We start from the raw sequence: 57541 nt of genomic DNA on the forward strand, positions 1-57541 counted from the left end.
ATAATCTCTTCAACCAGCTCGGCATTTTGATCGCTGCCTTGAACCGCGTTGAAATCCGTCAAATGCATCCATTCTGCGCCGGATGCGGCAAACCCTTTGGCCGTTTCCACCGGGTCCACATGCCAAATCTGCGGGCTGTCCAGATCGCCTTTGTCCAAGGTCACGCAGCGACCGTCCAGAAGTTCCATTGTGGGGTAAATCATCATTGCGGAAATCTCCTCCAGCAAACTTTATGAGGTCAGTTTACCACCCAAAGAACACCGCAAGGCAAAAAAAACGTCGCGCAAACTCGCAGACACGACAGCAAAACGGCGCCTCCCTGAGGGAAGCGCCGTTTCACAAAAGTTATCTCGAAGAGCTTAGGAAGCTTCGGAGATGAATTTGACCGCGTCGCCGAAGGTCTGGATGGTTTCGGCTGCGTCGTCCGGGATCTCGATGCCGAACTCTTCTTCAAAAGCCATCACCAGTTCCACGGTGTCGAGGCTGTCTGCGCCCAGATCGTCGATGAAGGACGCTGCTTCAACAACTTTGTCCTCTTCCACACCCAGGTGCTCTACAACGATCTTTTTCACGCGGTCTGCGACGTCGCTCATGTCAATTCCTCATTCGTCTTGGGCGTGTTGGCCCGTTTGAATTCCCATCATTTTAGATGGGTCTGATTTGTGCCCCAACCGGGACGGTTCTGGTCCGGTCGTCCCGGAAGGTCTCCGTCCGCCCTCTGCATAATTAGGGGGCACCCGGAAAATACTCGCCGCCTATAACACATCCACCTCACAAGGCAAACGCTTTCCCCAGCGACAGCTGCAGCCCGTTTTCGCGGGCCGCGCACGGTCACAACATGGCCATGCCACCGTTCACATGCAAGGTGGTGCCTGTCACATAACCTGCTTCAGCACTTGCCAAATACAGCACAGCCGCAGCGATTTCCTCGGAGGTGCCCATGCGCGCCGCCGGAATCTGCCCGTTGATCTTGTCTTTCTGATCGTCGGTCAGCTTGTCGGTCATCGCTGTCGCAATAAAGCCCGGCGCCACAGCATTGGCTGTGATTCCGCGACTCGCCACCTCATAGGCGATGGATTTTGTCAGACCAACGAGCCCGGCTTTGGAGGCGGCATAGTTCGCCTGCCCCGGGTTGCCAGTCGCGCCGACAATAGAGCTGATGTTGATGATCCGGCCCCACCGGGATTTCATCATCGGACGCATCACACCACGACATAGGCGCATCGCGCTGGTCAGGTTCACGTCGATCACGCTCTGCCATTCCTCGTCAGACATACGCATGAAAATCTGGTCACGGGTGATGCCCGCGTTGTTCACCAGAATATCCACGCTGCCCATCGCCTCGATGGCCTGCTTTGGCAGCGCATCCACCGCCTCTGAGTCGCTCAGGTTGCACGGCAGCACATGCGCGCGCTCTCCCAGCTCAGCTGCCAGCGCCTCAAGCGGCTCCACACGTGTGCCAGACAGGCCCACGGTTGCACCCGCGTCATGCAGCGCCTTGGCAATCGCGCCGCCGATGCCACCCGATGCGCCGGTCACCAGCGCGGTTTTTCCAGTCAGATCAAACATAGTTCTGTCTCTCTCAGTTTTTCACCACAGGCTTGGTCAAAAGCCCGTATTTGGCAATGTCTGCCGGTGTCATAATGTAAGTGTCTTCTACAGGTGCCGCGTCAAGCGTGAACCAATAGAAATCTGCACTGCCCAACATGCGTGCGGTATAGCTCACATAGCTTTCGTGGACAGGGTCATCCTTCGGAAAATCCGCCCCCGCGCGATTGCCTTCGGCCCAACTGTGCACCCCGATGATCGCGCCCTCTTCCATCGAGCGCTCCACACCTGCGAGGAACAGATCCGTCCCGCCGGAATGCACTTCACTGTCCGCCGTCAGATGCGTGTCCAGACCCAGATCACGCACCCGGTTGCCAAGCTTCAGGTTGGTCTCATCGTCCACCGATCCGGGCACATACATCAGCACAAGACGCGTGGTCTCCGGATTTTCGGCAATCGCCTGCTCAAACGACGCAAGGCTGAACTGATTGAGCGTGCCTGACACCAAAAGGTCCTCACCTGAAGGCTCAAACGCAATGCTGTCATAGGAATTGAGGTAGGCCACCTGCAAATGCGTGCAGCCCGCCACAACGGCGACGCCAAGCGCCGCCGCCCCAGCCAGAAAGCGCCGTCTCAGCCTGGGTTGGATCATTTGAGGCTGGCCACAGCCGCCAGCACATCATCAGGCGTCCCCACCGCGCGCACCGCATTGTTGCGGTCGATCTTGCGGATCATGCCCGAAAGCGCCTTACCTGCGCCGATTTCCCAGAATTCGGTCACACCATCCGCGGCCATATTGATCACCGATTCGCGCCAGCGCACAGAGCCGGTCACCTGCTCCACCAGCAGTTTGCGGATTTCGTCGGGATCACGCACCGCTGCCGCGCGCACATTTGCAAACAGCGGCACCGCCGGCGCTTTGATCTCTACATTTGCCAGCGCCTCAGCCATCACATCGGCCGCTGGCTGCATCAGCGCGCAATGGAACGGTGCGCTGACCGGCAGCATCACCGCGCGGCGTGCGCCTTTTTCCTTGGCAATCTCCGCAGCCCGCTCAACAGCAGCTTTGGCACCGGACACCACAACCTGTGTTGGGTCGTTGTCATTGGCCGCCTGACAGACCTCTCCTTCAGCCGCCGCCTCAGCCACCTCTTGCACCGCTGCAAAATCAAGGCCGAGGATCGCGGCCATCGCGCCTTCGCCCACAGGCACAGCCGCCTGCATCGCCTGACCACGGGTCCGCAGAAGGCGCGCGGTGTCGCCCACGCTGATGGCACCTGCCGCCGCCAGTGCGGAATATTCACCAAGGCTGTGACCGGCAACACAGGACACATCGGTCACTGCAATGCCTTCGACATAGAGTGCCGTCATCGCCGCCAGCGAGGTCGCCATCAAGGCAGGTTGCGCATTCTGTGTCAGGGTCAGGGTCTCCTGATCGCCTTCCCAGATGAGCTTGCTCAGGTTGTCCCCAAGCGCGTCATCCACCTCGTTGAAAATCGCTTGTGCCTCTGGATAGGCTTCGGCCAGCGCCTTGCCCATTCCAATGGTCTGGGCCCCTTGGCCCGGAAATACAAATGCACGGCTCATTCTGGCTCTCCTCAAAGGTATTTGAACCGACATACCCCGCAGAAAAGCCCCACGCAACGTCAATAGAGCGTTAACCCTCGCCACACTGCGCAGACACGCACCTCACTTGTGCATGAGCGCCGGTTGCGCCACAGCCCCACAAGCGCCACTCTAGAGCCAACGTATATAAGAGGTTTTTACATGTCGCGCTCCAACACCGCTGCCTGCTATGGCAGTGTCGCTAAGACATTTCACTGGCTCACCGCCCTCCTGATCGTCAGTGCACTGGCGGTTGGCTACTTCGCCCATCAGGCCCCCTATGAGGACAGCGCGCAGCTCGCCTTTAAGGCCACGCTCTTCTCTTTGCATAAAACCATCGGCCTCACCGCGTTTTTGGTGGCGGTCCTGCGCATTCTCTGGGCCTTCACCCAGCCGCGCCCCAAATTGCTCAACGGCGACCACAAGCTTGAGGCGCTGGCCGCAGAGACCGCGCATTGGGTGCTCTATGGTGCAATGGTGCTTGTGCCTCTGACCGGCTGGATGCACCACGCGGCGACCACCGGCTTTGCCCCGATCTGGTGGCCCTTTGGGCAATCCCTGTTCTTTATTCCGAAAGATCCTGTGCTGGCCGAAACTTTGGGGGCCTTGCACTATGTCTTCATGCTCCTCTTGGTGCTCACCCTGCTGGCCCATATTGGCGGCGCATTGAAACACGCCATCATCGACAAAGACAAAACGCTTCAGCGCATGCTGCCCGGAACGCCGAACCTGCCAGACACGCCGGCACAACAGCCCGGCCACACCCTGCCGTTCCTTGGCGCTGCAACCGTCTGGGCTGCAGCACTCTATGTTGGCGCGTTCTCAGGGATCTTTGCGCCAGCCGAAGGGGCCGAACCCGCTGCGGAGCTGGCCGAAGTCGCCTCCGAATGGAAGGTACAATCCGGCACGCTCGGCATCGCTGTGCAGCAATTTGGAAGCGAGGTGACTGGCAGCTTCGCTGACTGGACCGCCGAGATCGCCTTTGACGAAACCGCAACCGACGGCAAGCATGGCAGTGTCACGGTGACCATTGCCATCGGCTCGCTCACTCTTGGGTCGGTCACCGATCAGGCCCTTGGCGCGGATTATCTGAATGCCTCAGAGCATCCCACCGCGACCTTCACCGCCGACTTGCTGGCTGCTGAAACAGGCTACATCGCCGAAGGAACATTGGCGCTCAGCGGACATGAGGTACCGACCACCCTGCCCTTCACGCTCACATTGGATGGCGACTCCGCAGAAATGACCGGCGCGTTGGAGCTTGATCGCCGCAGCTTCCACGTAGGGGATACGATGACCGACGAAAGCTCGCTGGGCTTTGGCGTCGCCGTGACCGTCAACCTGACCGCAACACGCGGCGAATAATCTTAGAAATCACTTGGGGCCGTTGACCTGAGACGGCCCTAAAACCTCATTGCTCAGTATATGCTGCGAGCACAAGAAGTGGCGCCATCGTGGCTGCCAACGATAAAATGAAGAGCGCCAAGTTTTTCAACATGCGTTTGGTGGCATGCGCGTTATTTCTATCGTCAACAACACGCCACATTTGCCATAAACCACCTGTAGCAATGTACTTAACAGGAGCTTCATCGAACTGCGCATTGGTAGCATTTATCAGGCTCATGATCGAAGCAAATAACCTGAAAAAACAAACTGAAGTCGCACAAAGCCCGACACAGCTATAAGCAAAGACCAAATAGAAAATAACTTCCAATGCTCGCTCCAAACTCGTGAAGTTAAGGCTTCCGACTCCGATTTTGGAGTAACCGCATCTATCCAACCAAAACCGCCCCGCAGATACAAACTTAAACTCTCAATCTGCAAACGAACGCGCGAACCTTGGCCCTGCCTCTAAAACGCTATCACGCCACCTTGGCCATCTGAATCACGCAACCTCCATCCTCTAACAGGCGGCGCAGCCGACCAGCCTCAGTTCATCTCTACGGGCCCTCCCCACGGGAGGGGGCTTCACCCCCACCCAGGGTCAGGGGCTGGCCTATGTGATCAGCTTCAGGCACTACAGAACCTTCCGACAATGCCCTAAAAGACACAAAAAAGGGCCGCCCTCTCAGGCAGCCCTCTCAAACTCTGGCGAAAGAAGCGTTTATTCCGCTTTCATCGCCTCAACGGAAATCTGCACTTCCACTTCGTCGCTCACAAACGGTGCGAAGTTGCCCACGTCATAGTCTGTGCGCTTCAGCGTGGTGGTCGCATTGAAACCCGCCCAAGGCTTTTTCGCCATTGGGTGCTCGCTGGCTGCGTTCAGCTGCGCGTCCAGTACCACGGATTTGGTCACACCGTTCAGGGTCAGATCACCGGTGATCAGGGCGGTGTTATCGCCGGTCACTTCGATGCCGGTCGAGGAGAAGCTCACCAGCTCATCATCCGCCGCATCAAAGAAATCACCGCTCATGAAGTGCGCATCGCGCTTTTCCCAACCGGTGAACATGGATTTCACGGGCATGGACACAGACACGGAGCTTGCAGACGGATCTTCCTTGTCAAACATGATCTCGCCTTCAAAGCCGGAGAACATGCCCCAGGTCGTGGAGTACCCCAGGTGGTTGTAAGAGAACAGGATCTGGCTGTGCGATGCGTCGAGCACATATTTCTCAGGCGCTGCAACAGCGGAAGTTGCGGTGACGGCGGCCAATGCGAGGCCAGCGGCAAAAAGGGTGCGTTTCATGGGGTCTCTCCAAAATGGATCAATAACGATGTGATACTAGCAATGTGCCGAGACTTCTCCCAATCGCAATTCTACGTAAACCCACAACCACTGTGCTTTTGTGAACATTTCCGTGAAGACACCCCCGCATGACCGCACAAAACGCGCCATTCCCCAATAAAATAAGAGACTTCCAGTGTGAGCGAATTTCAGCCCAGCCATATCGCTTCAGGTTGTTTGAATTTGATGTATTTCATCGACTTACCTCGCGCGGCCGTTGAAGCCCGCACAGGAAACGCCCACACGAAGTCAATGCTTCCCCTTATATAGCGCTTGCAAACGCCCTGCCCGCGACCGGTTGAGGTGGCAGCCCATCCTCCCTATATCAGGCAGCGCACAGGCCGACTGTGGGGCCTGCGTCAATGTGGCGGATGTTGAGCGCTGCCGCTATGCGTTAGCGCCTCTCCGGCAAAGAGCGTCCTGAAACAGATTGGAAATATGCAATGGAACTGGGTTGGGTAGATCTTTTCCCTTTGGTCTTCTTCCCCTTTAAGATCATCGTGTTAGGCATTGGTATGTTCTACGCCATCAAGTGGCACCATGATCAGGAAAAGAAGAAGAAAAACGAAACCACAAACCAAAAGCCCCCTTCCGCCTGATCAGGATCGGGGCCACACCTGCAAGCCTTCAAAGCCAGCACAAAATAAAATGGCCGCCAGCCCATCCGGCTGCCGACCTCAAGTCACTCTCTTAACATTCTGGATTGGCGCGCGACTCGCTGCCTTTAAAGCGGCAACATGGTCTGGCTGCGCAGCTGCGCAATGGCGTCCAAACGGGCGTGCGGCCCATCCAACGGAAGCCCCACAATCTCGCCCCCATCAGCGCCCAGCACCGTCAAGCGTGTGTCACTCACATCCACGCGCCCGATGTCTTCATAGTTGATGGCCTGCGCCACATGTTTGCGACGGCGCGGCAATCCCTCAAAAACCAGAAGCTGGCGGTTGCGCTGATCAAAATGCAGCTCCTGACGCGGTTTCTGCGTGGCAATCTGCGTGAGCCCTACGCCAGCGGTCACCAACAGAATGGAAATGCCCATCTTTGACAGCAGGATCATGGGTGTCAGATCCAGCCCCGGCATCAGCCAAAGCCCGATCCCGGCCCAAATGAAAGCAAAGCCGAACACGACAGCGCTTGTGCGTACGGAAAGCGAAGGCCGCTTGCCTTCCACCATAGCCACGCGAGAGCGTGCTTCATTTGCGATTTGTGTCATCGCCATCATTGTCCCGGTCTCCTATGCGCCTTTGCGGCGACAGTTTCTGCGGTTTGTCCCGCCTTTGCGCTAAACTTCCGGGTGAATTCAGGCGAGAATGGGGCGGATTAACGAAATCCCTGTGCTTTTGGTTAAATCATCGCTAAGCCTTCTCTGAGCCCCAAGAAAACTTGGTCCAAAGAGCCATTTCTCCCCTTGCGCCTTCGCCGAATTCGGCTATACAGCGCCATCCTTTCGCAAAAGCTTGAACCGCGCAGTCTCTCGTGGGTGGGGTGCGAAAGGCCAAGATGCCCCGCTCTTTGAAATGCGCCTGTAAAATGAATGGAGAGCACATGCCGCTTTATGAGCATGTTTTCATCTCGCGCCAGGACCTGTCCAACGCGCAAGCAGAAAGCCTCGTTGAACACTTCGGTACAGTTCTTTCTGACAACGGCGGGTCCGTTGTAGAGAGCGAGTACTGGGGCGTGAAAACCATGGCCTACAAAATCAACAAGAACCGCAAAGGCCACTATGCCTTCCTGAAATCCGACGCGCCTGCCGCAGCGATTCAGGAAATGGAACGCCTGATGCGCCTGCATGACGACGTGATGCGCGTTCTGACCATCAAGGTTGACGAACACGCTGAAGGTCCTTCGGTTCAGATGCAGAAACGTGACGAGCGTGGCGACCGCCGCGACCGCCGCTCCTAATCACCTTAAGAGAGGACATTAAGTTATGGCTGCAAAACCATTTTTCCGCCGTCGCAAAGTCTGCCCTTTCTCGGGTGAGAACGCGCCGAAGATCGACTACAAAGACACCAAGCTGCTGCAGCGCTACATCTCTGAGCGCGGCAAAATTGTGCCTTCGCGCATCACAGCCGTGTCTGCCAAGAAACAGCGTGAGCTGGCCCGTGCAATCAAACGCGCGCGCTTCCTTGCACTGCTTCCATACGCCGTGAAGTAAGGAGACACTGACATGCAAGTTATCCTTCTGGAACGTGTGGCCAAGCTGGGCCAAATGGGCGAAGTTGTGGACGTGAAGCCGGGCTATGCTCGCAACTTCCTGCTGCCACAGGGCAAGGCGCTGACCGCGTCCAAAGCCAACATCGCATCCTTCGAAGCACAGAAAGCTCAGCTCGAAGCGCGCAACCTGGAAACCAAGAAAGAAGCAGAAGCACTGGGCGAGAAGCTCGATGGCGAACAGTTCATCGTGATTCGTTCCGCGTCCGACGCTGGTGCGCTCTACGGCTCCGTCACCCCACGTGACGCAGCAGAAGCAGCCACCGAAGCAGGCTTCTCTCTGGACAAGAAACAGGTTGCTCTGGCCGCTCCGATCAAAGAGCTCGGTCTGCACGCGGTTCACGTGAACCTGCACCCTGAAGTTCAGATCACCATCAATCTGAACGTTGCCCGTTCTGAGGAAGAAGCGGAGCTGCAAGCTTCCGGTAAATCCATTCAGGAACTGGCTGCAGAAGCAGAAGCAGAAGCAGAATTCGAAATCGCCGAACTGTTCGACGATATCGGCGCAGCTGCCTCTGACGACGACGACATGGGTGCACCTGCCCCATCCGAAGAAGCGCCTGCCGAAGAGCAGTAGACGCTTTACCAGCGAAGAATTCGCGAAGCCGCGTCCGGGTGCACCTGGGCGCGGTTTTTCTTTTCCGGCCAGTGCTTACGCAAACTCCTGCGCAAGAGTGCCTCTGTGTCGACCAACCGCTTCCCTTTTCTGTGCGACCGGCCATACTGGGCAAAATGACTTTCAGGAAGCCGCATGCCCGCCCACTATTCACGCCGTATGGCGCTCGCCCTTCTGATCTCCCTGCCAGCGGCCTGCGCCAGCACAGAGCCAACCGCCGCCCCAGAATTTGACCCGCCGCTCTACCCCAATGAAACACCAGAGCTGCGCACACTGATCAATCAATATGCCGATTTTTACGAGGTGCCGCGTGATCTCGTTCAGCGCGTGGTCATTCGCGAAAGCACCCACCGCCCCTGGGTCACCAACGGCAACAACATCGGCCTCATGCAGATCCAGCTGCCCACCGCCCGTGGCATGGGCTACACCGGCAACCGCGAGGGCTTGCTCGACGCCGAAACCAATCTGACCTACGCCGTCAAATACCTGCGCGGCGCTTACCTTGTGGCCGAGGGCAACTACGACCGCTCTGTGTTCCTTTATGCCAAGGGCTACTACCCGGAGGCCAAGCGCGCAGGATTGTTAAAAGAAACCGGCCTCGCCCCCTGAACCCCAAAACACATATGCCTGCCTGAGGCCGTCCTCTTTTCGCGCTTTGGCAGATAAGAAACACCCCCGCACCAGATTGACGGGATTAGTGTATTCTTAACGAAGTCGCCTTGGCAGCGGTCTCAGCGAAGACTATTCTCCCCGCAATTGTTTTCAGTTTTTGAGGCCCCTTGTGAGCACCGAATCCGCAGGCACCCTGCACCCCCTCGCCCCCCACCATCTCCCCAGCTTCATATCCGATGCGACAGGGGCAGACCCGATGATGACCAATGTTGCCATCTTTGCCGTGGTCATGGTGTTCCTCCTCACCACCTTCTTTTTGCACCTGCATTCCCTGCCGGAACAGCTCGCGCATAAAGTGGGGGCCAATCAACTCCAAATCGTGGGTGTGCTTGCCCTGATCGCGCTGTTCACCCACAACAACATTTATTGGGTGGCCGCCCTTCTGTTGGCCCTGATCCAGATCCCGGATTATGAAACCCCGCTTGGGCGCATCGCCGATGCACTGGACCGCCTCAAATCACCGGAGCCTCCGAAAACCGTCGCCCAATCCGCATCCGCAGAGGCCACCCCAGCCCCCACCCAAACGGCGTCCGAGAACGCCACCAAAAACGGTGAGGTGTAAGCCATGCTGGAATTTATCTGTTGCTCCATGCTGACCATTTTCCCGGACTTCCTGTTCCGCCGCTATTGGCAAGGCAAACGTCTGGGGCAGGAAATCACTCTGTTCTCCATGTGGTATGAGCTGCGCTACGGCCTCAGCTCCTGCTTCATTCTGACGGTCAGCCTGATCACCCTGATCTTCTATTACCACCCGTCCACCTCCAATGTGACCTCATTTTTCCGCACCGTCACCATCCTGCCGGAAATCAGCGGCCGCGTGACCGAGGTGATGGTAGAAAACAACCAGACCGTGGAAGAAGGCGATGTGATCTTCAAACTGGATGACAGCCGCCAGCGCGCCGCCGTCGCCACCGCCCGCGCTGCTGTGATCGAAGTGGATGCCGCCGCCCTTCTGGCCCATGATGACACCCGCGTGGCACAGGCCAATTTTGACGCCGCCGAAGCCGCATTTGAGCAAACCAAAGACGAGTTTGAGCGCAAAAACACCCTATTTCAGGAAAACTCCCCCGCGGTGACCGTGCGTGAGGTCGAGCGTCTGGAAAACCTCATTCAGGAACGCCTTGCCGCCGTGGACGCGGCCCACTCCGCCCTTGAATCCGCCAAACACCGGCTGGAAATCCAGATCCCGGCCCAGAAAGACAGCGCCGAGGCCTCTCTCAATCAGGCCCAGGTGGAACTGTCGAAAATGACGATCTATGCCGGACAAGCCGGACGCATCGAACAGTTTGATCTCCGGCCCGGGGATTACATCAACCCGATCCTGCGTCCTGCGGGCATTCTTGTGCCCTCAGACACAGGACGCGGGCGGTTTCAGGCTGGCTTCAGCCAGCTGACCGCACAGGTGCTGCACCCGGGCATGTTGGCAGAAATCTCCTGCGCCACCGCGCCGATGCGGGTGACCCCCATGGTCATCATCGGTGTGCAAGATGTGATCCCCTCCGGTCAGGTGCGCCCCTCTGACACCCTGCGCGATCCGCAGAACCTGCAGCGCCCCGGCACAGTGATCGCCTATATGGAACCGCTCTGGGAAGGCGGCATCGACCATCTGCCCCCGGGCAGCCAATGTGAGGTCAACGCCTACACCAGCAACCACGAGCGCCTGCAGGATCCCGACATCGGCACGGCAAAATTCGTGGCCCTGCATGTGATCGACACCGTCGGCTACGCCCACGCCCTGATCCTGCGCTTCCGCGCCATTCTCATGCCGTTCAGAACGCTGGTCTTCTCCGGCCACCACTGATCACAGCGACAGCACATAGAAAAAGCCCCGGTCTCCCGCCGGGGCTTTTTTGTTGCAAGCTCTCGTGATCCAACTCTGGGAGCGCTTATTCTCCAAAATTCCCGCCAAGCGCCATCGGGGCCATACGGATCAACCGGCTGTCCTCCACCGCCGCCTGCCGATGCGCCACCGCCGCGCGGTACTCTGGAAACTTATGCATGGAGGTGAAGGCCTCCACACTTGGATACTCCGCAATAAAACACAGATCCCACATTTTTTCCGGCCCGATCAGCATCTGCTCCATGCTGCCCCGCCAGATGATCTTGCCGCCAAGCTGTTTGAACACCGGCGCACTCTCGCGCCCATAAGCCGCATAAGCCTCCGCACCGGTGGCTTCCCGCCCATCCTCATAGACCGCCTGATCACGCAGCTTGATCAGGTTCAGCATATGCACCGGCCCCTCCCGATCGTTGGCCTTGAAAGCCTCATATCCGGCTTTGTCAAATGTGGTGTAGTCCAATGTCTGCTCTCCTCAAAACACCCTCGCAGAGAACAACCTCGGCAACAAAAGATCAAGCACCTCCCCCGCGCCCCGTTTTCTCATTCCTGAAGTATCCCGGGGCATGGGGGCTGGCCCCCATTAAAACCTGTGCATCACGGCAGCCCCCAGATGACCGCAGCGACCAATAAAAAAGGCCGCCCCCATTCGGAGCGGCCCCTTCACTGTCCCGAAATCGGGGTGTCCAGACTTATTCGTCGTCCAGTGCCTCTACGGCTTTCTGCAGGTCGTCTTTGGAGACCTCTTTTTCGCTCACTTCCGCCAGCTCAAACGCATAGTCGACAACTTTGTCTTCAAAGATCGGTGCGCGCAGCTGCTGCTGCATCTGCTGGTTCTGCTGGATGAACTCAAAGAACTGACGCTCTTGACCAGGGTACTGACGCGCCTGGTTCATGATCGCTTGAGTCATCTCTGCGTCGGTCACTTCAACTTCGGCTTTCTGACCCAGTTCTGCGAGCAGCAGGCCAAGACGCACGCGGCGCTCTGCCAGGGTGTTGTGCTCTTCAGTTGGCTCGATCTTGTCGTGATCGTGGCCTTCCACTTCAGGGTTTTCTTCGTGCCACAGCTGGTGTGCGATCTGGCTTGCTTCTGCTTCCACCAGGGATGGCGGCAGCTCGAAGGACACCAGCTTGTCCAGCTCGTCAAGCAGCGCGCGCTTGGTCACCGCACGTGCGGCACCGGCGTATTCTGCTTCCAGACGCTCGGTGATCTGAGCTTTCAGACCTGCAAGGTCTTCAGCGCCGAATTTGGTCGCCAGCTCGTCGTTGATCTCTGCAGCAACCGGCTCTTTCACCTCTTTGATGGTGCAAGAGAACACGGCTTCTTTGCCCGCGAGGTTTTCTGCGCCGTACTCTTCAGGGAAGGTCACGGTCACGTCTTTTTCTTCGCCCGCTTTCACGCCAACCAGCTGTTCTTCAAAGCCGGGGATGAACTGGCCGGAGCCGAGGGTCAGTGGGAATTCTTCGCCTGCGCCGCCGTCAAAGGCTTCGCCGTCGATGCGTCCCACAAAATCCATGACAACCTGATCGCCGTCCTGTGCCGCGTCGCCTTCGCCGCGTGCTTTGAAGTCCTGCGCGGTTTCTGCGAGGTTGCCCAGAGCTTCGTCCACGGCTGCGTCATCTGCTTTGACAACCAGCTTCTCCAGCTTGATGCCTTTCAGGTCCACTTCAGGGATCTCTGGCAGCGCTTCATAGGACATCTCGACTTCTACGTCAGAGCCAGGCTTCCAGTTTTCGCCGTCTTTCATTTCGACTTTCGGCTGCAGCGCCGGACGGTCGCCGGACTCTTCGAAATGCGCGTTCATCGCACCGTCGATGGTCTCCTGCATGGCTTCACCCATCAGGCGCTCACCAAACTGCTTTTTCAGAAGCGGCATCGGCACTTTGCCTTTGCGGAAACCTTTCATTTCGATTTCCGGCTGTGCTTCTTTCAGCTTTTCATTGACCTTCGCGTCCAGCTCATCAGCTGTCACGGTGATCGAATAGCCGCGTTTCAGACCTTCGTTCAGAGTCTCGGTAACCTGCATCAGGAGTCCCCATAAGTAGCGGCGCGCGGCACATGAGAGTCCGCGCGCAGTCGAGAAAATTTGTGCTCTTCTAGTGGCCCCCGCGCCGCTGTGCAAGGCCAATTCCACGCAGAGAGCGGCTTTCAGGCAGCGACAGGGACCAAGCAGGGGCCAAGGGGCGGCCCTCTGCCGATCAGCGGGTGTCAGAAGTTCCAGCGTGCCGCCACCATGAAGATGTCGATATCCTGATAATCCAGCCCTGGCTCTTCATATTGATACTGACGATACGCCAGATAGAGCACGGCATTGTAGTTATCGAGCTCCTGTGTCGCCTGAAGCCCCCAGGCAAATCCGTCATCGCCCGCAAGACGGGAGTCATTGGCCCAGAAGAAATCCGCCGACAGATGGGTCTTACCCCAGGCAAACCATTCAAAATCACGTTTGCCGAGCTTGGTGTAAAAATAGTCACTGTCCACCGCGCTGTTGTCGCTATCGCGACGTCCGGCTGCGATCTTGCCGTTCAATCCGGTGGACGTGTGTAAAATGGCAAAGGACCCAAACACCGCATTGGCGTCGCCTCCGGCGTCGAAATCCGTCCACTCGCTGCCGATGCGCGCACTATATTGCAAATCTCCGGCATCCCCGTTGTAGACCAGACCAAGGTCATAAACCGTGTCATCCACACCTTCGCTCAGGATGTTCTCCCCCACAGCCGCGCTGAGGATCAAACCACCTCCGGCCAGCGGCGGCGTGTCATATCTCACACGTCCCAAACGGCCACCGTCAAAGTCATTGAACACCGATTTCACAGTGGGTTCCGTGCCATCAACCATCCCGTCGCTGAAGTGAAACCCGCCGCCCACATCGGCAACCGCGCTCGTCGCAATCCCGTCGGTGCCCGAGAAACTCGCCCCGGTGATCCCGTCAGACGCCATGCTGCCCTGCCCCAGATAGACCTTACCAAAGCTGCCCTCATAGCTGAAATCCACTTTCCGGATATTGGTGCGCTCCCATTCCAGAAACTCCGGATCATTGATCTGACTCCAATCAGAGCTGCCCGCGAGGCCCAATCCGGTTTCGAAATTGAATTTGAACGTGCCCTGCCCAATTGGCTGGGAATAACGCACGCCAAACCGGCTGACCGCATTTGAGTTATCTGCAAATTCGCTGGTGGTGGTGTCCCCGTCGTCCACCACAATAAATCCGTAATTCAAATGCCCATAAAGCTCGGCGTTGTTCTGTGCCAATACCGCTGTTGCTGTCCCTGAAAAGACAATCACCCCGCCGACCATGGTTTTGGTAATTTTGGATATACTGCCCAAGACCCTTTTACCCATCACGCTTCTCCAATCGATTGAGAGTTCAAAATGTGTCTTAAAGTCGTATTTGAGAGCCCCCACCCGAATTGCCGTTTCGCAAATTCGGGCCCACCAATTCAATTCAGGCTCAAGGCGCCAACCAATCCCAAAGGATGAGTTGAGCACTCCAATTGGACTATATCGTAAATTTTATTCAAATTCACGACATCAAGTTTCGATGTTACAAATTATAAAAGCATCGTCCCGCAATTGGACAATCAATATAAGAAAAAGGCGGCCGGAAATTCCGACCACCTTTCAAGGCTCATTTCTGAAAGACTTCAGAAATTAGAAGCTCCAGCGCGCGCCAACCAGGAATGCGTCAACGTCTTGGAAAGACGCGCCAGTCGCTTCGTACTGGTGCTGGTGGTAGCTCGCGAACACTTTCATGTTGGAGTTGTCGATGTCCTGAACCGCTTCGATACCGTATGCGGTGCTCTCGTCACCTGCGGATGCGAAGTCGTTGCCGCGGTATGCGTCAACGGACAGGTAGGTGCGGCCGATGGAGAACCAGTCGCGCTGCAGACCAAGCTTCACATAGACATAGTCTGCGTCAGGCTGGCCGCCTGCACCGTTGTTGTCAAAGTCAGCGGTGCCGTAAGCAACGCTTGCGCTCAGACCGGTTGGGGTGTGCAGTGCGCCAACGGAGCCAACGACCGCGTCTGCGTCGTTGTCAGTGTTGCCGGTTTGAGAGTAGGACAGGCCACCCGCAACGTCATAGTCGCCAAGGGTGTTGTTGTAGTAAACAGCGAGGTCGTAGTACTCACGGTCAACGTTTGGCTCCAGGATTTCGGTACCTGCGGATGCAGACACAGTGAAACCGTTGAAGGTTGGTGCGTCGTAACGGATACGACCCAGACGGCCACCGTCCAGACCGTCAAACACGTCACCGATGCTCACGCCGGACAGAGCGCCTGCGCTGGTGCGGAACTGATAGCCACCTGCGGTATCGGCCACAAACACGCCACCCGCGATGTCGGTGCCTGCAACGTCACCCGCGCTTGCGGTGCCGTCGGAGGAGGAAGAACCTTCACCGATGTAGAAAGTGCCGAAACGATCGGTTTCGTAGATCGCTTCGAACTTACGGATGTCGTTGCGGTCCCAGTACAGGAAGTCTGGGGTGCCTGCTTGGCTCACTTCGTCGGTGCCGCGCAGACCCAGGGAGGCCTCAACGTTGAACTTCAGAGTGCCGCCAGCAACGCCACGCTCGTACCATGCGCCAACGCGGCTGGACGAGTTGGAGTTGTCGCTGAATTCGCTTTGGGAATCCACACCGTCATCGACGCTGGTGATCGCGCCACCCAGACGGCCGTAGAAGCTGAAGCCATCTTCTGCTTGTGCTGCGGAGGTCATCGCCACGCTGCCTGCAATCATCGCCGCCGGGGCGATCCATACGGATTGTTTCAATCCAACCATTGTTCTTCTCCATAGATCCCTTTGGGCATTCCCAAGGGCTTTTTGTGCGAGAGCTTGGCCAACGATCTCCCCATTGGGATCGCCAGCCGTCATGCTGTGCTTCAAAACCACGTGAAAACGCATCTGAACGCCATCCCGCGCCACAGTGCTTTCGGGCACGCAGCCCTGATGCGGTGGGGCGTCTACGCCCGGTCATCTGGCTTTGCAAATCCAGTATTCGATAAAATTTTAGCAATCGGGGATGCTTAGGTCGTTAACGAGTGAAATTCTGTCGCTTTCCCACATCGAAATTCGCATTTAGACCTTCCATTAACAGTTTAAATGCCAGACATTCTGACTTTATAGATTTGTTTTCTGATACTTACCAAAATTTCACCCAGGCTTACGCGTGCATCAAAAACGACATAGGCGGTTTTCCGCTTACCTAAAGTCAACTTAAGCCACAATTCGCCACCCAACGCGCAAGCACCCCGCCCCGAGATCACGTTTTCGCGATCAACACGGCACTTCCGCTCCTCAAGGACTCACCTTTTCGCTGAACACAAATCCGCAATACTGGCAGTGATTTCACCCTAAGGAAGATTTAGAAAACCTCAAAGCAACCATGAGACACACCCATTCACCCCCAGAGATGTGCAATCGACCCTTTCGGCACCCAAACGAGCGCCCCTCTAGAACAAACCCCTAAATAAGCGTTAAAGCTCAACAGGTTTCCCGCAAATAAATCCGCAACACCCTGTGGAAAAACTGCACCGAATTCGCCTTAAATTGTGGAAAAACCCTAGATTATTGAAGGTCATGAGCTATACTCACCGCAATCCAACAAGGGCCAAAGCCCGATCAACTTAGAGCGGTAATACAAATATGAGTACACTGAGTTACGCCATCCGCGGGACGGATGGGGTTGTCGTTCGCGGGCAAACTGCGGAAGAGGCCAATAGCGTCATCTTTTTAGGTCAAGCCAAGGACGTTTCTCTCAATCTCACCTCTGATGACATCGCAGGCTACATGCAGCAGGGTGAGGATCTGGTGATCCACCTGGCGTCTGGCGAGACCATCACACTTCAGAATTATTTCCAATCCGTCGCAGGCGAAGAGCGTGATCTCTTCATCTCCAAGAATGGCGCCTTCCAGCAGGTCGACCTCGGAGAGCCTGTGGTCGATCAGTATTTTGCGCAATACACCGAAATCTCCACGTCCGAAAAGTGGAGCGCCTATGATCAGCTGACCTTCCTCGATCTGGAACGCATCGAGCCGGTTGTTGCGCCGCTTGTAGCCCCTGTCGCAGGCTTTATCCCCGGCCTTCTCGGCGTTGGCGGTGCGGCCGTTGTAGCCTCCACCATCGACGGTGGCGGCAATGGCGGTGGCAACGGCGGCCCGATCATCCCAACCGTGGACGACCCGGATGTCTCACGCATTGTCGGTGGCACCGAAGATGACAGCGTCACCATCACCGGCACCGGTGAGGCAGGCTCGACCGTGACCGTCACCATTGGCTCTGAAACCGTGACCACCACGGTCGGGGATGATGGCACCTATTCCGCAAGCTTTGACGCTGCTGCCCTACCCGATGATGGCGTCTACGCCAGCACCGTTGCGGTGGTTGCGCCTGATGCCACCACCTATGATCTGGATGGCCCCTCGGTCGACATCGACACCACACCACCTGACGTGGATGTTCAGGACGGCACCGTGTCCACCGGCGACATCGTCAATGAGGCCGAGCACCGCTCCGGCCATGTGATCTCCGGCACTGGCGAAGCGGGCGCAGCCCTCACCGTCGAAATCGACGGCACCACCCACAGCACCACTGTGCTGGCTGATGGCACATGGTCAGTGACCTTCGCCTCAGGCGAGATCAACACCGGCGAATACAGCACCGCTGTCACCATCACCTCCACCGACGCGCGCGGCAATGTCACCACCGTGACCGACCAGCTGGAAGTGGACACCATCGCCCCGTCTGTGGCCCTCAACACTGTGGAAGGCGACAACATCATCAACGCCGCAGAAGCCTCTGATGGTGTTGTACTTTCTGGCACCGGTGAAGCTGGCAGCGCACTTGCCATCACCTTTGGTGGCGTCACCCAGAATGTGACCGTCGGCGCGAACGGCACATGGTCGTCAAACTTCGCGGCCAGCACGATCACGGCGGGCACCGGCAACGCCACGGTGACCCTCACCGCAACCGATGCCGCGGGCAACAGCACAACCACCACTTCAACCATCGCAGTGGACACGGAAATCTCCGCAGACCTGAACGACAATCAGGTCGGAGGGGATGACATTGCCAACGCCGCCGAAGTGGCTTCTGGCTTCGCCCTCACCGGCACCGCCGACGCAAGCGCATCCGTAACCGTCACACTGGAAGGCGTCACCCGCACTGTCACCGCAGACAACAGCGGCAACTGGACCGCCAACTTTGCTGCTGGCGAAATCCGCTCCGGCACCTACGACAGCACAGTGACTGTCTCCGCAACAGACGCGGCGGGCAACACCATCACCACCACCGAAAGCCTGCGCGTTGATACTGAGATTGGTCTCGCCTTTGACAGCAGCCAGCTGGGTGGCGACAACACCGCCAATGCCGCCGAGGTCCAGAGCGGCATCTCGCTCACCGGCACCGCAGATCCGGGCGCATCCGTCGCGGTCACAATGGAAGGTGTCACCCGTACCGTCACGGCCGCGGCAAACGGCACGTGGACGGCCAGCTTCACCTCTGCGGAAATCCCGCAGGGCACCTACAACAGCCTGGTCACCGCCACCGCCACCGATGCCGCTGGCAACAGCACCACCTCTTCCACAACCGTGGCTGTCGATACCCAGATCTCTGCGGGTCTGGACAGCAATCAGGTCGGCGGCGACGACATCGCCAATGCCGCAGAGGTCGCCTCCGGCTTTGCTCTGACTGGCACGGCTGAGGCCGGCAGCACCGTGGTTGTCAAACTGGAGAACGCCACCCGCACCGTCACCGCAGACGGCAGCGGCAACTGGACAGCCAACTTCACTTCTTCCGATGTGCGCCAAGGGGAATATGACGCAGCGGTCACCGTCACCGCCACCGACGCCGCTGGCAACAGCGCTTCGTCCACCGGCACCCTGCGCATCGACACGTCCACCGCAATCAACGTGGACATCTCCTCCGGCGTCTTCGCAAACCCCGTGAACGCTGCGCAGATGCTTGGCGGCGTTGTGCTGGAAGGCACCACCGAACCTAACGCAACCGTCACTGTTTCCGTGGACCGCCCCGGAGACAACCTCCCCCCTGTCACCCGGACCGTCACCTCTGATGCCTCCGGCAACTGGTCGGTGACCTACGCGTCCGGCACTTTGCCCGAAGGCACCTACACGGCAGACGTCAACCTCTCGGTAACCGATGTCGCTGGCAACACCGCCACGGCAAACGCAACATTCGCGATCGATACAGAAATCACCAACCCAATCGTGGATTCTGTGACCTTTTCAGGCTCGGATGTGACCTCTCTGGTCCTGGATACCGAGGCCCAAACCTACGACATCCACGCGCTGAACACCGATGGCAGCAGCACCGATATAGCGACCACCGAGATTGATCTGAGCCGCACTGAAACCCTGTTCCGCTTGAACTCGGCCGCGCCTGATGGCACCCATCTTGTGGCCGCTTCCACTGACAGTGCTGGCAACGAATCCGACACACTCATCGTGCTTGCTGGCAACGCCACAAACACGGGCACATTGGATCATGCCGCCTTGGGAGGCTTCAACATCGAAGCGATCGAGCTGGACTACGCCGATCAGGCGCGGCTGACCCTGACGGAGCAGCAGATCAAGGACTTGTCAGACACATCAGATACGTTGACCATCCATGGTGGCATCGACCGGGGTGGCAACACCACCGACCAGATCACGGTCAATGGCGCGGTCAAAACCAACCAGACAGAGACAATCGACGGTCAGCTCTATGACGTCTACACCGTTGGCAATGACGGCGTGACGCTTGTGGTGGACCAGGACATCAACGTCATCGTCTAACAGATCACGAGGGCGGCCTCCTGCCGCCCTTTCTCTCCCTCCAGCTCAAGGTTATACGCACGCGACATGCCCTGCCGCACGCATCATAAGTCCCTGCCCCTGCTCCTTGGGGCCACGCTTCTGAGCGGCTGCATGTTCTCGGTCCCACACCTTGACTCAGCTGAGTCTTTCCTGAAACCAAAGCCAGCATCTGACGCCGCTTCGGCCGCCACGCCGGAGGTCAGCAAACGCAGCAGCTTTGCTCAGGATGAAGCCAAGGCCGAAAGCGAAATTCTCAACACATTGCTGGCGCGCCGCTCTGTACTGCCTGCCGACAGCGCCTTGAGCGAAGTTTCTGATGTGGCCCTCGCCTCCTCGCGTCGCGCTGCCGAGGTCGAATTGCAAACCGCCCGCCTGCGCGCCGAGGCGGAAGACAAAAACTGGCTTCCGACGATTGGCCCGGAAATCTCCCTGACCTCTCTGGGCGATGTGATTGCCGGTCTGGTGCTGGAACAGGTGCTCTATGACCATGGCCGCAAAAAGGCCGAGCGCGCCTATGCCGCCGCCGATGTCGAAGTCGCCGCCGTCACCCTGTCTCAGGATCTCAATGAGCGCAGCTTCACCGCACTGGCGCTCTACATCAGAGGGCTGCGCGGTCAGGAACGGGCCGAAGTCGGCGCAGGTGGCCTTAAACAGCTCAAGCATTTTGAACGGATTGTGCAGGGCCGCATCGACGGTGGTGTCTCTAACAAAGGCGACCTGCGCATGGTGCGCACCAAGATCCAGACCTTGGACACCCGCAACGACACCGCCCGCGAAGACGCCGCCACCGCAATCAGCGAATTGCAGGCGATGACCGGCACGCGCTTTGCGCTCACGCCCGCGGCCCCCTTGCCCAATCAGGCCTACCCGGCGGTGGAACCGCTTGAAGTGGTCAAAGCCCGCGCCGAAGCAGACCGCGCCGTCGCGCTGGCCACGGTTGAGCGCGCCCGCCAACTTCCGGGCCTGACCGCCGGGGCCAGCCTCACCACCGATGGCAGCAGCGGCAGCCTGAATGTCGGCAATGACGTGGGCTTGGGTCTGGGCACCGGTGCGCGCCTCAAAGCCATCGAAGCCTCCAAAGACATCGCCGCCCGTCAGGTGGATGAAGCCCGTGAAGACGGCGACCGTCTCCGCAAACGGCTGGAAAGCAATATTCAGAGCCTCTCCCGTCAAGAGGCCGAGGCGCAAAACCTCGCTCAGGAAGGGCGCAAAACTTACAAGCTTTTTGAGGCGCAGTTCCGCGCCGGTCAGCGCTCGGTGCTGGAGGTCGTGGACGTCTACGAACAATCCGTGCTGCGCGATCTGGACCGCGTTGACGCCAAATATGACCGCCTTCTTGCGCAGCTGGAGCTGGCCCGTGATCTTGGGCTGCTGGCGGATGGAGACGCGATTTGACCGCGGATACCCCCAAAGGCAAGGCGCCAACGGTGCTCTCCATCGCCTCCATCGCCTCCATCAAACCAACGCAGCCCGCCAATCAGGCCGGTCAGGCCAACCAGACCCACCCGCCCAAGGTCAGCACGATTTCCGCGGCCCAATCCGCCCCTGCCGCTGAGGCCGCAAAACCCGGCGACGCGATCCATGATCTGGTGGAGGCCACCGCCAACCGCATCCAACACCGCGCCACGCTGATCTCCACGCTGGCCGCGCTCAACGGCTCTGAGGTGCCCGTCACCGATGTCGCCGAACACATGTGGACCTCCGCCCCCGGCGATGTCTCTGTGAAAGCGCTCGCCAATGCGCTGGCACAAGCCGGTGTCGAGCCCAAAGTCCACAGCAAGCTTGCGCCCGGCCCCGCCGCCTGGCCCGCCATCGCCATGATGACCAACGGTCAGGCCGTGCTGGTGCTCTCCCAAGAAGAAGACACGCTGACCGTCTATGACGACAGCCAGCCTGACAACCGCGCCGAGGTGCCGGTTGCGGAGTTTACGCCGTTCTTCTCGGGCATCGCTCTGCGCGCCAAAGTCTCCCTGCGCCAACTAGCGGAGCGGCACATCCCGCAGATCGCGGACGGCATGTCGGGTCACTGGTTCTGGGGCGAGTTCACCAAGTACCGCCGCCATATGGGCGAGATCATGCTGGGCTCTCTGGTGGCCAACCTGCTCGCCGTCGCGGTCGCCCTGTTCTCCCTGCAGGTCTATGACCGTGTGATCCCGCATCAAAGTCAGGCCACGCTCTGGGTGCTCGCCATTGGCGCGATCTTCGCCATCTGCCTTGAGGGTCTCCTCAAGCTTGCGCGCGCCAAGATGAGCGACGCCGCTGGCCGCCGCATGGAGCTCTCGATCCAGCACCGCCTGATGAAACGCCTGCTTGGCATGCGCTCAGACCGCCGCCCCCTGCCACCCTCCGGCCTCTTTGCCGCCATGCGCGACTTTGGTGCGGTGCGCGATTTCTTCACCTCCACCACGATCTCCGTGCTGGCAGACATGCCCTTCATCGTGATCTTTCTCGCGCTGGTCGCCTCCATCGCGGGCAATCTGGTTTGGGTGCTGATGCTCGGCGGTGCGCTGATGGTGCTTCCGGCCTATGTCCTGCAAAAGCGCATGATCGCACTGTCCCGCGAAACCCAAGGCGCCTCCGCCAAAGTTGGCCGCCTGCTGCAGGAGGTCATCACCGAGCTTGACACCGTGAAAACCCAGCGCGGCGAGGACCGTGTGCTGCGTCTTTGGGACGAACTCAACGCGGTGTCCTCTTACTCTTCCGCCGAACAGCGCCGCCTCAGCTCCGCCCTGACCTACTGGTCTCAGGGCGTGCAGCAAACCACCTATATCGCCACCGTCGTGATCGGCACCTATCTGGTGTTTGCCGGTGAATTTACTGTCGGCACCATCATCGCAACCGGCATCCTGACCTCGCGCACCCTTGCGCCGCTCACCCAATTTGCAGGCACGCTTGCGCGCTGGTCCAACGTGAAAGGCGCGCTGGAAAGCCTTGATGCCATTGCACTTTCTGAGCAGGAGAAAGACGGCGAACGCAAATATCTCCGCCGCGAAAAACTCTCCGGCCAGTTCGAACTGCGCGAGCTGTCCTTTGCCTATGACGAAGACGGCGCGCCCACACTTGATGTCCCCGGCGTTGTCATCAAACCCGGCCAGCGCGTCACCATTCTCGGCGCCAACGGCTCCGGCAAATCCACGCTCCTGAAGCTCATGGCAGGCCTCTATGGCCCCACCAAAGGCCGCCTGCTGCTGGATGGCACCGATATGAGCCAGATCGACCAGCGCGACCTGCGCCGCAACATCGGCTACCTGTCTCAGGACGTGCGCCTCTTTGCAGGCAGCCTGCGGGACAACCTCAACCTGACCCAGCTTGAGCGTGACGATGACCGCCTGATGGAAGCTTTGGATTTCGCTGGCCTCGGCCCCTTCCTGCGCAACCACCCGCAAGGCCTCGACCTGCAAATCCGCGACGGCGGCGAAGGCCTCTCCATCGGTCAACGCCAGTCCATCGGCTGGGCGCGCCTCTGGCTGCAGAACCCGCAGATCGTGCTGCTGGATGAGCCCACCGCCGCGCTCGATCAAACGCTGGAGCGCACGCTAGTCAGCCGCCTGTCCACTTGGCTCAATGGCCGCACCGCCCTGATCGCCACGCACCGCACACCAATCCTGTCGCTCTCCACCCGCACGCTAATCCTGCAAAACGGCCGCCTTGTGGTGGATGGCCCCCGCGAACAGGTCCTCGCCCATCTCGCCGCCGGAGACCGCACATGAGCGCCACCGGATATGACAATGACGCAGGCTATGACAGCGGGCTCGATGACCAGCTCCGCGCCTCCCGCCTCACCATTCGTCTGATCGCCATAGCCATGGGCCTGTTTGTGCTCTGGGCCGCCTTCGCCTGGGTCGATGAGATCGTGCGCGCGGACGGCGAAGTTGTCTCCTCCTCCCGCTCCCAATCGGTGCAAAACCTCGAAGGCGGCATTCTCGCGGACCTCGCCGTCAAACAGGGCGACCTTGTGGAGGCCGGTCAGGTGCTGGCCACGCTCTCAGATACCCGCTTCCGCTCCGCCTTTGACGATCTGCAGGACCAGATCGACGCATTGGAGCTGCGCCGCCTGCGTCTTGAGGCCGAAATCGAAGGCAAATTCGAATTTAACGTGCCCGAAGAGCTGGCCACCCGCGCCCCGCGCATCCTGTCATCCGAGCAGGCGCTTCTGGCCGCCCGCCAGACCGACATCGACAGCCGCCGCGAAGGGGCCTTCACCCAGCTTGAACAGGCTCAGGAAGAGCTCTCCAACATGGAGAACCTCTACAAGAAAGAGTTTGTCGCGCTGCTGGAGGTCAACAAGGCCCGTGAAAAAGCTTCAGAGGCAGAGATCCGCTATATGGACATCCTCACGCAGGCCGAGCTGGTGCTGGCGGAGGAATATTCCGAAACCCTGAAAGAGATCACCTCCCTGCGGCAGGAAATGCGCCTCGCGCAGGATCAGCTCTCCCGCACCGTGATCACCGCCCCTATGCGCGGCATCGTCAACAATCTCGCCGTCACCACCATCGGCGGCGTTGTCCGCCCGGGTGAGGAAATTTTTGAGATCATCCCGCTTGGCGAAGAGCTCTTTGTCGAGGCCCGCGTGCGCCCGGAAAACATCGCCAATGTCGAGCCGGGTCAAGACGCCTCCATCAAGCTCACCGCCTATGACTACACAATCTATGGCACGCTTAAGGGCAAGGTCGATTTCATTTCTGCGGACACCTTTGAAGACGAGCGCGACCCCTCCGCCCCGCCGTTTTACCGCGTGACCGTCAACGTGAACGCCGACGCCCTGACCGAGCGCCAAAAAGCCATAGAAATCCGCCCCGGCATGCGCGCCACCGTAGAGCTGCACACCGGCTCCAAAACCATCCTGCGCTACCTGCTAAAGCCGCTTTATAAGAGCAAAGAGGCGTTTCGCGAGCCGTAGGGTTGGGGGGGGTTTTGGGACGTGAGACCAGGCCACAGCTTAGGCGATGAGGCAACAATCATTTGGGTACAAGTTTATGAAATATCGGATCTACCAGCGGCGTCATCTCGCGAAGCTGGCTACGGAGCTTAACCGCATTTGGACCGAGACCAAACTGATCAGCCAAATGAGAGATCAACGAACCTGCAGATTGAATCTGATCTTCAGTGAAGTTACAATCCCCGGCCGGTCGGTTTTCGATGTTGGTCCACGAACTGCACGCAATACCGATAGCCAAAGCGCCCGAATTGAAGTCCTTCGCAAAGGCTGGAATCAAATCAGTTGAACGCCCTTCAAGAACTTCGCCATTTGTAGTCACAAAATAGTGTGCCCCGACATCCCGCCAACCTAAACTCAAGTGGTACTTCCGCAACTCCTCAAATGGGACATTGGGCTCTCCGCCAACGATGATACGCTCGATTCTCCTGTTTGTGGCCGCTTGGATTTGAAAAACTGGAGTGGCGACCTCTCGCAGTAATTTTCGTGCATCCTCTGGAAACTCTGTCTGTGAATACCTCTCAATAACACTAATTGCCCAGTCTCGTACGCCTTTCTCGGCATCTGAAATCTCAGAGTTTTCATCGAAATCTGGGTCGCTACGCAATATCTGCAGGGCCTGTTCCGCGATTATGCCATCTACGCCCCGGTCGAAGGTGTAGTATTTGTAAATTGCAGGAGAAACGGCTACTGCAATCGGCACGGCAATTGCAGCGATAGGCTTCCAAGAAGCCTCGAATAGTTTCAACCATGTGAGACGCTGATCATCGCTTTCCGCTTGCTTTGAGGGCCTCTCAACAATGAAGACTGATCTAATAAGTGATCTTCGGCTTCGCATTTCGCTCAATAACAAAAACTTTGAAACGCAGTTACGCTAGTACATATGGCTATACCATAAAATCTAATCACGTCATTCCACGGAGACGACCTGATAAATACCTCCAGAATCGCATGCAAAAAACAGTTTGATATTGCCATATTGATGGCAGCCCCAAAAGATTGGTCAGTTGTTGCACGTAACATCTTCGGCAAAGGCGAGCTCTTTTCCGACGTTGCCCCCAAAACCACCACCAAACACTTTACTCGAATACACCACTCTCCCCCCACCAAACTCTTGCCTCAGTTGCCGAGATCGCCAAATCTACAACCATGGCAACCGAAACCGAGTTCTCCTTCACCGCACTTCCCCCTCCTGCGCGGCGGCACATACGGGTGTTTCAGATCCACCAGTTTCTGGACCGTTTTGCGATGGGGCTCACCGTTGCGGTTGTCGCTCTGGCGCTGAGCGATCGCGGCATGGATCTCTTCCAGATTTCGCTGCTCTTCGGGGTCTACTCCCTCACGACCATGGCAATGGAACTCCCCTTTGGCGGTTTGGCCGACACCATCGGGCGCAAGCCGGTCTTTCTGGCCGCCGTCCTTGCCAGCGTGACCTCCCTCGCCCTCTTTCTCTCCACAAGCGATTTCTACGTGCTCGGGCTTTCCTTTGCCTTTATCGGCTTCGGGCGCGCCCTGCGGTCCGGCACGCTCGACGCTTGGTTTGTTGAAACCTTCAAAGCCACCGCGCCAAATGTCGATGTGCAACCTGCGCTGGCCAAGGCGCAATGGGCCAACGCAATGGGGCTGGCAATCGGCGCCGTGCTGGGCGGCCTCTTGCCGGATCTCTTTGGCGCGACGGCCGCGCGCGTGGGTCTCAGCGCCTATGATGTCTCTTATCTGACAAGCTTGTCCGTGATGCTGGGTGTGTTCGTCTACACCCTAATCTTCATCGCCGAAGCGCCGCGCCCGCTAAACGCACAAGCTCTGAAACAGGGCTTTACAACGGTCCCTCTGGTGATCAAAGACGCGGGCCTTCTCGCCCTAAAACACCCCGCGCTGTCGCTCCTTCTGGCCGCTCTCGCGTTTTTCCTCATGGCGACCAATCCGGTTGAGGTGCTCTGGCCCACCCACGCCAAGCCCATGCTGCAGGAACCCCACGCCAACACCATCATCGGCATTGTGACTGCCACCTATTTCTTCTCCATCGCCTTTGGCGCATCGCTCTCGCCACGCATCAATCGCATGTTCAAACGAAAGCACGCCAAGACTCTGACAGCCGCTTTTGCCGGTCTGGCAGGCCTTCAGATCGCAGTGGCCCTGCAAGGCGGCATCTTCGGCTTTATGGCGGTGTTCATCCTCTATTCCGTGATCCTCGGCGTGTCTGAGACCCCCGCCAGCAGCATTCTGCACAGCTGCGTACAGGACACCCAACGCTCCACAATGCTGTCCCTGAAATCCCTGATGCAGCAGCTTGGCGGGGCTCTGGGCCTGATCCTCGCAGGCGCGGTGGCAGAGATCTACGCCACCCCCATCGCTTGGATAGGCGGCACGGTCTTTCTTCTCATCGCAGCCGCATTGGTCGCCGTGTTGGGCAAACGCCTCTCCGCAAGCCAAAACGACTAGCCGCGCTAACGGCTCACCAACGCCCAAAAACCACTCACAAAGCATCAGCCATCCCCTTCACACCCGTGAAATGAGTGACAGCGCGACCGCGCGCCCCTACCGTGCCCTCATACCACTGGAGACGCACATGGACCTCGCCCACATCCTCGCCTTCAACATCGCACTGGCCGCGGCCATCGCCAGCCCCGGCCCGGCCTTTCTGGTCTCTGTGAAAACCACCCTCACTGCAGGCCGCCGCGCGGGCCTTGCTGTAGGCGCAGGGCTCGGCCTTGTCGCCGCCCTCTGGACACTTGCCGCGCTGATGGGGCTGGAAATCGTCTTCACCGCCTTCCCCTGGGCCTATGTCGCCGTGAAAACGCTCGGCGCTCTGTATCTGCTCTACATCGCTTATGGCATGTGGAGAGGCGCACGGGAGCCGCTCGCGCCTTCAGAGGTCAAACCCGCCCGCCATGCCTTCCTGCAAGGACTGATGATCAATCTGATGAACCCGAAATCCGTGCTTTTTGCGGCTGCGGTCCTCGTGGTGATCTTCCCGCCCAACATGACGCTGGCGCAAAAGGGCGCGATCTTTGCCAACCACCTGATCATCGAGCTGATCTTTTATAGCCTTCTGACCTTTGGCATGAGCACCACCACCGCCCGCAACGCTTACCTGCGTGCCAAAACCCACCTCGACCGCGTGGCCGCACTGGTCCTCAGCGCGCTGGGCCTGCGGCTGCTGTTTGGGCGGTAACTACCGATGGCCAACGCACTTGTCCCTGAATTCGCAGTGACCAACTGTGCCAAGTCCAAAGCCTTTTATTGCGATCTCTTGGGCTTTGATTGCGTCTATGACCGCCCGGAAGAGGGGTTTGCCTACCTCAAACTTGGCGAGGCTGAGCTGATGCTGGATCAGGTTGGCCTTGGGCGCAGTTTTGATGAAGGCCATCTCCCCACAGAATATCCTTTCGGGCGCGGCCTGAACGTGCAGATAGAAGTGCCGGAGGTCGCCCCACTCCTGGCCAATCTGAGATCAGCCAACCATCCGCTGCACCTGCCGCTGGAAGAGAAATGGTACCGCATTGGGGAAACAGAGGCTGGCAATCTTCAATTTGTCGTCGCCAATCCGGATGGCTACTTGCTGCGCTTATTCAAAGATCTGGGCCATCGCGCGCTGACCTGACCCAGCAAAAACAAAAAAGGCGGCACAAAGGCCGCCTTCACTCGATCAATTGGGTCGTAAAACCTCAGCCACCTGCAATCATCTGGCGCAGCGCATCCGGGCTCAGCACCGTGCCCACAGAGACATTCTGCCCGCCCATCGCGGCCTTGGCAGAGACCACAGACACCAAAGCGGGGGAGCGGCCGTTTCGGCTCAGCGCGAGGATCGGTGCGCCCGAGGCACCGGAGTTCACCTCACAGTTCATCACCAGCGTCTTGTCCTGACGTGCCAGCACGCGGCAGGGGAATTCCATGATCGGATCATTGCGGTTGGTGATCGTGTAGCTCACCACACCCAGCAGGTCTCCATCCGCGAGGTTCATGCCGTACTTGATTGGCATCACTGAATTTTTTGAGATCGGTCGCGTCAGTTTCAGCACCGCCAAATCAAAGCCAAGCTGCGCACTGCCCTTGCGGCGGTGTACGTAATTTGGATGCACCGTGGCGCGTGCAACCTTGCCGATTGCCTTGGCCTGACCACCCTTCAGCCCCGCCTGAAACTCCACCGAAGAATCCGACACGCGCTTGCCGCTGCGTGGATCATACAAACAATGGGCAGCCGTCAGCACTGTATCCGGCGCAATCAAAGCGCCTGTACACATGGCCTTGCCTGCCACCACCAAGCGCCCCACGGCGCTTTCCCCTGGCAGGCTCTGACCAAGCCGATTGTTCCCCATTTCCCCCAGCGCCACCGATGGCAGCAGCGCTGCTAGAATGGCGAAAACTTTGATGCTCCGCATGGAACCTCCATTGACCGATGCCCCATCTGAACAACGGATCAGGGCAGCAATCGGGCAGAACCGAAGCCATTTGCAGTTCCGATTAATACAACTTTCATCATTTTTGCTCAAAAGTTATCTGTATCTGGCCACCCAAAGGGCGCGGTGAGCCCTTTTTCTTATGGAAAAACCCTCCACGGGCCACGGGCTCGATCACGCAAGGTCTCCGCCACATTCTGGCCCTGAATCTTACTCAAGCCTTGCAACTAGGTAAAATTCAGCCCATCTCTGCGCCCACGCGCAGACCAATCGAACAGGCCTTTCATGTCCGCTGACACCACTCTGACCGGATTCGTTCCTTCCGTTGACACGCAACGCGCCTATCGCAATGCGCTCAGCAACTTTGCAACCGGCGTGACCGTGATCACCACCAAGACAGCCAACGGCGCGATTGGTATGACCGCCAACTCCTTTGCCTCCGTGTCGCTGGACCCGGCGCTGGTGCTTTGGTCGCTGGCCAAAGACTCCCTGCGTTATGCACAGTTTGTCCCGGCCACCCATTTTGCTATCCACGTGCTGCGCGCAGACCAGAAAGATCTGGCGATTGCCTTTTCCAAACGGGGCGACGCCTTTGATCTGATCGATCATGAGGTGAATGCTGACGGCGTCATCTGTCTGCACAACTGTCTGGCCCGGTTTGAATGCGCCACCGATGCGGTTCATCCCGCAGGCGATCACGACATTATGGTTGGCCGCGTCCTGCGCGCCGCGATTGGCGAAGGCACCCCGCTGGTCTTTGCACAGCGGGATTTCGGCAGCTTCGCGCCAGAAGCCTAACCCTTATAAATGCTTAGTTAATTTGCAACGAAGCGTTGCAAGAACCGCAAAGCGGGTTTCTCGTTTTGCGGGTCCGCTTTTTATTGCCAAAACATCCCCGCCCCCCCATATGACAGCCACAAGGACGTGCATCGCAACATCTAGGCTCGGAGTATGCCGTGGATCTTTCAGCCCCCCATCACAAGAACAGCTTTGACGAAATGCTGGAGGCCACCACGCCTCTGGACCCCATTGTAACCGCTGTTGTTCACCCCGTTGACGCAGCCTCTCTGGAGGGCGCATTGGCCGCTCTGGAAAAAGGCCTGATCACCCCGCTTCTGGTGGGCCCTGAAGACCGCATCAAAGCCGCTGCCAAAGAGCATGCGCTTGATATCTCCGCTTGCGAGATCATTGACGCCCCCCACAGCCACGACAGCGCCGAAACAGCGGTGCGTCTGGTGCGCGAGGGCCGTGCGCAGGCGATCATGAAAGGCGCGCTGCACACCGATGAAGTCATGAGCGCCGTTGTGCACAAAACCCACGGTCTGCGCACCGAGCGCCGCATGAGCCATGTGTTCGTGCTTGATGTGCCCGCCTACCCCAAGCCGCTGATGATCACCGACGCCGCGATCAACATCTTCCCCGATCTCATGGCCAAAGCCGACATCGTGCAAAACGCCATTGGTCTGGCGCAGGCCATCGGCGTCGACACCCCCAAAGTGGCCATTCTTTCCGCGCTGGAAACCATCTACCCCAAGATCCCGTCGACGGTTGAGGCAGCCGCGCTCTGCAAAATGGCGGATCGCGGCCAGATCACCGGCGGCGTGCTCGACGGCCCGCTGGCCTTTGACAACGCCATCTCCCGCCGCGCCGCAGACGCCAAAGGCATCAAATCTGAGGTCCCCGGAGACGCTGACATTCTCGTTGCACCGGACCTTGAGGCCGGCAATATGATTGCCAAACAGCTGATGTATCTCGCAGGGGCTGACAGCGCGGGCATCGTTCTGGGCGCGCGCGTACCAATCATGCTGACCTCCCGCGCGGACGGCACGCTCTCCCGCCTCGTGTCCGCCGCCTTGGCGCAGCTCATGGTGCACCACAGCCTCGGAAAGGATCTGATGTGAGCGCCCAAGACGCCTATCTCGTTCTGAACGCAGGCTCCTCCTCGATCAAATACGCGGTCTATGACATCGAGCTTGCGGTGCAGCTCTCCGGTCAGGTCGATCGCATCGGCATGGGCCCCCAATATCACGGCGGCGCAAGCGAGATTGATCTGCCCGTCGCCGAAGACGCCACCCACGCCGAAATTCTCGACTGGCTGCTGGCGCATATCATGGGGCTGGAAAAGGGCTTCAACATCATTGGCGCGGGCCATCGGGTTGTGCACGGCGGCCAAGAATTTGCCGCCCCCGCGCGTGTGACCGACGAGGTGATCGAAAAACTACGCACGCTGGCGCCGCTCGCCCCGGGGCATCAGCCCCACAACCTCGCAGGCATCGAGGCCGTCGCCCGCCGCTGGCCCACCATCCCGCAGGTGGCCTGCTTTGACACCGCCTTCCACCGCACCCAGCCCCGCATCGCACAGCTTTTTGCGATCCCGCGCGCGCTGTCTGATGACGGTGTCCTGCGCTATGGCTTTCACGGGCTCAGCTACCACTACATCTCCACCCAATTGCCGCACCATCTGGACACGCCCAACGGCAAGGTAATTGTCGCGCATCTGGGCAACGGCGCCTCCATGTGCGCCATGCAGGACATGAAAAGTGTCGCCACCACAATGGGATACACCGCCCTTGATGGGCTGGTGATGGGCCGCCGCTGCGGCGAGCTCGACCCCGGCGTGATCTTTCACATGATGCGTGACCGCGGTATGAGCGTGGCCGAAATCGAAGCCACGCTGGGCACCAAATCCGGTCTCTTCGGGGTGTCGGGTCTCAGCTCTGACATGCGTGATCTCTTGGCCTCAGACAGCCCTGCAGCGGCTGAGGCGGTAGAGCTCTTTGTCTATCAGGCCTGCAAGAAGATCGGCGCGCTGGCCGCCACCCTTGGCGGGCTTGACGCCATCGTCTTCACCGGCGGCATTGGCGAGAACGCAGCGCCCATACGTGCGCGTATCCTGCAGGGCTGCGCATGGCTTGGGGCAGACCTCGATGCAGAGGCCAACACCTCCGGCGCAAGCCGCATCACAAGCGAAACCAGCCGCCTCGCAGCCCATGTCATCCCCACCGATGAAGAAGGCATCATCGCAGGCGAAACCCAGCGCTTGGTCGCAAACTAGATAACGGCCCCGGACCAACGGCCCACCGATACAGCCCCCCTTACGCGGGGGACTGGCCCCTTCAGAGATCAATCTCCACGACGCCGCCCGCCTCTTTGGCACGGCTCTGGCACAGGATCACCGAGGTCTCCCGCTGTTTGTTGGAGAGCACAAAATCCCGGTGCTCCACATCCCCAGAAATCAGCCCGCATTTGCACACACCGCAAATGCCATCGGCGCATTTCACATCCACATGCACACCGTTTTCAAGCAGCACATCAGTGGCGATTTTATCAGCCGGAACAAACAGTTCCCGACCATCTTTCAACTTTAACTTAAAGTCGAAATTCTCATACTCCGGCTGCTCAGGCACGTTGAAGTATTCCAGATGCCGCGCCTCTTCGGGGAAGCCCTGCCGCTCTGCCGCTGCCATGACCCCTTCCATGTAGCGGTCCGGCCCGCAGGTATAGACATGCCAGCCCTCCTGATACCCGCCAAGGATTGCGTCCAGATCCGCGCGCGTGCCTTTGTCAGAGAAATGGAACACCACTTTATCGGCCCAGGGCATCGCCTTCAGATCGGCGATATAGCCCGCGCCCTCCTCCCGGCTTGCCGAGTAGTGCAGCGCAAAATCTCGGCCCAGATCATGCAAACGGTGCGCAAAGGCAATCATCGGCGTGATCCCGATGCCGCCGCCCATCAGGAAGCTCTTTGTCGCCTCCTCAACCAGCTCAAAGTGGTTGATCGGTTTGGAGACAAACACCTTGCGCCCTTCTCGGAAAATCCGGTGCAGAAGCGCACTGCCCCCGCGCCCTTCGTCTTCGCGCAACACGCCAATCTGGTATTTGGAGCGATCCTGCGGGTCCCCCGACATGCTGTACTGGCGCAGAAACTCCGGCGCGACCAGCACATCCAGATGCCCGCCCGCCGTCCATTCCGGCAGCGGCGCGCCATCCAGCGACTGAAACTCATACTTGGTCACATCCGCGGTCATCGGCTCAACCTGAGAGATCTGCACCTGCACGACCGGTGCATCCGCCGCATCCGGCACCACGTAGCGGTCAATCACCGAGGTATCCCCCGCCGCCAGCCGCAGCTTGTATTCATCCGCAGAGACCATCGCCTCATAAGCTTTGATCCCGGCTTCCCGATCCATCGGGAAAGGATACGGCCACGGATGGGGCGCCAACGCCGCCGGATAGACCGCCAGCGTCTGATCCTCATATTTCAGGTCCAGATCTTTCTGCAGATCGCGGCGATTGAGCGGGTGTTTGGATGGCCGGTATGCGCCATCCTCTTCCAGCTCAATATCCCACCACCATTTCTTGACGTCGTTCAGCCCGCCATTCCCGACCGCATCATCCAGCTTGGCCAAAGGCTTGGCAAGGCTTGGGAAATTGCTTGCCGCCCAGCGGAACGGCGCTTCTGAAAACAGCCCCTCAAGATTCCACGGGCAGGTCTTCATACAGCGCCCGCACATCGAACCACCCGGCGTGGTGATCCGGTAGGTGGCACATTTCTGACTGTCCGACTTCCAGATCTCATAGCCGTTGAACATCAGTTTCGGGCCAGCCGTGATAGCCCCGGAGGGGCACTCCCGCGCGCATTTGTTGCAATTCTCACAAAAGTTCTGCAGGCCAAAATCAATTGGCAGATCATGGCTCATAGGCATGTCGGTGGTGACCGCACCGGATTTCAGACGCGGCCCCAGATAGGGGTTCAGGATCACCTCACCGATCCGGCTCACTTCGCCAAGTCCTGAGAGCAGCAACAGCGGCGGCTGGAGCACCTCACCATCCATCACCGTATGGGCCTTGGCCTTATAGCCCAGATTGCGGATTTGCTGCGCGATCACGCCGCCCAGCAGGGAGAACCGAAGATAGGCCCGCATGGATTGCGCCACACTGATCCAGTCATCGCCAGAGGCTCCTTCCATGGTCTCGTAGCCCTGATCGATGATCATACTGATGGCGTTGTCATGGCTCGGCACAATTGGCGTTCCGGTCGCGTCATGCGAATACCACGCCCATTCCGGGCACCGGCTGAGCCCCACCGCATCAACACCAAGGAAATAGGTCGCCGCTTTCAGGTTCGCCGCGTTACGCTCTGAATCTGTTGGCTTTTTGACCTCAGCGCTCGCGCCATCCTGCAGCAGTACAAAGGCCCCAAGCGCGCGTCTCTGGGCAAAGCTCGGCGCGGATTTGCGCACATAATAGCCCCCCTTCGCCGAATCCTGCAGGGTCTTGCCCATGTCCCCGAACTGCGCCCGCGCAAACATGTCCGCCCGCTTGGGCACACGCGCCACATTGGCCTCATCAATGTAGGTGGTCGGGGTTTCCACCCGCTTCAGCCGTTCAAACGGATGCGCCCCTTTGACATAGTCGCGGTTGCGATAGGGGTCTTGGTTGAGCGCAGATTTCGCTGATCCGGTGCCCAGCCACCACGCGGGCCCCTGTGTCTGCGCCCAAGGCTGCGCGCGCATCGGTGCCAGCGCCCCGTCATGGGCCAGCGCCATATCCGTGGTGATCACCGCCAACCCATAGCGGGTGCCCAGCCAGGGTGCGATCAGCTCACCATTCTCCAGCGCCAGCAAGCCCGCCGCCACAGCGACGCGCCCCAGATCCACATCGGTGGAGGTCGCGGTGTGCGCCTTTGCGTCAAAGCCCAGAAGCCGGATGTAGTTGGCGATCACGACCGCCACTTCGGTGGCCCGCAGACAGGCGCGATGGTCCTGCGCATCCAAAATCCAGTCACTGCCCGGCTCGCCCCGTTCCGGATCACGATGGTGTTCGATCAGAAAGACCAGCGCATTCTCGTGGCTTTCAATGCTGCTGGGCGGCGCTTCCATACTGTCCTTGAGATCAGCCATAATGACGTCGATCCCCGCCGCCAACGACTTGATTTGCCGCGTGCGCAGCGCCTCCGACAGCCGGTCAATATCCGGGTTGCGCCGTGGGGTGGACAGCCGCGCCGCTGCGGGCAACGGCCCCACGCCCACCATCGAGGCGTCGTTGAAATAGCCAAAAGATTTCAGATGGTTGGAGCGCTCAATTGGATCATCCGGAATACCTGACTGCACCGGATTGACCAGCCCGTCCCGCAAGGCATCCAGCATCGCCTGAAACTCGCCCATGGCGTTCACGATGCTCTCTGGCCGCTCCGGCCGGTGAAAGCTCAGATCACGATCCCGTGGCATCCCCGCCACCTCAGGCATCGCGCCGCGCACCAATCGCTCCAGCGGATAGGGGCCAAGATGCACCGGCCGCGCCTTATCCGAAAAAAACTTGATCCCCATCTGCTCCCCATATCAGGCCATTCGGCCTGCCCTTCTTGGCTGGCTTAAATGCTTGCGCTCTGGATAAGCCTCAGCTTTTTGTAACTTTCAACGCCAGTCGGATCGGCGCGAGCCCGTCGATCCCACCTGTGATCACCTGCCCGGCTGTCACCGGCCCCACACCGGCGGGCGTGCCTGTCAGGATCACATCCCCGGCGGTCAGGTGATAATAGCGCGACAGATGCATGACGATCTCTGTGGGCGACCAGACCATCTCGCTCAGATCGGCGGCCTGACGGGTCTCTCCGTCCACCTCCAGATGGATCGCCTGCGCCGCTGGTGCGCCAAATTCTGCGGCTTTTGTCAGCGGCGCAAAGACAGCTGAGCCTTCCACATCTTTGCCAAGCGACCACGGCCTGCGGTTGTCCTTGCCATCCTGCTGCCGGTCCCGCCGTGTCATGTCCAGCGCACAGCCATAGGCATAGATCGCCGCTGCGGCCTCCGCCTCGGTGGCTTCAAACACCGAGGCCCCCAGCACAAAGGCCAGCTCCATCTCGTGATGGTAATTCTCAGTACCCGGAGGGAAATCCACCTCCGCCCCGCTCAACACCGCATGAGCCACGGATTTGGTGAAGTACCATGGTGCCTCACGGTCCACCTCCCCGCCCATCTCCGCCGCATGGGCCGCATAGTTCCGCCCCACGCAGAAGATACGGCGCACCGGATAGCTCAGCGCCTCGCCCGCAACAGGGAGCGCAAACACCTCTGGTGCCTCAAACAGATAATCTGACATGAAAAATCCCTCCCACGGTGCGTGCGCCAGAATGCGTGAAAAGCTGCATCCCACAGTCATAACGTCATCGCATCGGCGTGCAAAGCAGTCTGAACACTTGTTCAGAGTCAAGGTTTATTTACCGTTGACGCCCTCAACCAAAAGGGTCAAATATCAACAAAACAAAGCAAACACAGTCACTTAGTGAGAATGACCCGAAGGAAGTTTCTCACTACTAATAAATTAGTTGACTAAAAATTCCTCTTTTGACAACGTAAGGCATCCGGCTTTCTGCAGCCGGGGATACAACCAATCGGGAGGAAAAGATGCGGAAGTATCTTATCTCCGCCGTTGCGGCTTCTGCCGTGATTGCGGGTACACAATCGCTTTACGCCGACGAAGCGGCAGCCAAGCGCTGGATCGATGCCGAATTCCAGCCGTCTTCGCTGAGCAAAGACGAGCAGATGAGCGAAATGCAGTGGTTCATCTCTGCGGCACAGCCCTACGCGGGCATGGAAATCAACGTGCTGTCGGAAGGCATTCCGACCCACGGTTATGAAGCCGAAGTTCTGACCAAGGCTTTTGAAGAAATCACCGGCATCAAAGTCAACCACCAGATCCTCGGTGAGGGAGAAGTGGTTCAGGCGGTGCAAACTCAGATGCAGACCAAGCGGAACCTCTATGACGGCTATGTCAATGACTCCGACCTGATCGGTACGCACTCCCGTCTGCAACTGGCCTACAACCTGACCGACATGATGGCGGGCGACTGGGCAGCGACCACCTCACCAACCCTTGATCTGGATGACTTCATGGGCACCCAGTTCACCACCGGCCCGGATGGTGACCTGTACCAGCTGCCGGATCAGCAGTTCGCAAACCTCTACTGGTTCCGCAAAGACTGGTTTGACCGCGCAGACCTGCAAGAGCAGTTCAAAGCCAAATACGGCTATGACCTCGGCGTGCCTGTAAACTGGTCCGCCTATGAAGACATCGCAGAGTTCTTTTCCAAAGACGTGAAGAACATCGACGGCGTCGACATCTACGGCCACATGGACTACGGCAAACGCGCACCAGACCTTGGCTGGCGTATGACCGACGCATGGCTCTCCATGGCGGGCGCAGGCTCCAAAGGTGAACCAAACGGTGTGCCAATCGACGAATGGGGCATCCGCATGGAAGCCGGCTCCTGTAACCCAGCCGGTGCATCCGTCACCCGCGGTGGTGCAGCAAACGGTCCAGCAGCAGTCTACGCGATCCGCAAATGGGACGAATGGCTGCGCAACTATGCCCCTCCCGGTGCGGCCTCTTATGACTTCTACCAGTCTTTGCCAGCTCTGGCACAAGGCAACGTGGCCCAGCAGATCTTCTGGTACACCGCCTTTACCGCAGACATGGTGAAGCCACAGTCTGAAGGCAACAACACCGTGGACGCCGAAGGCAACCCACTGTGGCGTATGGCACCAAGCCCACACGGCCCTTACTGGGAAAAAGGCCAGAAGGTTGGCTATCAGGACGTTGGTTCCTGGACCTTCCTGAAGTCCACCCCGGCGGACCGCGCACAGGCGGCATGGCTCTATGCTCAGTTCGTGACCTCCAAAACGGTTGACGTGAAGAAATCCCACGTGGGTCTGACCTTCACCCGTGACAGCTCTGTGAACCACGAAAGCTTCACCGAGCGTGCCCCGAAACTGGGTGGTCTGGTAGAATTCTACCGCTCTCCTGATCGTGTGGCATGGTCCCCAACCGGCGTGAACGTGCCTGACTATCCGAAGCTGGCCCAAATCTGGTGGCAGCAGATCGGTGACGTGAACTCCGGCGCCTTCACTCCACAGGAAGCAATGGACCGTCTGGCCGAAGAAATGGACATCACCATGGCGCGTATGCAGCGTGCTGATGAGGCCCAGAATGTCTATGGCGGCTGTGGTCCTCGCCTCAACGAGGAGAAAGACGCAGAGTGGTGGTTCGCCAACGGCGGTGCCAAGCCAAAGCTGGACAACGAAAAACCACAGGGCGAGACCGTAAACTATGACGATCTGGTTGCCCGCTGGAACAAGAACTAACTGTTCCTCCTGACCTGACACTCCCCGTGTTCATGGTCAAACCGGCCGGGGCTTACCCTTCAAGCCCCGGCCACCTTACCAACACTCCCCTCCTCCATTGCCCCATCTGTTTGGGTACGCTCCACAAGGATCAAAGGTGCATCCATGGCACTTGAACTAAAGAACATTTCCAAGGTCGTGCAGGGTGTGACACACATCAAGCCAACGACCCTGACGTTGAGAAAAGGCCATTTCAACGTTCTGCTGGGTGAAACCGGCGCCGGCAAAACCTCCCTGATCAAGATGATGGCCGGGCTGGACCCGATCGCCTCCGGTCAGATCATCATGGAGGGCGAAGACGTCACCGCGCTGACCACCCAGAAACGCAAGATCAGCCTCGTGCACCAGTTCTTCGTGAACTACCCGCATATGACGGTGTTTGAAAACATCGCCTCCCCGCTGAAAGTGGCGGGCATGGCCAAATCCGAGATCGAAGACCGCGTGGCCGAGGCCGCCGATATTCTTCAGCTTGGCCCCATGCTGCACCGTCGCCCGCATGAGCTTTCTGGTGGCCAGCAACAGCGCTGTGCGCTGGCGCGTGCGATTGCCAAGGAAAGCCGCGCAGTGTTTCTGGATGAGCCGCTGGCCAACCTTGATTACAAACTGCGCGAAGAGCTGCGCGAACAGCTGCCAGAGCTGTTTGCCGGTCGCGGCGCTGTGGTGGTCTATGCCACATCCGAACCCGAAGAGGCACTCCTGCTGGGCGGAGAAACCGCGCTGATGGTGGATGGCAATGTGGCCCAGTTCGGCACCACTGCTGATATCTACCGCGCTCCGGCCTCTCTCACGGCGGCCCGCATCTTCTCTGATCCGCCGATCAACCACGCGCCGGTCACCAAGCGCGGCGACGCCATGCATCTTGGCGCGCTGAGCTGGACCGCCGCAGGCGAGGCCGCAGGTCTCAAAGATGGCGACTACATCATGGCTGTGCGCCCACACCACGTGCTGCCTCATGCCCATGACGGCTCAGATGTGGCTCTGAAAGGCCATGTGGGCGTGACCGAACTCTCCGGGTCCGAAAGCTCCGCCCACTTTGATTTTGACGGCAACAGCTGGGTCAGCCTCGCCCATGGCACCCACCCCTACCGGATTGGCGAAGAGCATGACTTCTTCCTTGATCCGACCACCTGTTTTTACTTCGCGCCCGATGGCGCCCGCGTCGGCTGAGGGCAGACAGAATGGCGAAAATCACACTTAAAAACCTCCGGCACAGCTACTACCCCGATCCCAAGGGGCCTCAGGACTTTGCCCTCAAAGAAGTTGATCTAGATTGGCAGGACGGCGGCGCTTACGCCCTGCTTGGCCCCTCCGGCTGCGGCAAGTCCACGCTTCTCAACATCATCTCCGGCCTTCTCGTGCCCTCTGAGGGCCAGATCCTCTTTGACGGTCAGGATGTCACCACCCTGCCCCCGGATCAGCGCAACATCGCCCAGGTGTTCCAGTTCCCGGTGATCTACGACACCATGACCGTGCGCGAAAACCTTGCTTTCCCGCTCAAGAACCGCTGCGTGGATCCCGCGATCATCGAAAAGCGCGTGGCAGAGATTGCAGAGATGCTCGAAGTCACCGACATGCTGGATCGCAAAGCGGCTGGCCTCTCGCCGGACAACAAGCAAAAGATCTCCATGGGCCGTGGCCTTGTGCGTGATGACGTGAATGTCGTCATGTTTGACGAACCGCTCACCGTGATCGACCCGCACCTGAAGTGGAAACTGCGCACCAAGCTCAAAGAGCTGCACCAGCGCGTCTCCCACACCATGATCTATGTGACCCACGACCAGACCGAAGCCCTCACCTTTGCCGATCAGGTGGTGGTGATGCAGCTCGGCGAAGTGGTGCAGATCGGCACGCCTGAAGAGCTGTTTGAACGCCCCGCACATACCTTTGTGGGCCACTTCATCGGCTCCCCGGGCATGAACGTGCTGCCCGCCGAAGTGAAAGACGGCCAGGCCCTTTTTGCGGGCCGTGCGGTCGCGCTGGAAGGTCCGATCAACGCAGGCGCCTCCGGTCAGCTCGAAATCGGCATCCGCCCCGAGTTCGTGCGCCTCGCTGACACCGGCATCCCTGCCACTGTCACCCGCGTGGCAGATGTGGGCCGCCACACCGTGGTCGAAGCCACCGTCGGCACTCACAAGGTCGCCGCCATCCAAAACGGCCCCGCGCCGCAAAAAGGCGACGAGGTGCATCTGCATTTCACCCCGGAACACACCCGGCTCTACGCCGACGGCTGGATCGCAACCACGCCCGCGCAAAAGGAGAGCGCAGCATGAAAACCGAAAACCAAAAAGCCTGGTTCTTCGTCGCCCCGGTGCTGATCCTCGTGGCGTTCAACGCCATCATCCCGATGATGACCGTGGTGAACTACTCCGTACAGGAAACCTTCGGCGACAACCTCTTCTTCTGGGAAGGCCTCACATGGTTTGAACAGATCCTCCGCTCCGAGCGCTTCCACGCCGCTCTGGGGCGTCAGTTCTTCTTCACCGCCATGATCCTGCTGATCGAGATCCCGCTTGGCATCGCCATCGCGCTCTCCATGCCGCGCAAAGGCTTCTGGGTGCCGGTCTGCCTCGTGCTCATGGCCCTGCCCATGCTGATCCCATGGAACGTGGTCGGTGCGATGTGGAACATCTTCGCCCTACCAGACATCGGTCTTCTGGGCTATTTCCTCAACCACGTGCTGGGCATCAACTATGACATGACCCAGGATCCCGTGGCCGCATGGGTGACCATCATCACCATGGATGTGTGGCACTGGACCTCGCTTGTGGTGCTCCTGTCCTACGCGGGCCTCGTCTCCATCCCCGACGCCTACTATCAGGCGGCCAAGATCGACGGCGCCTCCAACTGGTCCGTGTTCCGATTCATCCAGTTGCCCAAGATGAAAAGCGTTCTGACCATCGCAATCCTTCTGCGCTTCATGGACAGCTTCAACATCTACACCGAGCCCTTCGTGCTCACAGGTGGTGGCCCCGGCAACTCAACCACGCTCCTGTCCATCGACTTGGTGAAAATCGCATTGGGTCAGTTTGACCTCGGCCCCGCCGCCGCGATGAGCCTCATCTACTTTGCAATCACCCTCTTTGTGTCCTGGCTGTTCTACACACTCATGACCAAAGACGACCTAAACTAAGGAGAGCGATCATGCGCAAAAGATCACTCGTTCCAATCCTCTACATCTTCTTCCTGATGCTGCCGATCTACTGGCTGGTGGCGATGAGCTTCAAAACCACAAATGAGATCCTCTCTGGCTTTTCGCTCTTCCCACAGACCTTCACGCTGGAGGCCTATGTCACGATCTTCACCGATCCCTCCTGGTATTGGGGCTATATCAACTCGATCATCTATGTGTCTCTGAACACGCTGATCTCCATCGCCGTGGCCCTGCCCGCCGCCTATGCCTTCAGCCGCTACCGCTTTCTGGGCGACAAACAGCTGTTCTTCTGGCTGCTGACAAACCGCATGGCACCGGCAGCCGTGTTCGCCCTGCCGTTCTTTCAGCTCTACTCCGCTGTGGGCCTGTTTGACACGCACCTCGCCGTGGCGCTGGCGCACTGCCTCTTCAACATCCCGCTTGCCGTGTGGATTTTGGAAGGCTTCATGGGCGGCGTGCCAAAGGAGCTGGATGAAACCGCCTATGTGGATGGCTATTCCTTCCCGCGCTTCTTCCTGACGATCTTCATCCCGACGATCAAAGCCGGTGTGGGTGTGGCAGCCTTCTTCTGCTTCATGTTCTCATGGGTCGAGCTGCTGCTCGCAAAAACCCTCACAGCTGTGGCTGCCAAGCCCATCGCCGCCACGATGACCAAGACCGCCTCTTCCGCGGGATATGAGCTGGGCCTGCTGGCCGCTGCTGGCACGCTCACCATCATCCCCGGCGCCATCGTGATCTATTTTGTCCGCAACTACATCGCGAAGGGCTTCGCGATGGGGAGAGTTTGATATGCTGAGCTGGATGGCATGGACCTGGCCCACGGCCGCAATCTTCATCGTGCTTTTCTCCACAATCGGCCTGCTGATTGTGCTGGAGATCAAGCGCCCTGGCGGGGATGAGCGCAAAGGCGCACTGGGCCTTGTCACCACCCGCGGTGACCGACTGTTCCTCACCTGTCTGGGCGGCAGCTTCATCTTCCTGGCGTGGCTCGGCCTGATGGGCGAGCCGCTCTGGTGGCCGCTGGGCCTCGCCATCGGCTGGGGCACCTTCTGCTTCTGGAAAGTCTGATCCGGTCCCGTATCAGACCGCTTAAAGAAGAAGGGCAGACGCTGAGCGCGTCTGCCTTTTTCTTTTGGCGCGGTGCGATTAGCGCATCAGTATTTCTGCTCCAATGAAGTTTCTTCTACGCTACAATGGCAAGCACTTGGCTCGGGAATATCAGGGAAACAAGCGACGCTCATGCGACCACATGGCGGGCGCGAAAATCTCTGAAGACACCTCTATCCGCACAACAGCTATTCATTTGTGCCATATCGAGCGGCATAAGAGGGCCCTAAATGTGAATTCGCAGCGCTTGCTCCAATTGCCGTTTATCAATGGTATGCCCTTTCCGGTTCCGTTTTACCTAAAATGTCAATGGTTCAGCATGATCGCCGCTACAGCCTCCTGCGCATCTACTTGAACAAGTTGCCAGAATGGGCGACCTGGGTTCTTTAGCTGCCTGCAATCAGGCCTGCGAACTCTTGCCCGCGATCAATGTGGATCACTCATGCTATAATCAAAACCCGAGAACACGCAAAAATTCAACCAAAACACTCTACCTATGCGAGTAGTTCGCTTCTTGGGATTGTTTTTCTGCTCTTTATGTGATGAACTCATGCTATAGATTTAGAGTTTGTTATGCGTTATTTATGGTTTTTGCTTTTAGCAAATGTATTGCTCCTTGGGTGTAGCCCAAAAGCAGTCAATAGTCTCGATCAACTAACGGTAAGTGCAAGCAACGACGGCGAATTTGCGTGGCCTGCAAACCTCAATTTGCCATTTCAATCACGGTTTTTGGCGATTAACGGGCAACTACCTGTACCAGGTCCGGCAAGCTCGTGTTTCGCCAGCAGTTTAAGAGTTGCCAACTCCTTTATTTGCCTCTCTCCTACGGGTAAGTCCAATATCGTTGAGCGTTACTATAAATCGGAGGCGGATGCCGACGATCTAATTGCAATTCAAGACAGACTTTCGAAACTACAGTTGAACCTTGCACAGCTGGTCTTGGCTGAGAAAAACCAAGTAACTGCGCTGCAAACGCAAGCGGCTCAAACGCTAACAACTGAGGCCCAAAACATTGCATTTGAAGCAAAGAAAAGCAACGTGTTTATCTTCCGCTGGGCGTCATCAGGAAGTGCCGGTGGAAGCGGGGCGTTTGGTTCGCTTTTCTCGGCAAATGCTTCGGCAAAGAATGCGCAGTCAGGCTTGGTAATTGTCGCGGGTCTTAGAATATCACAACTTATGATTGGCCTTAACGATTTTGATGGCCGATTTGGCAATGTACCTAAAGGCGTCAAGATCGCTACCTTGACAATGTCTGCCGACGATCTGCTCTATTTTGCGGATTCAAGCCTTAGCGCGGCTCTAGGCGGGTCGTTCGACGGTGAGCTCGAGGATTTGTTATCTAAGGACCAGCTCTCATTGCAAACACAAGTAGCGCTCCAAGCTTACGCCCAAGTAAGTGCAGCGCAGGAAAATCAAGGGTTGTTTAGAAGGCCCACTGTCAGGCCATTGACTGTTGAACAAGCCTTTGCGCAATCCGAAAACAGTCAGGTTTTCTTTTCGACCTTTACAGATATTGAGTCCTTGAGAAAAACGCTAAAAAAATGATCTTGATATTTAGAGCATCGCATCGCCGCTGAATGAACAGGCTTTATTACTCCGATAATTGCGAATTGCTCAGCTTTGCAAGGCTATATCGCGTTCTTTTATTCACCATACGCGATTTTATGTTGGTCTGCTGTTCTGAGCCACAAAAGCTGACCTCGGTGCATCATGCATAACCTATTTAGGTTGGGCGCATCCGCTATATCCGCTGCGCACGCCATGAACGGTGGTTAACTAACTGTTTCGTGCTGCGCCTTTCTGCAGCCGATCCCCCGCGCTTCTCTTTCCCAAAAAATCCCGGGGCGGCCACATCGCAGATGTGGCAGGGGCAGCGCCCCTAAACCGTCACACCACGTGTGACGATACCAAATCGAGCAAGCTTTTCTCCCAACGCAACACGCAACACTTTTGCCCGTTTTCAGGCAAAACGACTCAAAGATTAACGCGCTCCGGCCCGCCGAAATGGCACCTACGCAAAACAGCCGCGATACAGACGCGATACCGACGTCCCTGCACATGGTTAACGCCCCGCTGTGATCCTCTCACAACGGGGCGTTTTGCGTTAACCTTTGACCGGCTTTGGCCTTTGTTTTGCCTTTGGCCGTGCTGGGCGTTTTACCAGCTGCGCTGCGCCAGTGTGTTGAGCTGATTGAGCCGGTCCAGATTGGCCACTGTGCTCAGCATTATCCGCTCATGGCTCCAGTCCTCAGGCTCCGCCAGAGAGACCGCCCCCACCAGCACACAGCCTGCCATCACGATAGACAGAACCGCACCAAACAGCACCGCCTCCTTGGCAGGCGCGTCCTGATCCTGCGCAATCTCCAGAATGCGGTCTTTCAACATGGAGCGGCGCGACAGGAACGGCACCCGCCGCCCCACCAGTGGCACCCCAAAGGCCGCAGGCTGTTGCGAGGCCTTGGCACTGCGCCGCGCAATCTCCAGAAGCCGCAGCGCATAGGTATGGGCATCAAAGCCCTTGCGCGACAGATACGCCCGGTCGCACGCCAGTTCACCAAGCTTGCGCAAGCGACTGGAAAGAAACCAGAAACCGGGATTGAGCACCGCAACGGGAGAGATCAGGGAAAGCAGAACTTCCGCATCCACATCACCTTGACGGATGTGCTGCAACTCATGGCCAAGCGCCATTTGCACAGAGGTGCGGTCGCGCAACATCGCCTCGGGAAGCACCACGTAATAGTGCCAGAAACCACGGGTCGAAAATGGCACACTCACGGTTGGGCTGGCCACAATCCGGCAGCGTTTGGTGTGATGCACCACGCGGCCCTCGGTGATCGCATGACGGATGCGCCCGACGTTCAAAAGCAAGTAGCCGCTGCGCGCAACAAACGCCGCGATGAAAACTGCGATCAGCACCTGCGCCACGGTCGAACTCGCGGTGGCCACCTGTGCCATCCAATCGGTTTTGAGCGCCAAAAGCTGCTGCATCTTATGCGCGCTGATGTCGAGATTGCCGTTCAAAACCTGCGAAACCAGTGCGTCCGTTGCATTAACGCTGGCGGCATAGGGAGATGATACAAGATAGGGTGCCACCAGAGGCAACACCGCCAGACAAGCAATCACCGCCATTCCCATCCGACGCCGAGTATAATAGCTCCGTCGTCGCCCAGATAGGACCAACACGCCTTCGAATGCACCGAAAACCAACGCGGCCAACAGGATCACAAGCTGTATCCAGATCGCCCCCCCTACGATTTGATCAACCGTCATCCTTTCTGATCCTCGTTTCAATGATCTCTTTGATTTCCTGGATCATCTCATCTGTCAGGTCCTCATTATCCACCAGTCGCGCCACAAGCGCCGTCGGGGTTCCTCCAAACAAGGTCTTTGACAGGTTTTTCAGGCTGCGACCTTCATAGTCGCGTTTCGCAACGGCCGGGGTATAGACCAACGCCCGATCTTTGCGGGCGGAGGTGACAAACCCCTTCTCGTCGAGAATTTTCATTACGGTGGCCACCGACGTGTAGGCGCGTTGGCTCTGGCCTTCCAAGGCCGCCATAATATCGCGCACCGAGCCAGACCCGATGTCCCAAAGGGCAATCATAAACTCCAGCTCAACATCGGTGAGCATTTCACTGCGTCGACGTGCCAATTGGCCACTCCGTACCTTCATTACTAGGAAATTAGTACTGCAGATCCCCCTCATCTCAAAGCAAAAACTTGAGCCCCTCCCAAAGAGCACCCAATCGCAGGCTGGTTAACCATTTGCAAAGGAAGCAAAGGCTATTTTAGGCACTTAAAGTTTCGAGAATTCACTGTTTCTGTGCTCCAATCAGGGGTGCGCCCACAGGAGCCTGACATGAAACGCTGCCTCGCCACCGCCATCGCAGTTGCCACATTTGGCCTCAGTACACAGACCTCTGCAGAGGTCACCCCTGCCCCTTTCACGCTCAGCGTGGGAGAGTCGGTTCTGGGACACACCTTTGAAGCCGGCTACCGCTTCAACAGTCGATTTGGCGTGCGCGGCCTCTACGGGGACGGCAGTGTCTCCATCGACACCAGCCTTGAGGGCAACCAATATGATGGCGATGTCAGCCTGGGCGGATTTGGCCTAATTTTTGACTACTACACCAGCGGCAACACCTTCCGCCTCAGCGCTGGCGCCGTGACGCTGGATCACCGTTTTGACGGCGCCACCAGCGGCAATATCGTGGTCAATGGCACCAGCTATTCTGCCCCCCTCAACCTCAGCGCCAGCTTTGATCAGTCCCTCGCGCCTATGATTGCTCTGGGGGTTCAAACGCCGATCAGAAACAGCCGCTTTGTCTTCACCGGCGATCTCGGCGTGGTCTACACCGGCGGCGCCACCGCGTCGGGCAGCGATCCGACAAACACGATTGTGCAATCCGACATCGATGCCGAGCTCTCAGACATCAACAACACACTGGACGACCTCCCAATCGCCCCGTTTCTAAAGGTCGGCATCGGGTTTCAGTTCTGAGGACTAACAACGTCGCCAGACAGCGAGGTGGCTACGCTGCACGCAACGCAGGCAAATGCCGCAACGACCTGCGATTTGTCACCGCCAACCCGATCTCGGCGAATTGCCCAGTACCGCAATCTTAGCTTTCTATCCCCGGCTCAGTCCATTCATCTGCGCAATGAAATCTGCCAGCATAGGCAAGTACCGATCTCCCTGCCCCGAAGCCTCCATCGCGGCAAACCCATTTCGTACATCAGCCTGTACCGGGGTGACGGCCCCAACACTGGCAGCCAAATTCGCCAGATACCGCATATCTTTATGGGCGTTTGTGATCGAAAAGCGATGCGCGTTTTCATCCCGATCAAGCGTCCACTTCATGAAGGTATCGTAGAACCCATTGGACAGACGGCCAGGCCTGATGATGGAATCTACCTGTTCCACAGTCAGCCCGGATTTTTCCGCGATGGCCAAAGCCTCAGAGTACAACGCCGCATAGCCCAGAGAGATGAAGTTGTTGATCAGCTTCATCTTATGGCCCAAGCCGACATCCCCCAGATGCACGGCCAGTGAAGCCCAACAGTCAATAACCGGCTTGATCTGCGCAAAGGTCTCAGGCGTGGCACCGACCATTGTGTCCAAAGTGCCCGCTTCGGCCTCCTTTGGAGTTTTGGCCAGCGGCGCATCCGCGAGATCCATCCCGGCGGCGCGCAGCTCTTCGGCCAATTGCATGGTGGATACCGGGTCTGAGGTTGAGCAATCGACAACAATCACACCTTCTCGACCCGAGGCCAGAATCCCGTCATCTCCGCGCACCAGCTGTTCGACCTGGGGGCTGCCTGAGACGCAGAGATGAATGATATCACATTGGGTGGCCATCTCTTTCGCGGATGCCACTTCGGTCGCGCCACGCGCCAGCAGATCATCGACAGGCGTGCGGTTGCGATGACCCATCACAACCAGCTGATACCCTTTCTCAATGATATTCTTGGCCATGCCATGCCCCATAAGGCCGACACCAATAAATCCTACAACAGGTTTGGTCATGTTCTTATCTCTTGTTAGCAGCAGATCATGCGTCAGATGATTGCGACCACAGATTCACATCCCCGTTCGCAGAAAGCCGATCAATCTCGGCCAATTCGCCCGGCGTGAACTCCAAGTTTTTCAACGCCCCCACACAATCAACGATCTGTTCCGGTTTGGATGCGCCGATCAGGGCTGTGGTGATCCCGCCCTCGCGCAAAACCCATGACAGCGCCATCTGCGCCAGTGTTTGCCCGCGACGTTTGGCGACCGCATCCAACCCGCGCAGGTTTTCAATGGTTGCCTCTGTCAACAATTCTGCATCCAGTGATTTCTCATCTGCCGCGCGGCTGTCCTGTGGGACGCCATTGAGATATTTTCCGGTCAGCATGCCTTGTGCCAAAGGCGTGAAGGCGATGGACCCGATGCCAAGGTCTTTCAGCGTCTCCTTCAACCCATCTGTCTCAATCCAGCGATTGATCATATTGTAGCTGGGCTGATGAATGACACAGGGCGTTCCAAGGTCTTTCAGAATGGCGGCAGCCTCGCGCGTGCGTTGCGAATTGTAGGACGATATCCCGACGTAAAGCGCCTTACCGGATTGCACAATCTGGTGCAGCGCACCCATGGTTTCCTCCAAGGGCGTGTTGGGATCAAACCGGTGGGAATAGAATATATCAACATAGTCCAGGCCCATGCGCCTCAGGCTCTGATCACAGGACGCGATAAGCTGTTTGCGGCTGCCCCATTCGCCATAAGGACCCGGCCACATATCATAGCCAGCCTTGGATGAGATGATCAGCTCATCTCGATAGCCTCTAAAATCTGTTTTGAGGATCTCGCCAAAAGCCACTTCAGCACTGCCGGGTGGCGGGCCATAGTTATTCGCCAGATCGAAATGGGTAATCCCATGATCAAAGGCCGTCCGGCAAAGTTGCTGCTTCAAACCATGCGGACGATCATGACCGAAGTTGTGCCAAAGGCCAAATGAAATCGCAGGCAGTTTCAGACCGCTGTTGCCACAATAATTGTAAATCATTTCGTCGTAGCGCCCTGTATTGGGCACATAAGGACCATTGACCATAACCGGGTTTCCCTAAGCAATGAAAGTATCAAAGGAGCATGCGGCACTTGCCCCAAAAGGCCTGCGCCACAGGCAGATCGCTATTAAAAACATATGCTACGTATAGTGGCTGCTCAAATGTCTTTAATTGGGTTATTGTGCAGTTTAGAACATCTCGGAGCTCCCGCATGGCACGACCAGACAGAGTATTCAAAACGACCATCAACGCGGCGTTGGATCGTGCTTTGTCCGGCCTCACCATGACCAATAAATCCGCGCTTTCCAGAGATCTCGGCGTCAGCCGCACCACAATCCGCGCCGTTCTGGCGCATCTTGAACAGATTGGAATTCTTGATGGGGCGGGCAACGTGATACGCGCGCCTGAGCCGGTAGACTACTTTCCGTCATCCGAGACCATGGACGTCCGCGAAACCTTGGAGGCTGCGTTCATGCGAAAGATACGCGAGCAGGAATTGACCCCCGGCGCTCGGCTGGTCGAAGGCCAGTTGGCCCGTCAGTTCGGCGTCTCCGTTCAGACACTGCGCGAGTTCATGATCGGCCTAAGCCGGTTTGGATTTGTCAGAAAGGACCACCAGCGCCGCTGGGTCTTAGAGGGGGTGACTCAGAAATATGTTCTGGAGCTTCATGAAATCCGCGCATTGTTTGAAACACGCGCAGTCGAGAAAACCTGCGACATCCCTGATGACGACCCATTTTGGGGCGGACTACGTCGGCTCAGGCAAGAGCATTCTGCGTTTGTGTCACCTACCGCCCAAGCCAGCCTGCATTTTCCGGCGTTGGACACTGAGTTTCACCGTTTCATAAACGCCGCTGCAGACAACCGCCTGTTTATCGGGTTTCAGGACGCGATCGCCATGATCTTCAACTATCACTATCTTTGGCCAGTCCAAGACCAGGGCGAACACGATCGGGCCGCCGCGCGCGATCATCTGGCCGTAATGGATGCGCTGATGCGCCGCGACAAAGACACAGCCAAGCAGGCGATGCAAAGCCATCTAGACGCAACACGCACCCGGTTCATGAGCAACTTTTGACCGGTGTGTTTGTGAACAAACCCGCGTTCTGGAAGATGCCTCGCCTACAAAACCGACGACTCTAATAGCGCTTGCACAATAAAGGAAATTGGCACTGCCGCGGACCAAACTTTGCTTTGCGCGGCATCTGCAGGAGCATGATCCACAACCGCTACGGCAAAGCAAAGCAGCTTAAGGCTCAATGCCGTGATGCGATCACGAATAGTTTTCTGTGTGGCGAAGCGCCATAAACAAATCAGAGAAATTGTCGCGCATTCACCACCCATGACTTTTTTTGGGGGGCTGCATCGCCCCGGCAGCAGCCTCTTCGGCCACAGAACCTTCTTTGCTAACGCTCAAGTATCTACATCTGCGGCGAAGAACTTTCTGTCTTCAGCACTAGCCAGTGCCGCGATCTCACCCTGAAGTGCTTTAAAGCGAGTATCGAGATGATCCCGCATGGCTTGTCGAGCGGCGTCTGCATGGCCCAGTGCAATGGCGTCCACAATGGCCAAATGTTCAGAATGGGTAACCGCCAGAGACGCGCCGTCACGGGCTTTCGCGCGAATGCTGACCCAGGTTGCGTTAGAACGAATTTTGTCGAGCAGGGCAAAAGCCGTCAGCAGTGGTCGGTTGCGGGCGCATTGCGCGATCAACCGGTGAAACGCACCATCCCAAAGTTCGGTGGCTTGCGCGTCACCCGCCTCAAACTGACGCTGCATTAAATGGCGCAGCCGCGCCAATTCATCGTCGGTGATCCGGTGCGCGCACAGGGCAGCCAATTCTGGCTCGATACAGAGGCGTGCCTCCATCACTTCAAGCGCATTGGTCTCGCCGGTAATTTTCGCCGCCAAATCCCCCATCGGGTCAGCAGGCTGGCCCAGAAAGGTGCCTTTGCCTTGCTTACGCCAAACAAGCCCTTCATTTTCAAGCGCGTCCAGCGCTTGCCGCACATGGCGGCGACCAACGTCAAAACGATCCGCCAAAGCGCGTTCGGTGGGAAGCTTGCCTTGTGCGGCCCATTCACCTGATTTGATCAGGGCCAGAACTTGCTCCCGCACCCGATTGGACGGCGCACTCAAACCCATCATCACTACTCCCTATTCGTATTCAATAGCAGCGGATCTGCTCGGACGCCCAGCTGCCTTGCGCTCCTCCTCAGCAGCAGCAATCGCCGCGTCAATGCCATCCCGCGTCGGGCTGCCTGAGAAGGCATTCGCTGTTGGCATACCTTTGGTGAAATGTACATAACGTTCCTGCGCCACATCCCAGAGACGCGCCAATTCCCCGAGCGGATCAGCGTGATCATCGGCCCGAAGACTCAGCCAAGGGTGCTCTTCGCCGTGATGGATCACAAGCCCTGCCGCTTGTCGCCCGCGCTTATCCCCTCCTGCGGCCTCCCCCGCTTGCATCGCCAGGATCAAACGCTCCGCAAACGGACAGTCTGATTTGGCCATATAGGTTTCCGATGTTGCCTCCAATACTTCTGGCCCTGCCAGCATATTGCCTGCAATTGAATGCCCGTCGCCGAGAATATGGCCCGCCCAATCAACACATTCTGCACCCGTGTGGGCCGCGAAGCCACCGTGCGCATCCATGAGATGGGCCTGCCGAATGACCCGACCCTCATCCCGCGACACGAGATCATCCAACACCTCCTGCGCACGCTCTCCGGCAGCGAGGCGTTTTCGCCCTTCGGTGCCCCAGACCGGATTGCAAAAGGCTTGGCTCGCCGCGGCCACCTGCGCCCCGCAAAAGGGTACAACACCGCCGCAAGCGAAAAACTTGCTGGCGACGATCAACCCGACACTGCCATCGGCGTCGCGCGCTATCAAAGACCAGGTCATCGGCCCACCGCATAGGCTTGCATCAGGCGAGGCGTCGCTGCGGCGCGCATGGTGCCATCGACCTCCCGTAATGCAGCGGTCAGGCGCCCGACTGTCCATGGATCAGCCACCGTCACCTTGTGCCCCCGCGCCTGCAGATCAGCGATCGTGACCTCACCTACATTAGGTTCAATCATCATCTCACCGGGGCGAACCTCACGTGGGAAGAATGATCCTTGAAAATGCATCGAGTGAAACAGAGGCGCGTCCATACATTCTTGCAGGCCCAGCCCAAAATGGACAAAGCGCAGGAACCAGATCAATTGCCACTGGTCCTGTTGATCGCCCCCCGGCGTGCCAAACACCAAACGTACCCCGTCCTTTTCGGCAAGGCTTGGCGTCAGGGTGGTGCGTGGCCTTCGTCCCGGCGCAAGCGAGGTGGGCAAACCATGCTCCAGCCAGAACATCTGGGCGCGGGAGTTAAGAGGAAAGCCAAGACCGGGAATAACCGGGTTGCTTTGCAGCCAGCCACCTGATGGCGTCGCCGCCACCATATTGCCCCACCGGTCAATCACATCCAGGTGCACGGTATCCCCACGTTTTTCCGTCAGGTGCGACATGGTCGGTTCCTGTGCTTCAACCTGCCCCACATTGAAGTCGCGCGTGCTGCGTTCGACATAGGCGTCTGCCATATGCTCATACCCCGGCACACGGCCGGGCCGCTGCTCCAATGAGGCTTTCGCCCCAATGAGCTTGCGCCGCGCCGCGTTGTAGTCTTCGCTCAAAAGTACATCCATCGGGATGTCGCTGTGGTCCGGGTCACCGTAATAGGCCTCGCGATCAGCATAGGCGAGCTTCATCGCCTCCATCACCGTATGCACAAAATCGGCGCCGTTTGGGTCCATTGCCCCGATATCAAACCCTTTAAGGATCGCGAGAGCCTGCAACATCACCGGCCCCTGGCTCCAAGCGTGGGTCTTGTTTACCGTCCAGCCATGATAGTCAAAGCTCAGCGGCGCCTCGTAGGTTGCCCGCCAATTCGCCATATCCTCAGGCACCAACACAGCTGAATGCGATGCCTCAGACACGTCCATCACTTGGGCATCTTCGAGATAGTCAAATATCGCATCGGCCACGAAACCTTCGCGCCACTGACGACGCGCCTCGTCAATCTGGGCTTCGCGGGTATCGCCTGCGCTGTCCGCGAGACGGTCGTAAGTCGCGGCCAGATCGGGGTTCTTGAACAGGGCATGCGCCTCTGGCGCTTCGCCACCGGGGGTCCAGACTTCTGCAGAGCTGGGCCATTCCTTGGCAAAGAAATCCGCCAACCCGGCAATGGTATTCGCCACGCGCGGCAGCACCGGATGCCCGTCGCGCGCATAGTCGATCGCGGGCTGCATCACCTCGCGCAAGGGCAGCGTGCCGTGATCGCGCAGCATCAGCATCCAGCCATCAAAGGCCCCCGGCACCACAGTCGACAAAAGGCCAGATCCGGGAATGAGCGTCAGGCCCTGCTCTTTGTAGTGCTCCACCGTAGCGCCCGCTGGGGCCACCGCCTGCGCACAAAGCACTTCGGTCTTACCTGTCTCCGCAGAATGGAAGATCGCGGGCATATCCCCGGCCGGACCGTTCAAATGCGGCTCCACGATCTGTAAGGTCAGGGCACAGGCAACTGCCGCATCAAAGGCGTTGCCCCCTTTTTCCAAGATAGACATGCCCACCGCCGAAGCGATCCAGTGGGTCGAGGTGACGACGCCAAAGGTGCCTCGGATTTCTGGACGGGTTGTAAAGTCAGACATGGTTACTCCAGTTTCTTAGTGTTCGCGTGGATCGAGTGCATCGCGCAGTCCGTCCCCCAAAAGGTTAAAACCAAGCACCACAAGGAAGATCGAAATCCCCGGCCACATGGCCATCCAAGGGGCTTGGTTCAAGAAGTTTTTGGCCGTGTTCAGCATCGACCCCCAGCTGGGCGCCGGAGGTTGCTGCCCGAGACCTAGGAAAGACAGCGACGCCTCGGCAATGATCGCCGTGGCGATGGTCAACGTCGCCTGTACCAGAATAGGTGGCAGCACATTTGGCAGGATGTAACGGCTGAGGATCAGGCGTGTGGGCAACCCGATGGCTTTGGCGCTTTCGACATAATCCTCGGATTTGATATTGATCACCTGCCCGCGTGTAAGGCGGATAAATATCGGCGTGGCCGAAATTCCGATGGCGATCATCGCATTGGTGAGCGAGGGTCCAAGGAACGCAGCCAAAGCAATGGCGAGGATCAGAAAAGGCGCGGCCAACAACGCTTCGGTACAGCGGGAAATTGCGGCATCAGTCCAACCACCAAAGTACCCGGCGACAAGCCCAAGCGGCACACCGAGCAGCACCGCAATGCCAACCGAAACCACTCCAGCCAGCAATGAGGCCTGCGCGCCCCAAATCATCCGAGACAGCACATCACGACCAATTTCATCCGTGCCCAACCAATGCGCCGCACTCGGCGCTTTGCGAACATCACCCCAATCGGTGCTCGCCGGGTCCGGAATAGGCAAAATCGGAGCAGCCAAAGCAATCAGCAGAAAGAAAGCCACCAGAATACCGCCCAGCATGGCGCTGCGATGGCTGCGCAGTTTTTTCCATACCCGGTTTTTCGGCTTGGCTGCCAACACGGGATCGGGCTGCGCGTTTTGAAGCGTGGCGTCCGTCATCTACTGCCCTCTCAGGCGCGGGTTCAGAACAAAATACATCATGTCCGCGAACAGGTTCATAAAGATAAAGCCCACCGCCGTGACGAGCACGATGCCTTGCACAACGGCGTAATCCCGGTTGAACACCGCATCAACAACCAGCTTGCCAAAACCAGGGATGGTGAAGATCTGCTCCGTCAGCACAGCCCCAGCGATCAGCTCGCCAAACAGCAATGCGGTGAGCGTCACGATCGGGGTGAGCGCGTTGCGGAAGCTGTGTTTCAGGATCACCACGCGCTCTGAAAGACCTTTGGCCCGCGCGGTGCGCACATAGTCCGCACTCAGCACGCCCAGCATCGAGGACCGCGTGTGGCGCATCAACGTGGCCGCCAACGCGGTACCAAGCACAAAAGACGGCATCAGCATCGTGCGAATGGATTGGCCAAAATCCACAGACAACGGCACATAACCGGACGCAGGCAACAACTGCCATTTTACCGACACCAGTAAGATCAGCATGATCCCCAGCCAGAAATTCGGGATCGACAGCCCCGACAAAGCGACCACATTGGCCACGTAATCTGTCGCTGTTCCTTTCTTGACAGCGGACAGAATGCCCGCCGGGATGCCAATCACCATTGCAAAGATCATCGACATCACCGCCAGTTGGATGGTCACAGGCAATTTTTCCGCCATCAACTCAGTCACAGGCTGGTTCGAGCGCAGAGAGATGCCTAGATCCCCCTGCAGGGCATTTCCAATCCACGCCAGATATTGCATCGGGATCGGGTCATTTAGACGGTATTTCTCCCGTAAAAACTCCAACACCTCCGGATCACGTTCTTCACCCGCAAGCACCAGCAGCGGATCACCCGGCAACAGCTTTTGCAGGGCAAAAACAAAGATCGAGATCAGGATGATCGTCGGAATGGCGATCAACACACGGCGGGCAAAATATGCGTACATGGGTCAGCCTCTTGCACGAACACCTCGCGCCGCGCATGCGGCGGCGCGAGGCTGTGGGGTCATTCTTCCCAGGTCACATTTTCCAGACGGATCATGCCATCGGGATAAGGCGTAAAGCCCTTCATGTTGTCGTTGTAGGCCCAGATCCATGTGACGTGATACAGGAACAGACGCGGCAGCTCGTCCAGCATCAGTGTCATCGCCTCGTCGTAAAGACCCTTGCGCTCTTCCGTCGTCGGAGCCACACGCGCACCATTCAGCAGCTCATCCATTTTCGCGTCCGAAAACTTGCTGTCGTTGATGCCACCATCCGTGGTCACAAAGGGATGGTTGTTGCCATCGGGATCGACCCGACCAGACCAGCCAATCTGGCTGGCGGTGTAGTCACCGGCGGATTGATCAGCCAGCAAGGTCGCAAACTCTTTTGATGTCAGCTTGATATTGATACCGGCTTGGGCCGCCATCGCCTGAACCACCTGCATCACAGCCAGAGGTTCGGTCGAATTGGGCACCTGTACCTCAAGATCCAGACCGTCAGGGTATCCGGCTTCGGTCAGCAACGCCTTGGCTTTTTCCAGATCAATGCTCTCTACTGGCAGGCTGCTGTTGTACCAAGGTGAGTTCGGCGGGAAAGACTGATTGCCAGGCGCATAAGCCCCTTCAAACACCACCTGATTCAGCGCATTTCGGTCAATCGCATAGCTCAGCGCCTGACGCAGCCGCTTGTCATTGCCCCAAGGATTGTCGCCCTTGTCGCCGTTGTTGATGTTGAAGGTGATGCCTTGATAGCCAAAGGACACCGCACTATCGACAACAAGGTTGCTGTCGCTTTGTGCCTGCGGAATGTCCGTGGCCGCCAAACGCTCCAGCATATCGATATCACCGGATTGCAGGTTGGCCAGACGCACCGTGGTATCGGGGATCGGCAGGAATGTGACACTGTCAAAATGGATCGCATCCGCGTTCCAATAGTCATCGAACTTGGTCAGCACGATCTTGTCTTGGGCCACACGTTCTTCGAACTTGAACGCACCGGAGCAGACAGGGTTCAGACCAAAGTCAGCCCCCGCAGCCGCCGCAGCCGTTGGCGACACCATCATACCTGCGCGATCAGCCAATTGCGCGATCAACGTCGCATCCGGGCCAGCCAGGTTCAGCACAATCTCGTGCTCGCCGGTTACCTCGGTTGACGTGATCGACTTCAACTCAGACTTACGGCGGGACTCGTCCAGGGTTTGCGATCTTTCAATATTCGCTGCCACAGCCTCGGCATTGAAAGGAGTTCCATCGTGAAACACGACGCCCTCGCGTAACGACATGCGAATACTTTTACCATCTGCCGAGGTTTCCCATCCCGTCGCCAGTTGCGGGATGATCTCAAGGTCAGGCGTGATATCGACCAGCTTGTCACACATCGAGGCATAAACAATCCGCCCAACAAAGGTCCGAGACTGATCCGGATCGAGCACATCTGCGTCTGATTGCAGAGCGATCCGCAGGTCTTTGGCAAAAGTCGGGCCCGCTGCAAGCGCAGTGGCGCCCATCAGGGCCGTGAATAGAGCCGTTTTTATAGTCTTCATCCTTCAATCCTCTGCTGTTGTATTCCTGGTTTTGTGAATAACGGTTCCACCAGTGGTCGCTGCGCGATAGAGCGCGAAACGCGCCTCAG

General features: G+C 58.1%; 54 protein-coding genes (2 of these 54 running past the window's edge). 27 read left to right on the forward strand and 27 right to left on the reverse strand.

The window, feature by feature from the left end:
• From J7412_RS13000 to fabD, 5 genes are all read right to left on the reverse strand, one after another.
• Nucleotides 1-206, reverse strand: the start of a protein-coding gene (locus tag J7412_RS13000) for a 1-(5-phosphoribosyl)-5-[(5-phosphoribosylamino)methylideneamino] imidazole-4-carboxamide isomerase (RefSeq protein ID WP_209079020.1). 538 nt of this gene lie to the left of the window's left edge; 206 of the gene's 744 nt are visible here — the first part of the coding sequence; it begins with the start codon at nt 204-206; the stop codon falls past the left edge of the window.
• Between the two features lie 153 nt (nt 207-359).
• Nucleotides 360-593: an acyl carrier protein gene (locus J7412_RS13005; protein ID WP_058240599.1), complete on the reverse strand. Its 234-nt coding sequence runs from the start codon at nt 591-593 to the stop codon at nt 360-362.
• A 238-nt stretch (nt 594-831) separates the two neighbouring features.
• Nucleotides 832-1569: a 3-oxoacyl-[acyl-carrier-protein] reductase gene (gene fabG, locus J7412_RS13010; RefSeq protein ID WP_209062213.1), complete on the reverse strand. Its 738-nt coding sequence runs from the start codon at nt 1567-1569 to the stop codon at nt 832-834.
• Nucleotides 1570-1582: 13 nt separating this feature from the next.
• On the reverse strand, nt 1583-2200 hold the full coding sequence (locus tag J7412_RS13015; protein WP_209079021.1) for an alpha/beta hydrolase: 618 nt from the start codon (nt 2198-2200) through the stop codon (nt 1583-1585).
• Entirely contained in the window at nt 2197-3135 is a 939-nt protein-coding gene (gene fabD, locus J7412_RS13020) for an ACP S-malonyltransferase (RefSeq protein ID WP_209079022.1), read from the reverse strand. Before fabD ends, J7412_RS13015 begins: the two co-directional genes overlap by 4 nt.
• A gap of 180 nt (nt 3136-3315) precedes the next feature.
• Between fabD and J7412_RS13025 the strand changes: the two genes are divergently transcribed.
• Nucleotides 3316-4518: a cytochrome b/b6 domain-containing protein gene (locus tag J7412_RS13025; RefSeq protein WP_209079023.1), complete on the forward strand. Its 1203-nt coding sequence runs from the start codon at nt 3316-3318 to the stop codon at nt 4516-4518.
• 46 nt (nt 4519-4564) lie between these two features.
• Here J7412_RS13025 and J7412_RS13030 read toward each other — a convergent pair whose 3' ends face one another.
• On the reverse strand, nt 4565-4867 hold the full coding sequence (locus J7412_RS13030; RefSeq protein WP_209079024.1) for a hypothetical protein: 303 nt from the start codon (nt 4865-4867) through the stop codon (nt 4565-4567).
• A 390-nt stretch (nt 4868-5257) separates the two neighbouring features.
• Nucleotides 5258-5839 carry a YceI family protein gene (locus tag J7412_RS13035; RefSeq protein ID WP_209079025.1) on the reverse strand — a complete coding sequence of 194 codons (582 nt, stop codon included), beginning with the start codon at nt 5837-5839 and terminating at the stop codon, nt 5258-5260.
• A gap of 482 nt (nt 5840-6321) precedes the next feature.
• Between J7412_RS13035 and J7412_RS13040 the strand changes: the two genes are divergently transcribed.
• The gene (locus J7412_RS13040; RefSeq protein ID WP_209079026.1) at nt 6322-6477 is read left to right on the forward strand and encodes a hypothetical protein; all 156 of its coding nucleotides are present in this window, start codon (nt 6322-6324) and stop codon (nt 6475-6477) included.
• 125 nt (nt 6478-6602) lie between these two features.
• Here J7412_RS13040 and J7412_RS13045 read toward each other — a convergent pair whose 3' ends face one another.
• Nucleotides 6603-7097 (reverse strand): hypothetical protein, encoded by a 495-nt coding sequence (locus tag J7412_RS13045; protein ID WP_209079027.1) that lies wholly within the window; start codon nt 7095-7097, stop codon nt 6603-6605.
• A 323-nt stretch (nt 7098-7420) separates the two neighbouring features.
• On the opposite strand from J7412_RS13045, the gene rpsF reads away from it, so the two are divergent.
• From rpsF to J7412_RS13075, 6 genes are all read left to right on the forward strand, one after another.
• Nucleotides 7421-7777 (forward strand): 30S ribosomal protein S6, encoded by a 357-nt coding sequence (gene rpsF / locus J7412_RS13050; protein ID WP_209062197.1) that lies wholly within the window; start codon nt 7421-7423, stop codon nt 7775-7777.
• A 25-nt stretch (nt 7778-7802) separates the two neighbouring features.
• Nucleotides 7803-8030, forward strand: a complete 228-nt coding sequence (rpsR, locus tag J7412_RS13055; protein WP_009805008.1) for a 30S ribosomal protein S18 — start codon at nt 7803-7805, stop codon at nt 8028-8030.
• A gap of 12 nt (nt 8031-8042) precedes the next feature.
• Nucleotides 8043-8663 (forward strand): 50S ribosomal protein L9, encoded by a 621-nt coding sequence (gene rplI / locus J7412_RS13060; protein WP_209062195.1) that lies wholly within the window; start codon nt 8043-8045, stop codon nt 8661-8663.
• A gap of 174 nt (nt 8664-8837) precedes the next feature.
• Complete coding sequence (locus tag J7412_RS13065; protein WP_209079028.1) at nt 8838-9311, forward strand: lytic transglycosylase domain-containing protein; 474 nt, start codon at nt 8838-8840, stop codon at nt 9309-9311.
• 172 nt (nt 9312-9483) lie between these two features.
• The gene (locus J7412_RS13070) at nt 9484-9936 is read left to right on the forward strand and encodes a hypothetical protein (RefSeq protein ID WP_209079029.1); all 453 of its coding nucleotides are present in this window, start codon (nt 9484-9486) and stop codon (nt 9934-9936) included.
• A 3-nt stretch (nt 9937-9939) separates the two neighbouring features.
• Complete coding sequence (locus tag J7412_RS13075) at nt 9940-11175, forward strand: biotin/lipoyl-binding protein (RefSeq protein ID WP_209079030.1); 1236 nt, start codon at nt 9940-9942, stop codon at nt 11173-11175.
• An 85-nt stretch (nt 11176-11260) separates the two neighbouring features.
• On the opposite strand, the gene J7412_RS13080 is transcribed toward J7412_RS13075, so the two are convergent.
• The 4 genes from J7412_RS13080 to J7412_RS13095 all read right to left on the reverse strand — a co-directional run bounded on the left by J7412_RS13080 (nt 11261) and on the right by J7412_RS13095 (nt 15991).
• Nucleotides 11261-11674, reverse strand: a complete 414-nt coding sequence (locus J7412_RS13080) for a DUF1330 domain-containing protein (protein ID WP_247742868.1) — start codon at nt 11672-11674, stop codon at nt 11261-11263.
• 229 nt (nt 11675-11903) lie between these two features.
• Entirely contained in the window at nt 11904-13238 is a 1335-nt protein-coding gene (tig, locus tag J7412_RS13085; protein WP_209079031.1) for a trigger factor, read from the reverse strand.
• Nucleotides 13239-13420: 182 nt separating this feature from the next.
• Nucleotides 13421-14554, reverse strand: coding sequence for a porin (locus J7412_RS13090; protein WP_209079032.1), 1134 nt, complete (start codon nt 14552-14554; stop codon nt 13421-13423).
• Nucleotides 14555-14863: 309 nt separating this feature from the next.
• A complete protein-coding gene (locus J7412_RS13095) occupies nt 14864-15991 on the reverse strand; it encodes a porin (protein WP_209079033.1) in 1128 nt (375 codons plus the stop codon).
• Between the two features lie 864 nt (nt 15992-16855).
• On the opposite strand from J7412_RS13095, the gene J7412_RS13100 reads away from it, so the two are divergent.
• From J7412_RS13100 to J7412_RS13115, 4 genes are all read left to right on the forward strand, one after another.
• A complete protein-coding gene (locus tag J7412_RS13100; protein WP_209079034.1) occupies nt 16856-20002 on the forward strand; it encodes an Ig-like domain-containing protein in 3147 nt (1048 codons plus the stop codon).
• 132 nt (nt 20003-20134) lie between these two features.
• On the forward strand, nt 20135-21418 hold the full coding sequence (locus tag J7412_RS13105; RefSeq protein WP_247743916.1) for a TolC family protein: 1284 nt from the start codon (nt 20135-20137) through the stop codon (nt 21416-21418).
• Nucleotides 21415-23733, forward strand: coding sequence for a type I secretion system permease/ATPase (locus tag J7412_RS13110; protein WP_247743917.1), 2319 nt, complete (start codon nt 21415-21417; stop codon nt 23731-23733). The genes J7412_RS13105 and J7412_RS13110 overlap by 4 nt, the downstream gene beginning before the upstream one ends.
• Nucleotides 23730-24923, forward strand: a complete 1194-nt coding sequence (locus tag J7412_RS13115) for an HlyD family type I secretion periplasmic adaptor subunit (protein WP_209079036.1) — start codon at nt 23730-23732, stop codon at nt 24921-24923. Before J7412_RS13110 ends, J7412_RS13115 begins: the two co-directional genes overlap by 4 nt.
• Nucleotides 24924-24981: 58 nt before the next feature.
• On the opposite strand, the gene J7412_RS13120 is transcribed toward J7412_RS13115, so the two are convergent.
• Nucleotides 24982-25707, reverse strand: coding sequence for an N-acetylmuramoyl-L-alanine amidase (locus J7412_RS13120; RefSeq protein ID WP_209079037.1), 726 nt, complete (start codon nt 25705-25707; stop codon nt 24982-24984).
• A gap of 401 nt (nt 25708-26108) precedes the next feature.
• Between J7412_RS13120 and J7412_RS13125 the strand changes: the two genes are divergently transcribed.
• The 3 genes from J7412_RS13125 to J7412_RS13135 all read left to right on the forward strand — a co-directional run bounded on the left by J7412_RS13125 (nt 26109) and on the right by J7412_RS13135 (nt 28563).
• A complete protein-coding gene (locus J7412_RS13125) occupies nt 26109-27401 on the forward strand; it encodes an MFS transporter (protein ID WP_209079038.1) in 1293 nt (430 codons plus the stop codon).
• A 127-nt stretch (nt 27402-27528) separates the two neighbouring features.
• Nucleotides 27529-28134 (forward strand): LysE family transporter, encoded by a 606-nt coding sequence (locus J7412_RS13130; RefSeq protein ID WP_209079039.1) that lies wholly within the window; start codon nt 27529-27531, stop codon nt 28132-28134.
• 6 nt (nt 28135-28140) lie between these two features.
• Nucleotides 28141-28563, forward strand: a complete 423-nt coding sequence (locus J7412_RS13135) for a VOC family protein (RefSeq protein ID WP_209079040.1) — start codon at nt 28141-28143, stop codon at nt 28561-28563.
• A 64-nt stretch (nt 28564-28627) separates the two neighbouring features.
• On the opposite strand, the gene J7412_RS13140 is transcribed toward J7412_RS13135, so the two are convergent.
• Nucleotides 28628-29341: a S1 family peptidase gene (locus tag J7412_RS13140; protein WP_247738718.1), complete on the reverse strand. Its 714-nt coding sequence runs from the start codon at nt 29339-29341 to the stop codon at nt 28628-28630.
• Nucleotides 29342-29644: 303 nt separating this feature from the next.
• Between J7412_RS13140 and J7412_RS13145 the strand changes: the two genes are divergently transcribed.
• The 3 genes from J7412_RS13145 to J7412_RS13155 all read left to right on the forward strand — a co-directional run bounded on the left by J7412_RS13145 (nt 29645) and on the right by J7412_RS13155 (nt 32414).
• Nucleotides 29645-30157 (forward strand): flavin reductase family protein, encoded by a 513-nt coding sequence (locus J7412_RS13145; RefSeq protein WP_209079041.1) that lies wholly within the window; start codon nt 29645-29647, stop codon nt 30155-30157.
• A 158-nt stretch (nt 30158-30315) separates the two neighbouring features.
• Entirely contained in the window at nt 30316-31260 is a 945-nt protein-coding gene (locus J7412_RS13150) for a bifunctional enoyl-CoA hydratase/phosphate acetyltransferase (protein WP_348540500.1), read from the forward strand.
• Complete coding sequence (locus tag J7412_RS13155; RefSeq protein ID WP_209079042.1) at nt 31257-32414, forward strand: acetate/propionate family kinase; 1158 nt, start codon at nt 31257-31259, stop codon at nt 32412-32414. Before J7412_RS13150 ends, J7412_RS13155 begins: the two co-directional genes overlap by 4 nt.
• 61 nt (nt 32415-32475) lie before the next feature.
• Here J7412_RS13155 and J7412_RS13160 read toward each other — a convergent pair whose 3' ends face one another.
• Nucleotides 32476-35688: a reductive dehalogenase domain-containing protein gene (locus J7412_RS13160; RefSeq protein WP_209079043.1), complete on the reverse strand. Its 3213-nt coding sequence runs from the start codon at nt 35686-35688 to the stop codon at nt 32476-32478.
• Nucleotides 35689-35758: 70 nt separating this feature from the next.
• The gene (locus tag J7412_RS13165) at nt 35759-36460 is read right to left on the reverse strand and encodes a fumarylacetoacetate hydrolase family protein (protein WP_209079044.1); all 702 of its coding nucleotides are present in this window, start codon (nt 36458-36460) and stop codon (nt 35759-35761) included.
• Nucleotides 36461-36765: 305 nt separating this feature from the next.
• Here J7412_RS13165 and J7412_RS13170 point away from each other — a divergent pair, with 305 nt between their 5' ends.
• The 7 genes from J7412_RS13170 to J7412_RS13200 all read left to right on the forward strand — a co-directional run bounded on the left by J7412_RS13170 (nt 36766) and on the right by J7412_RS13200 (nt 44344).
• Nucleotides 36766-38502: an ABC transporter substrate-binding protein gene (locus J7412_RS13170; RefSeq protein ID WP_209079045.1), complete on the forward strand. Its 1737-nt coding sequence runs from the start codon at nt 36766-36768 to the stop codon at nt 38500-38502.
• Between the two features lie 144 nt (nt 38503-38646).
• A complete protein-coding gene (locus J7412_RS13175) occupies nt 38647-39708 on the forward strand; it encodes an ABC transporter ATP-binding protein (RefSeq protein WP_209079046.1) in 1062 nt (353 codons plus the stop codon).
• Between the two features lie 11 nt (nt 39709-39719).
• Nucleotides 39720-40811 carry an ABC transporter ATP-binding protein gene (locus J7412_RS13180; protein WP_209079047.1) on the forward strand — a complete coding sequence of 364 codons (1092 nt, stop codon included), beginning with the start codon at nt 39720-39722 and terminating at the stop codon, nt 40809-40811.
• Nucleotides 40808-41671, forward strand: coding sequence for a sugar ABC transporter permease (locus J7412_RS13185; RefSeq protein ID WP_209062155.1), 864 nt, complete (start codon nt 40808-40810; stop codon nt 41669-41671). The genes J7412_RS13180 and J7412_RS13185 overlap by 4 nt, the downstream gene beginning before the upstream one ends.
• Before the next feature lie 11 nt (nt 41672-41682).
• On the forward strand, nt 41683-42480 hold the full coding sequence (locus tag J7412_RS13190; RefSeq protein WP_209062153.1) for a carbohydrate ABC transporter permease: 798 nt from the start codon (nt 41683-41685) through the stop codon (nt 42478-42480).
• Between the two features lies 1 nt (nt 42481).
• Nucleotides 42482-42760: a DUF2160 domain-containing protein gene (locus J7412_RS13195; protein ID WP_209079048.1), complete on the forward strand. Its 279-nt coding sequence runs from the start codon at nt 42482-42484 to the stop codon at nt 42758-42760.
• A gap of 612 nt (nt 42761-43372) precedes the next feature.
• The gene (locus tag J7412_RS13200) at nt 43373-44344 is read left to right on the forward strand and encodes a hypothetical protein (protein WP_209079049.1); all 972 of its coding nucleotides are present in this window, start codon (nt 43373-43375) and stop codon (nt 44342-44344) included.
• A 612-nt stretch (nt 44345-44956) separates the two neighbouring features.
• Here the strand turns inward: J7412_RS13200 and J7412_RS13205 are convergent.
• Nucleotides 44957-46069: a M56 family metallopeptidase gene (locus J7412_RS13205; protein ID WP_209079050.1), complete on the reverse strand. Its 1113-nt coding sequence runs from the start codon at nt 46067-46069 to the stop codon at nt 44957-44959.
• Nucleotides 46059-46451 carry a BlaI/MecI/CopY family transcriptional regulator gene (locus J7412_RS13210; RefSeq protein ID WP_247738717.1) on the reverse strand — a complete coding sequence of 131 codons (393 nt, stop codon included), beginning with the start codon at nt 46449-46451 and terminating at the stop codon, nt 46059-46061. The genes J7412_RS13205 and J7412_RS13210 overlap by 11 nt, the downstream gene beginning before the upstream one ends.
• A gap of 207 nt (nt 46452-46658) precedes the next feature.
• Between J7412_RS13210 and J7412_RS13215 the strand changes: the two genes are divergently transcribed.
• Nucleotides 46659-47300 carry a hypothetical protein gene (locus tag J7412_RS13215; RefSeq protein ID WP_209079051.1) on the forward strand — a complete coding sequence of 214 codons (642 nt, stop codon included), beginning with the start codon at nt 46659-46661 and terminating at the stop codon, nt 47298-47300.
• 129 nt (nt 47301-47429) lie between these two features.
• On the opposite strand, the gene J7412_RS13220 is transcribed toward J7412_RS13215, so the two are convergent.
• Nucleotides 47430-48326 (reverse strand): NAD(P)-dependent oxidoreductase, encoded by an 897-nt coding sequence (locus J7412_RS13220; protein ID WP_209079052.1) that lies wholly within the window; start codon nt 48324-48326, stop codon nt 47430-47432.
• Nucleotides 48327-48351: 25 nt separating this feature from the next.
• Nucleotides 48352-49389, reverse strand: a complete 1038-nt coding sequence (gene mgrA, locus J7412_RS13225; RefSeq protein WP_209079053.1) for an L-glyceraldehyde 3-phosphate reductase — start codon at nt 49387-49389, stop codon at nt 48352-48354.
• Between the two features lie 167 nt (nt 49390-49556).
• Here mgrA and J7412_RS13230 point away from each other — a divergent pair, with 167 nt between their 5' ends.
• Nucleotides 49557-50423 carry a GntR family transcriptional regulator gene (locus J7412_RS13230; RefSeq protein ID WP_209079054.1) on the forward strand — a complete coding sequence of 289 codons (867 nt, stop codon included), beginning with the start codon at nt 49557-49559 and terminating at the stop codon, nt 50421-50423.
• A 335-nt stretch (nt 50424-50758) separates the two neighbouring features.
• Here J7412_RS13230 and J7412_RS13235 read toward each other — a convergent pair whose 3' ends face one another.
• The 7 genes in view from J7412_RS13235 to J7412_RS13265 are tightly spaced (at most 59 nt apart) and all read right to left on the reverse strand, a layout consistent with a single transcriptional unit that may run on beyond the window.
• Complete coding sequence (locus J7412_RS13235) at nt 50759-51493, reverse strand: FadR/GntR family transcriptional regulator (protein WP_209079055.1); 735 nt, start codon at nt 51491-51493, stop codon at nt 50759-50761.
• A gap of 9 nt (nt 51494-51502) precedes the next feature.
• On the reverse strand, nt 51503-52249 hold the full coding sequence (locus J7412_RS13240; RefSeq protein ID WP_209079056.1) for a DUF1028 domain-containing protein: 747 nt from the start codon (nt 52247-52249) through the stop codon (nt 51503-51505).
• Nucleotides 52246-54027, reverse strand: a complete 1782-nt coding sequence (locus tag J7412_RS13245; protein WP_209079057.1) for a gamma-glutamyltransferase family protein — start codon at nt 54025-54027, stop codon at nt 52246-52248. Before J7412_RS13245 ends, J7412_RS13240 begins: the two co-directional genes overlap by 4 nt.
• A gap of 15 nt (nt 54028-54042) precedes the next feature.
• Nucleotides 54043-54927, reverse strand: coding sequence for an ABC transporter permease (locus J7412_RS13250; protein ID WP_209079058.1), 885 nt, complete (start codon nt 54925-54927; stop codon nt 54043-54045).
• Nucleotides 54928-55872 (reverse strand): ABC transporter permease, encoded by a 945-nt coding sequence (locus J7412_RS13255; RefSeq protein ID WP_209079059.1) that lies wholly within the window; start codon nt 55870-55872, stop codon nt 54928-54930.
• A 59-nt stretch (nt 55873-55931) separates the two neighbouring features.
• On the reverse strand, nt 55932-57452 hold the full coding sequence (locus tag J7412_RS13260) for an ABC transporter substrate-binding protein (protein WP_209079060.1): 1521 nt from the start codon (nt 57450-57452) through the stop codon (nt 55932-55934).
• A gap of 3 nt (nt 57453-57455) precedes the next feature.
• On the reverse strand, nt 57456-57541 hold the end of the coding sequence (locus tag J7412_RS13265; RefSeq protein ID WP_209079061.1) for a dipeptide ABC transporter ATP-binding protein. The gene runs 1015 nt beyond the window's last position; the window shows 86 of its 1101 coding nt (coding positions 1016-1101); its start codon lies off the right edge, out of view; it ends in the stop codon at nt 57456-57458.

The organism is Shimia sp. R9_3 (assembly GCF_017743755.1).
Classification (GTDB): domain Bacteria; phylum Pseudomonadota; class Alphaproteobacteria; order Rhodobacterales; family Rhodobacteraceae; genus Shimia.

Coding starts and splice junctions, on each gene's coding strand:
- J7412_RS13005 (WP_058240599.1), bottom strand. CDS start 593: ATGAGCGACGTCGCAGACCGCGTGAAAAAGATCGTTGTAGAGCACCTG.
- fabG (WP_209062213.1), bottom strand. CDS start 1,569: ATGTTTGATCTGACTGGAAAAACCGCGCTGGTGACCGGCGCATCGGGT.
- J7412_RS13015 (WP_209079021.1), bottom strand. CDS start 2,200: ATGATCCAACCCAGGCTGAGACGGCGCTTTCTGGCTGGGGCGGCGGCG.
- fabD (WP_209079022.1), bottom strand. CDS start 3,135: ATGAGCCGTGCATTTGTATTTCCGGGCCAAGGGGCCCAGACCATTGGA.
- J7412_RS13025 (WP_209079023.1), top strand. CDS start 3,316: ATGTCGCGCTCCAACACCGCTGCCTGCTATGGCAGTGTCGCTAAGACA.
- J7412_RS13035 (WP_209079025.1), bottom strand. CDS start 5,839: ATGAAACGCACCCTTTTTGCCGCTGGCCTCGCATTGGCCGCCGTCACC.
- J7412_RS13040 (WP_209079026.1), top strand. CDS start 6,322: ATGGAACTGGGTTGGGTAGATCTTTTCCCTTTGGTCTTCTTCCCCTTT.
- J7412_RS13045 (WP_209079027.1), bottom strand. CDS start 7,097: ATGATGGCGATGACACAAATCGCAAATGAAGCACGCTCTCGCGTGGCT.
- rpsF (WP_209062197.1), top strand. CDS start 7,421: ATGCCGCTTTATGAGCATGTTTTCATCTCGCGCCAGGACCTGTCCAAC.
- rpsR (WP_009805008.1), top strand. CDS start 7,803: ATGGCTGCAAAACCATTTTTCCGCCGTCGCAAAGTCTGCCCTTTCTCG.
- rplI (WP_209062195.1), top strand. CDS start 8,043: ATGCAAGTTATCCTTCTGGAACGTGTGGCCAAGCTGGGCCAAATGGGC.
- J7412_RS13065 (WP_209079028.1), top strand. CDS start 8,838: ATGCCCGCCCACTATTCACGCCGTATGGCGCTCGCCCTTCTGATCTCC.
- J7412_RS13075 (WP_209079030.1), top strand. CDS start 9,940: ATGCTGGAATTTATCTGTTGCTCCATGCTGACCATTTTCCCGGACTTC.
- tig (WP_209079031.1), bottom strand. CDS start 13,238: ATGCAGGTTACCGAGACTCTGAACGAAGGTCTGAAACGCGGCTATTCG.
- J7412_RS13090 (WP_209079032.1), bottom strand. CDS start 14,554: ATGGGTAAAAGGGTCTTGGGCAGTATATCCAAAATTACCAAAACCATG.
- J7412_RS13095 (WP_209079033.1), bottom strand. CDS start 15,991: ATGGTTGGATTGAAACAATCCGTATGGATCGCCCCGGCGGCGATGATT.
- J7412_RS13100 (WP_209079034.1), top strand. CDS start 16,856: ATGAGTACACTGAGTTACGCCATCCGCGGGACGGATGGGGTTGTCGTT.
- J7412_RS13105 (WP_247743916.1), top strand. CDS start 20,135: ATGTTCTCGGTCCCACACCTTGACTCAGCTGAGTCTTTCCTGAAACCA.
- J7412_RS13115 (WP_209079036.1), top strand. CDS start 23,730: ATGAGCGCCACCGGATATGACAATGACGCAGGCTATGACAGCGGGCTC.
- J7412_RS13125 (WP_209079038.1), top strand. CDS start 26,109: ATGGCAACCGAAACCGAGTTCTCCTTCACCGCACTTCCCCCTCCTGCG.
- J7412_RS13130 (WP_209079039.1), top strand. CDS start 27,529: ATGGACCTCGCCCACATCCTCGCCTTCAACATCGCACTGGCCGCGGCC.
- J7412_RS13135 (WP_209079040.1), top strand. CDS start 28,141: ATGGCCAACGCACTTGTCCCTGAATTCGCAGTGACCAACTGTGCCAAG.
- J7412_RS13140 (WP_247738718.1), bottom strand. CDS start 29,341: ATGCGGAGCATCAAAGTTTTCGCCATTCTAGCAGCGCTGCTGCCATCG.
- J7412_RS13145 (WP_209079041.1), top strand. CDS start 29,645: ATGTCCGCTGACACCACTCTGACCGGATTCGTTCCTTCCGTTGACACG.
- J7412_RS13160 (WP_209079043.1), bottom strand. CDS start 35,688: ATGGGGATCAAGTTTTTTTCGGATAAGGCGCGGCCGGTGCATCTTGGC.
- J7412_RS13165 (WP_209079044.1), bottom strand. CDS start 36,460: ATGTCAGATTATCTGTTTGAGGCACCAGAGGTGTTTGCGCTCCCTGTT.
- J7412_RS13170 (WP_209079045.1), top strand. CDS start 36,766: ATGCGGAAGTATCTTATCTCCGCCGTTGCGGCTTCTGCCGTGATTGCG.
- J7412_RS13175 (WP_209079046.1), top strand. CDS start 38,647: ATGGCACTTGAACTAAAGAACATTTCCAAGGTCGTGCAGGGTGTGACA.
- J7412_RS13180 (WP_209079047.1), top strand. CDS start 39,720: ATGGCGAAAATCACACTTAAAAACCTCCGGCACAGCTACTACCCCGAT.
- J7412_RS13185 (WP_209062155.1), top strand. CDS start 40,808: ATGAAAACCGAAAACCAAAAAGCCTGGTTCTTCGTCGCCCCGGTGCTG.
- J7412_RS13190 (WP_209062153.1), top strand. CDS start 41,683: ATGCGCAAAAGATCACTCGTTCCAATCCTCTACATCTTCTTCCTGATG.
- J7412_RS13195 (WP_209079048.1), top strand. CDS start 42,482: ATGCTGAGCTGGATGGCATGGACCTGGCCCACGGCCGCAATCTTCATC.
- J7412_RS13200 (WP_209079049.1), top strand. CDS start 43,373: ATGCGTTATTTATGGTTTTTGCTTTTAGCAAATGTATTGCTCCTTGGG.
- J7412_RS13205 (WP_209079050.1), bottom strand. CDS start 46,069: ATGACGGTTGATCAAATCGTAGGGGGGGCGATCTGGATACAGCTTGTG.
- J7412_RS13215 (WP_209079051.1), top strand. CDS start 46,659: ATGAAACGCTGCCTCGCCACCGCCATCGCAGTTGCCACATTTGGCCTC.
- J7412_RS13220 (WP_209079052.1), bottom strand. CDS start 48,326: ATGACCAAACCTGTTGTAGGATTTATTGGTGTCGGCCTTATGGGGCAT.
- mgrA (WP_209079053.1), bottom strand. CDS start 49,389: ATGGTCAATGGTCCTTATGTGCCCAATACAGGGCGCTACGACGAAATG.
- J7412_RS13230 (WP_209079054.1), top strand. CDS start 49,557: ATGGCACGACCAGACAGAGTATTCAAAACGACCATCAACGCGGCGTTG.
- J7412_RS13235 (WP_209079055.1), bottom strand. CDS start 51,493: ATGATGGGTTTGAGTGCGCCGTCCAATCGGGTGCGGGAGCAAGTTCTG.
- J7412_RS13240 (WP_209079056.1), bottom strand. CDS start 52,249: ATGACCTGGTCTTTGATAGCGCGCGACGCCGATGGCAGTGTCGGGTTG.
- J7412_RS13245 (WP_209079057.1), bottom strand. CDS start 54,027: ATGTCTGACTTTACAACCCGTCCAGAAATCCGAGGCACCTTTGGCGTC.
- J7412_RS13250 (WP_209079058.1), bottom strand. CDS start 54,927: ATGACGGACGCCACGCTTCAAAACGCGCAGCCCGATCCCGTGTTGGCA.
- J7412_RS13255 (WP_209079059.1), bottom strand. CDS start 55,872: ATGTACGCATATTTTGCCCGCCGTGTGTTGATCGCCATTCCGACGATC.
- J7412_RS13260 (WP_209079060.1), bottom strand. CDS start 57,452: ATGAAGACTATAAAAACGGCTCTATTCACGGCCCTGATGGGCGCCACT.